The organism is Psychrobacter sp. Ps1, assembly GCF_022129425.1.
In the GTDB taxonomy this organism is placed as follows: domain Bacteria; phylum Pseudomonadota; class Gammaproteobacteria; order Pseudomonadales; family Moraxellaceae; genus Psychrobacter.
The window spans coordinates 1-42,018 of sequence record NZ_JADQAN010000025.1 but is presented as its reverse complement, the minus strand read 5'-3'; the positions used below and the strand labels follow the sequence as shown (position 1 = coordinate 42,018).

Below are 42,018 nucleotides of genomic sequence, written 5' to 3'. Positions count from 1 at the left end.
GTTTGGCATATCTATTAAGTAAGTAGCGTTCAATAATATACGTTGTGTCTTATAACTACTTTTGCAAGAGGTCTAATATAATAGTTTATCACCGTCAGTTTCAAGATAACGAGCAGCATCTTTGACTGCATCTAAGGTTCTAGTCAAGGGTAATGAGTTACTCATATCTAATGCATAGTTTTTAGCTTGCCCAAACTCAAGAAAGGTTTCCAAATCATTTGTTCTTTTTGCTAATTCTTTACTTGTTACTGGACTAACTAGACCAAGAACCCTGTAAGGACTACTAAAAATTATATTCACGCTAAATAACCTCAAAAGTATACATATTTTCACAATTTTTTATATATTAACACTTGTGCAGTATAACTGAAATAGAGTGATGTACTCTATTGAAAAGAAAGTAAAACATAAAATGGTTTAGTTAAGAAATCAGGTATAGAATTACCACTAATTGTGCATTCTGATAGAGGCAGCCAGTATTGCAGTCACGCCTACCACAAGACCATTAAGCAGCATCAATTCATAGGCTCAATGAGCGGCAAAGGCAACTGTTTCGATAACGCTCCGATAGAAAGCTTCTGGGGCGTATTAAAGAATGAGTTGGTATATCATCAAGACTATAAAACAAGGTTCACAGCCATCAATGATATTATCAGTTATATCGAGCTGTACTACAATCAGACGAGGATTCAAAAGGGTTTGGGCTATCAATCGCCAAGACAGGTGTGGTTTGATTATTATCGTCAAGCTGCGTAACTAAAATCTCCCAAGTTTAATTCTACGGGATTGACGGCAGGGGTCACACCTCTTAGAATACCTTTAAAATATCTGAAATTATCTAGGCGTTGACTAACTCACCATCAAAACAAGCGACCATACAGACCTTATAGTTTTATATTAATGCATAGATAAAAAAATCACCCTAACTGTTCAAGTTAAGGTGATTTTTTATGGTGTTTGCAATATTGATAATAGCTAACTATCTAATTTCTAACTTAGAAAGAAGTCCGGCGATAGTTACGATATTCAGGTAACCAAAAGTTCGCTTTTAATCGGCGTTGTAAATTCTCCGATGTGATAGGTAGTGCTAGCTTATCTTGAGCTGCTTGTAATGCCACTGCATACGCTATTTTTTCACTGATCTCTCTGATAACTTTGATCGGCGGTAGGATGGCACCAGGTGCTTTTTCGTATTCCATGGATATATCTGCAAGGGCTTGGCTTGCTGCCGTTAGCATATTATCGCTGATACCTGTCGCACGTGCTGCTAAAACACCTAGACCAATGCCAGGGAAAATATAGCTGTTATTACACTGAGAAACCTCAAAAGACTGACCGTTATAAGTGGTATGAGGAAACGGACTACCCGTCGCAACAATTGCCTTACCTTTACTCCAATTCATGACTTCTTGCGGCGTTGCTTCCACACGAGACGTTGGATTTGAAAGTGGTAGTACAATTGGGTGCTCAGTATTAGCACATAGCGACTCGATCACTTCTTGGGTGAACAGACCTTTTTGTCCGCTAACACCAAATAATACGGTGATTTTTGCTTGTTTAACCACTTGCGCTAAGCCGAGTTTCTTACTTTTATCCCAGCTTGCAATAGCTGATTCTTTTTGTACTAATGGTTCTTGGAATTTTTGCAGCTCTGTCATGCCATCTGTTAGCAGGCCATAACGATCAACCATGAACACTTGACTACGAGCTTGCTCTTCAGTCAATCCTTCACGTTGCATTTGGCGAATAATATGCTCAGCAATACCGCAACCTGCAGATCCTGCGCCTAAAAATGCGATATTCTGTTGGCTAAGTTTTTGACCTTTATTTAGACACGCTGCAATCAGAGTACCAACCGATACCGCAGCAGTCCCTTGAATATCATCATTAAAGCAGCATAGCTGATCACGATATTTATTCAATAATGGTGTCGCGTTTTCCTGAGCAAAATCTTCAAACTGTAATAACACTTCTGGCCAACGGCGCTTAACGGCCTGAATAAATAAGTCCACAAATTCATTATATTCATCGCCAGAGATGCGCGGATTTCTCCAGCCCATATACATAGGATCATCAAGCAACTGTTGGTTGTTGGTGCCGACATCCAGCAAAATAGGTAGACAGTAGGCTGGGCTAATACCACCACAAGCCGTATATAAAGACAACTTACCGATTGGAATACCCATACCACCAATACCCTGATCCCCTAGGCCCAAGATACGTTCACCGTCAGTAACAACGATCACTTTGACGTTTTGTTTGGTGGCATTTTGTAGCATATCGTCGATTTTGTGACGCTCAGGATATGAGATAAACAAACCCCGTTTACGACGATAGATTTGCGAGAACTTTTCACACGCCTGACCAACGGTTGGAGTATAAATGAGCGGCATGACTTCTTCGATATGCTGCTCAATTAGATGATGAAATAAGGTTTCATTGGTATCTTGGATGTTACGCAAGTAAATATGCTTATCCATCGCATCAGTGAATGAGCTTAGTTGATGATAAGCACGTAATGATTGCTCCTCAATCGTTTCAATATTATGAGGTAATAGCCCCGTTAAATTAAAGCTACTACGTTCTTCTGATGAAAAAGCACTACCTTTATTCAGTAAAGGTGTCTCTAAAAGAGCGGGTCCAGCAACAGGAATATATAAAGGACGCTTGTTTGACATAATGTAATCTTCTTATTAAAGGCATATGAGTGAAAGCCATACTGAGTGAAAGCTATGCTAGTGCTGCATTATACATAGCATCGACTGGTATTTAACAATAGATAACAAAATCATTTTGAATAAATGTGCTTCTGAACTCGAGGTCACTGATACATTTACCGAGAAATAATCAAAAAGCACTACCAATCGGCAGTGCTTCTGAGGATGTATTGAACATTTATAATAGACAAACACTGAACTATTTAGCTACTTAGCAACTGATAAATAATCAGCCCATGGCCAGTTTTAAATATCAGTTATAGAATTCAGTTATAAACAGCACGAGCAATTGCGTTTGGTTTTCGACATTTTACCAATACCCGGATTAAAGGTATTGGTTGGGTCTAGACTTTTATAAAAGTTCTGCAAATCAGGTTCCGCTTCGTATAGGTGTCCGACATTATGCTCAGCAGGATATTTGGCTCCGCGTGCGCTCAGTAGCTCTAACATCATTTTTTTAACAAGATGTGCATCACTACCCTTCTTCAAAATATAATCTTGATGAAATACATAACAAAAGAAGTGCCCGTAATACAGCTTCTTCTCTAAGCGTTGTTCAATTTCTTTAGGTAACGTTTCGAGCCATTCTAATTCGTTACGTGGTATGGCAATATCCAATGCCAATATGTCGCCGACGTCTTTTTCATGTATCACTTCATAACGTAATGCAGCACCTGCAGCGGCAAAGCGATGTAAAAAAGCGCTTTCCGATTCTTCTTGACTACATTCAAAATAGTTACCCGTATTTGAAGCGTCGAAAAACACCTTCAGAAAATCCTGTGCTTCTGCTATGCCGTCATCACTCATTTTTAAGATGAGATGATGTTCATATTGGTCGCGATACTCTAGCATTCGCTTCGGTAAATGCTTTGGAAATATATTGGCGATGAACTGCATGACTTTGTCAGTGAAATGCTTTGGCATCCATGACCATTTATGGAACTTTGCGTCCATAGCGCCTTTGATAGAAAATAGTCGAGGTAAAGCATTGGTACCGAGATGCTTAATACTTAGGAACGTATCCTTGCCATATTTAGCAGATACATCAAATATATCACGATGCATATACTCACCAACTTCAGGAATATTTTCGAAATTTGACAGTAACTGCCGTCGCAACTGTGCAAGCTCACTCACACTGTTGGTGCCTATATAAAAGGTTTTCTCTTTTACAGCCGTTGGATAAGTGTCAAGACGTACTGCAAATACCGCCAGCTTGCCAGCACAGCCGCTTGCTTCATACAGTCTTCGCTTATCTGCATTAAAACGACTTGGTGTGCTCGCATCAACGTCTTTTACTCTGGCGATATATTCTTTGTCAGATGCCATCTTACCAGTGTCAGGTAATGCTCTTTTATCAAAATTACCTGTTTGTAAGTTAGTAAGTATTTCTTCTGGGGTATCTCCTAACTCTACGTCTAGGTGATTAACCAGCACTAGCTGACCGTGCTTGTCTATTTGGGCAAACAATGCCAGCTCGGTATAAGCAGGACCTCTTTTCACCAGTGCCCCACCTGAATTGTTAGAAACACCGCCAATAATTGACGCACCCAACGTCGATGAACCGATGACCGAGTGAGGCGCTCTATTTACGGCTTTAAGCTGACTTTGCAATTGGTGCAACGTGGCGCCAGGTAAGCTAATCACTTGCTCGTTATCATTCACCAAATACAACTGATTCATTGCAAGGGTATTGATCACAACCACTGGTCTATCGTAATCATTACCGCTCGGGGTTGAGCCTTCCGTCAGCCCTGTTTTTGCTGCTTGCATGATAATAATGCAGTCGCCTTCCACACATATTTCTAGACTACGCCAAATCTCCAGCAGTGTTTGTGGAAACAAAACAGCCAAAGCATTGCCGCCGCCAGAACGCCACCCCATTCTATAGTGTTCGTTTTTTTCTGGATCAGCCTGTACATTGCTAGCTCCCAGTAAATGGGTTAGTTTATCTAACACTTGCTCAGGACGGAGTGTGTCTTGGTCTTGATGCGCTATATTTGATGAGAAAAGGTTTGATGAAGCTCTATTTAATGACGGCATATGACGCTCTTTATTTGGTGATTGTGTGTCACTCATAATGCTAAAGGCCCTTGAAAACCAAAGAGGTAAATGGCAGCCATGACGATAATCCCGCAGAACAACACATAATAGATGGTAGGTAAAATAGTACGTCTAAGTGTGGCGCCCTCCATACCGAGTAGGCCTACCGTTGCCGATGCAGCCACCACATTATGTACTGCAATCATATTACCAGCAGCGGCACCAACTGCTTGAGCCGCGATGATTAGAGAAGGTGAAATATGTAAGCTCATGGCGGCTTCGTATTGGAACTGACTGAACATCATGTTAGATACGGTATTGGAGCCCGCGATAAAGGCACCTAACGCACCAATGGTTGCACTAATTAAGGGGAAAACACTGCCAAAAGTACCCGCAAACAACTCTGCACTGGCGACAGGCATACTCGCCACATCTGATAAGTTTACGCCTGAATTAATAAAAATCCTAACCATTGGAATCGTAAAAATAAGAACAAACCCAGCCCCTAGTACAGTCTTGCCTGATTCTTTAAAGGCATTGTTTAGTGCACTGGCAGGTTTGTTCGTTTGAAAAGCTGCGGCAACCAAGGCGCTGATTAATAACAAGCCGCCTGGTAAGTATAAAGGACTAAAGCTAGCACTGATATCTGCCTCACTTAAAATCGAGGTTAGGTCTACTGTCGCACTGTTCAGCAAAGACTGAAAGCCTGTTAATACTCTAGAACACACCAATAAAAGGGCAACTAATAGATAAGGAAACCACGCCATGACCGTGGACATCTTTTTATCACTCAACGCAGGAGTGATGTCTTCTTTGCTGACCACTAGCTTACCAAGCCATTCACTTGGCCAGCTTTTTTTCGGTTCAAAATCCCATGTGGTTTTTGGTACTAAAAATCCACGTTTTGCCGCATTAACAACGATAGTGATACTGACCAAACCGCCGACCAATGATGGAAACTCTGGCCCTAAAAAAATACCTGTTAGGGTATAAGGGACTGTGAATGCCAAACCCGCAAAAATAGCAAATGGCCAAATAGCGAAGCCTTCTCTCCAGCTTTTATTTTTCCCAAAGAAACGTGTGAGCATCATCACCATAAAAAGTGGCATAAATGTACCAATAACACCGTGCATAATGGCTACTTGGCTGGTGATCAGTTGTAAAAAATCGCCCCACTCTAGTCCTTGTTGTGCCAGTTGGGCGCTAATGGCTACTGTATCTAACCCCTTGTTTACTCCAATAACGATAGGCGTACCGACTGCCCCAAACGATACAGGCGTACTTTGGATCATCATTCCCATCAACACAGCACCCAGCGCTGGAAATCCTATTGCGACGAGTAAAGGCGCGGCAATAGCGGCCGCTGTACCAAAACCAGCCGCTCCCTCAAGAAAGCAGCCAAAGCACCATGCAATAATGATGGCTTGCACCCGCCTATCTGGCGATACATTGGTAAACCCAGCACGGATAACAGCAATGGCACCAGTATGCTTCAACGTATTCAGTAAAAAAATAGCCCCAAATACGATCCACAATACTGAGACGGTAATGACCATCCCTTGAATGATCGATGAAGACACGCGATTAAGCGTCATATCCCATACAAAGAGGGCAAGCGCGGCAGTAACCGCCAGAACGATTGGCATGGTTCTTTTGGCTGACCATTGCAAGCCTATCAAAAAAATACCACAGAGAACGATTGGCAGTAATGCCAACAGTCCATATATTGTTTGATTCAAAATCATAGTCCTTTTTTTATCGTGTAATCTTCCTTGAACAACTTCATTTAAGCATTTGTTTTTATAACTTCACGCTGTCGGTCAGACGAAGCCGAAGACAATCTCTGTCAGTGACATGATTAATAGAATGGTTAAATAAACAAATCCTCAAAATTCCCTAAAATATTCTACGCCTTGTCGATACATTGATATATTGCATCAAAGGATAATGTTATTTTCTTTTTTTGCTATAATCTAAAACGTATTACACCAATTGGGGAACAAGTATGGGCAAAGCTGACGATATGGTTTTATTCGTCCAAGTGGTTGATGAAGGGTCATTTTCTCGGGTCGCTGAAAAGCTGTCATTAACGAATTCAGTGGTAAGCAAACGTATTGTAAGATTAGAAGAGAGCTTAAATGCACAGCTACTGTATAGGACAACCAGAAAGTTAAGCTTAACCGATGCAGGAAGGACGCTTTATGACAAAGCTAAAATCGCTAAATTTGCCTTTCAGGAAGCTGAAAATGCCGTAACAGGCTATGGTGAGGACATGAAAGGCAACATACGTATAACCATGCCAGCGGTCTCTGCGAATCTAATATTGAGCGAATCTATTGCCGAATTCTGTAAACAACACCCAGAAATATCAGTAGATTTACAGATTACCAATCGATTGGTTGATTTGATAGAAGAAGGATTTGATCTGGCGATAAGGACAGCAGAGCTTGAAGACTCATCACTCATTGCAAGACGCCTTATAGATAGCCAATGGGTCATATGTGCAACACCAGACTATTTAGAGCGACACGGTACACCTCAAACCCCTGAACAATTACGGAGTCATGAGTGTTTGGTCTATAAGTTTGATCATACGGCGAATGGTATATGGCCGCTATATATAGATGGCACGGAGCAACTGCTTCCTGTACAGGGTCGGTTTCATAGCAATCATCTTAATGCGATTAAACAAGCGACTCTCAGCGACCTAGGTATCGCCTTTTTACCACAAGCACTTGTTTATGAAGAAATGCAGCAAAATACGCTCACTCAGATTTTGCAACGCTTTACACGAAAGAAAATGGGTATGTATGCGGTTTACCCCAAGGCACGGCAACCGGACCAAAAGTTGAAACTGCTTGTAGCGCATCTGCGAGAATCATTACATCAAAAACAGGCTTACTACTGCTCATAACCTTCAGATAGATCAATAAGATGGCTTGTCCACTCTAGCTACTTCTCCGCTAATGCAATCCATCCTTACGCGCATGGCACAGTTGGAAAATGGCGCGTGATACAAATGTAAACCTTCGAATTTGGTAACGGATTTATACGTAAGAATAATAGTAGGGACAATAGCCTTCCTTGTATATTGAATGCGTTAAATACGATTTTCATCGTACATCACTGCTTACGTTCTCCTTTACAACCTCGTCGACAAGATTTTGACATCAACAGTCATTAAAAATGTCGTTCTGATATGAAATTAGCCTTCAATTATCATAAAATCATTAGGTGTGAAGTTAGCAATATAATCATTAAATTATTGAATTAATATACAATATAAGAAGTCAAGTGATGTGAAATTATCTGATACCTGCATAGCGATATTTTTGGGTTCTCTTTAATGTTTTTATAAAAATGAAGGTTGAATAATTAAGAAAAACCATCTAATAATAGATCTATAAGTTCTAGACATTTATCTAGCAACTTATATCCACTACTATTAGGAAATAAATACAATGACGTATAAAAATGTAACTGTCGCGGGAAGCGGCATCCTAGGCTACCAAATTGCTTTTCAAGCCGCATTTCATGGCTTCAATGTCAGTGTCTATGACATCAATGATGAGGTTTTAGAAAAAGCAAAGTCAAAATTTCAATTGATGTGCAAGGCTTTTCGAAAGGATTTGAGAGCAACTCAAGAGCAGTTGGATAAAGCTTTTGATAACCTTAGCTACACCTCAGACTTAGCAGAAGCAGTCAAAGATGCTGACCTAATGATTGAAGCCATTCCCGAAATTCCTGAAATTAAAATCGAATTTTATGAAAAACTTGCCAAATTAGCGCCAGAGAAAACCATCTTTGCCACCAATACCTCTACCTTACTTCCTAGTCAGTTTGCAGAGTCAACGGGACGACCTGCGCAGTTTTTAGCGCTACACTTTGCCAATAAAATTTGGATGCATAATGTCGCCGAAATCATGGGGCATCCTGGCACAGATCCTAAAGTATTTGATGAGGTTGTTGCTTTTGCTACTGCCATCGGCATGGTGGCAATGCCTCTGGATAAAGAGCAACCCGGCTATATCATGAACGGTTTGTTAGCGCCTTTTATAGATGCAGCTTTGCAATTGGTTGCAAAAGAGGTTGCCGATCCACATACGATAGATAAAACGTGGATGATAGTAACTGGCGCGCCGTCAGGTCCCTTTGCCATATTGGACACTATCGGTATCAACACTGCCTACAACATCACAAAACTATCTGCTGAAAAAACTCAAAATCCTGTGAGGTTCAAGGCTGCTCAATATTTAAAAGAGCAATTAATCGATCAAAACAAACTAGGATTCGCGACTGGTGAAGGTTTCTACACTTATCCAAACCCAGCCTTTATGCAGCCTGATTTTTTGAAATAAAAAACCGCTTTCAAACTGGCTCTAAAACACAAAAGGCCATTCAAGCTGTATATTGCATCGCTTGAATGGCCTTGTCAGTCGCGCATTTTATCTAACTAAATATCTTAATATTAGGATTTACTTTCGGCGATGACTATCCAAACTTATCTAAGTTATGTTGTTCACTAAAGAGAAAAGTCATATCGCGTCAATGCAATTATTTCAATTGGCACTGCATACTTCCAAGGCATACCGCCCGTACAGTAGAACTGGCCATCTTCAAAAGCCACAATGCGAGATGTGAAGTCATTACCTACCTGATCTTTTAGAGCATTCTCATCACTCTCATCACTTACAGCACACCATATACTTTGATGACCGTCCTCAAGCATTGAACGAGTTAGTTCGCTTCCAACAATTACCGTATCCATGTTGTTACTCCTATTCAATGACAATGATTAGTAAGCTAAACAAGTGGCTTCATAACAGCAATTACTTGAGCATCTTCGAACTTGTTTTATCTATCGTTGCAAAATATTAGTGGCTAGACAGATGAGCTTATAAATAGATAGTACAGATGTATTGTCAACTAGAACAAGAGGTTGTAGACAGATGGTAGATTTTCATGCATAGGCTGTAAAACTAACCTGCATTTAGAGTATAACAGTCATTATACTGATAATGAGTTATAGCCCCACATCATCATGAGTAAGTGCCACTCTCTTCACTGAGACAGCGTACTTCCATAGATCACCTTTATCACAAACGAACTGGTCGTTATCGAAAGCTACTATAGGAACCAGTAATTCGTAGTAACCATTATCTATGGTTGCTACAGCATAATCATCGCTAACGTTGCTGACAGCACACCATACATAGTTGCTGACATTTTCCAAGATGGCTTTGGTTAACTCACTGCCTTGTAATTCAGCAATCATCTTCAGGCTCCAGTATCTATCAATTTAATCTATTACTTTATAGATAAATTCGGTTTTTGCAATATACGTGTATAACTCATAAGTTCTCGAATACGCTTAACTCCCCTCGAGCAGATTTTTTATAGTTATAATTTATGCTCAATCTATTCAAAGGTATTTTTAATCTTATGCTCGATATACTGTCTTTTCGGTATGATAAATCGGCTTTCATTTATGCTATAACAGACTGCTTAATCGATGCTCGTTAACGCTTTACTAACATCTAATAAATTGACAGCGGGGGCAGCTTATACTACCCTTTATCACTCATTCACTTTATTAATCTTACTTCTTAAATAGTAAGATCGTTCCGGAGTAATCCCATGCAGTGGACCAAACCAGCTTTTCAAGACATTCGTATCGGTTTCGAAGTGACTATGTATTTCGAAGCACGCTAAAACTCATTAGCACTCAATCCATTAAAAGCCCTAGATGATTAGGGCTTTTATTTTTTTGGAAATATTGATTTATGTATATTCACGTTTTAGGCTCAGCTGCTGGTGGCGGTTTCCCGCAGTGGAACTGTAACTGCGATAATTGCCACGGTGTCCGTCAAGGCACGATTCAGGCAAAAACCCGTACCCAATCTTCGATAGCCATATCAGAAAATGGTGTGGATTGGATCTTATTCAACGCGTCACCTGATATCCGCCAACAATTATTTGAGTTCAAGGCAGCACAGCCAGCACGTCAATTGAGAGATACAGGCATCACCAATGTGGTCTTGATGGACAGTCAACTTGACCATACGACGGGGCTATTGACCCTGCGTGAAGGCTGTCCGATGCCTGTTTGGTGTACTGACATGGTCTATCAAGATCTAACGACAGGATTTCCTCTCTTTAACATGTTGAAGCACTGGAATGGCGGTTTGCAATATAATCAGATTGATCCAGAAAAGACATTTAAGATTGAAGGATTTGACAATTTAGAATTGACGCCTTTAGTGATTAGAAGCTCTGCACCGCCCTACTCTCCGCATCGTAATGACCCGCATGATGGCGACAATATTGCCCTGATTGTAAAAGATTTAAAAACACAAAAACAACTCTTTTATGCGCCAGGCTTGGGCAAAATTGACGATGACGTTATGCAAATCATGAAAGCGTCTGATTGTGTGATGATTGACGGTACGCTATGGACAGATAACGAGATGCAAGAACGCGGCGTCGGTACAAAGACCGGTCAAGACATGGGGCATTTACATATTAGTGGTGAAGACGGCTCGCTGCATTATCTAGATCAGTTAGATAACACTCGTAAGGTGCTGATCCATATCAATAACACCAACCCGATATTGAATGAACAGTCTGAACAGGCTGCGACATTAAAACAACATGGTGTTGAAGTAGCATTTGATGGGATGCAGATTGAGCTTTAATACAAACGGTAAGGCAAAACAGCAATCGTAAGGTGAGAACAATGCAAGAAGAAAATACAGCGCTAAGCCCAGAAGCGTTTGAACAAGCGATTATGGCTAAGGGTCAGTACTATCATATTTACCATCCCTTTCATGTCATGATGCATGAAGGCAAAGCGACCCAGCAGCAGATCCAAGCGTGGGTCGCCAACCGTTTTTATTATCAGATCAATATCCCATTGAAAGACGCGGCCATTATGGCAAATTGCCCCGATCAGCGCGTGCGTCAAGAATGGATTCAACGCATGATTGATCAAGATGGCGTGTATCCTGACGGCGGTGGACGTGAGGCATGGTTAGGTCTGGCAGAAGCGGTTGGTTTGACTCGTGAGCAGGTGATTTCTGAAGAGCTGGTACTACCAGGTGTGCGTTTTGCCGTCGATGCTTATGTGAACTTTGCACGGCGTACCTCATGGCGAGAAGCCGCCAGTAGCTCACTGACTGAGCTGTTTGCCCCGCAGATTCATCAGTCGCGTTTAGAGTCGTGGCCCAAGCATTACCCTTGGATAAAAGAACAAGGCTATACCTATTTCCGCTCACGCTTGAGTCAAGCGCGCCGCGATGTTGAGCATGGTCTGACCATCACACTCGACTCATTCAAAACAGCCGAGCAACAAGAGCGTATGCTTGAGATCCTACAGTTTAAGCTCGATATCTTATGGACAATCTTGGATGCCTTGAGCTTGGCCTATGTGCATAATCAAGCCCCTTATCAAAGCGTTACCACTGACAATGTTTGGCATAAAGGATTGTTCAAATGAGTATACCTGCTAGTTTACCTGAGCTGGATCAATCCATCGTACCGGTATGGCGTCACGGTTATCGTTTTCAGTTTGAGCCAGCGCAAAACGCCTATGTCTTACTCTACCCTGAAGGCATGATTAAGCTCAATGACAGTGCCAGCATCATTGGGCAACATATTGATGGCAAAGCGTCCATTGCTGATATTATCCAAAAGGTACAAGCTATGTTTGGCGATATTCCTGAAATCGAGCAAGACATCATTGAATATATGCTGGTTGCCCAGCGTGAACATTGGATTGATTTAGTATGACTGCACCAGTCGGGCTTCCACTATGGCTACTTGCAGAGCTGACCTATCGTTGCCCCTTACAATGCCCTTATTGCTCAAACCCCATTGATTATGCTCAATATAAGCAGGAGCTGACGACAGAGGAATGGTTTGATGTGTTTGATCAGGCGCGGCAAATGGGCGCGGTGCAGCTTGGTTTTTCTGGCGGCGAGCCACTGGTTCGTCAAGACCTAGAAGAGTTGGTCGCTTATGCGCATAACCAAGGTTTTTATACCAACTTAATCACGTCAGGTATGGGGCTTACTGAGGCTCGGATTGCACGTTTAAAAGAAGCAGGTCTTCAGCATATTCAGATTAGTTTCCAAGCCAGTGATCCAACGGTCAACAATGCCTTGGCAGGTTCAAAACATGCCTTTGAGCAAAAGTATGAGATGTCACGTCTGGTTAAGCAATACGACTATCCGATGGTACTTAACTTTGTCATTCATCGGCAAAACATCGATCAGATTGACCAGATTATTGAGCTGTGCTTAGAGCTTGAAGCCGACACGGTTGAGCTGGCTATTTGCCAGTTTTATGGCTGGGCATTTGAAAACATAGAGGGTTTACTACCAACCAAAACGCAAGTGGTCCGAGCTGAACGCATTACCAATGAATACCGTAAGCATATTGAAGAACGTGGTATCAAATGCAAACTTATTTTTGTGGTGCCTGATTATTATGAAGAACGTCCAAAGCCCTGTATGGATGGCTGGGGCAAGATTTTCTTAACAGTGGCCCCAGACGGTACAGCCCTACCTTGCCATGCTGCCAGACAAATGCCAATACAGTTCCCTAATGTACGACGTACACCACTGTCAGATATTTGGTATGAGTCTGCGAGCTTCAATCAGTTTCGCGGGGATGACTGGATGCCCGACATCTGTCAAAGCTGCCCAGATAAAGAGCGCGATTATGGCGGCTGCCGTTGCCAAGCGTTTATGCTAACTGGGGATGCCAAAAATGCCGATCCTGTCTGTGGCAAATCGCCTTATCACTACCTGATTGAGGAGGCACGTATCAACAGCGAGACGCCTGTACCTTTTAAAGAGTTGCGCTTTCGCAATCCAAAGAATTCTAAATCACTGAGTAACAAACAGCTGAATAAAGACAAATTGATTCCTACTCGTATGGTAACAGGTGAAATATGAATGCTAATACTAAGCCTGTGATATTTGATGGACATAACGATCTGTTGACCCGCCTTTGGCTAAGTTCAACTGCCGATCCGGTACATGATTTTATTTATGGCACGCTACCAGGGCATTTGGACTTACAACGTTGCAAAGAAGCGAATTGGATGGGCGGATTATTTTCCATTTTCTTGCCGCCCTATGCTTATGTGAAAAACAACCATCCTGACAAATTAGCCAACCCCTCACATTCAGATTTTACTCCGCAAGAAATCGTCGATATCTGCTGTGCGCAGTTAGCACTTGCACAGCAACTAGAGGCAAGATCTGACGGTCAGATTCAGATTTGTACCTCGTTAGAACAAATTCAGGCCTGTCAGCAGAATAAGCAACTGGCCATTGTATTGCATTTGGAAGGTGCTGAGTTTTTAGCCATACAGCCTGATCTGCTAGATGTATTTTATGAGGCAGGACTCAGAAGCATTGGCCCACTCTGGAATAGAAAGAGCCTCTTCGGTGATGGCTTAAATGCGTCTTTTCCGCATTCTCCAGATACAGGATCTGGTCTTACCGCTCAGGGCAAAGCGCTTATTTTGTCATGTCGTAACAAGCAGATGCTGATCGATGTGTCGCATATGAATGAACGCGCTTTTTGGGATACGCTAGAGATTGTCTGCCAGCCTATTGTTGCAACACACTCCAATTCGCATGCTCTCTGTCAGCAAGCACGGAACTTGACCGATAAACAGCTGGCTGCTATTAAACAAAGCGATGGTATGGTTGGGGTGAATTTCGATGTGGCGTTTCTTCGTGCAGATGGACAACGTAATACGCAAACCTCGCTTGATGTGATTGTCGACCATCTTGATTATCTGATCGACCATCTAGGCGAAGATCACGTTGGGTTTGGCTCTGATTTCGATGGCTGCCTACTACCTGATGAGTTATCTGATATCAGTCAAATCTCTATGCTGATTGAGCGGATGCAACAACGCCATTTTTCTGATCCATTGATTGAAAAGATCACGTCAAAAAACTGGTTTACAGTGCTTGATAAGGTATGGCAATAATTATAATGGCCATCCAGCAATTACTGTCTAGGGATTGCTGTTTTGCTCGTCTGAGTAAACAGGGTAATCATTAGTTCTCGTTTTACCTTAATACCTGCTCTACCCGTTCAATCAAGTATTCTTTGACCGCATTAAACAATGGATCGATTAATCGCCGTTCTGGGCAAATCAAATACAGCGGATAGTTGGCCACTTGCCAGCCGTCCAACTCCACCTCGACCAGTCTCCCTGCCTTTAAATCGCCGGCTATATCTAACTGAGACTTTAATGCGATGCCTTTACCCGCGACTGCCCAGCGGCGTACAACGTCACCGTCTTTACTTCTACGATTACCATCCACGGCCACACGTTTAGTCTTTCCCGCTTTCTCAAAAGTCCACTCGCTCAAATACTTTTCATCATGCCCCAAACGTAAACAGTTATGCTGCGATAAATCTTCCGGCATTTTTGGGATACCGATATCCTTATCAATCTTGCTCAAATACTCCTTTGACGCACACAGTATAGGGCGATTATTCAATACAATAGGTAATGCGACCAGTGATGAATCTTTGGGTGCGCCGTAACGTAGTGCCAAATCAATCTGCTGACCGTACAAGTCCACATAGCTGTCTGACATATGTAGCTGCACCGTCACTTTTGGGTGAATGTCTATAAAATCATCCAGCCAAGGCAAAATTAAGTTTCGACCCAAATCTGATGATGCCGACAGCCGAATGGTACCCGTCAGTTCAGCATCATTGTCATGTAGTCCTGCATAAGCGTTGTCCAAAATAGCCACCGCATCTCGGCAATGCTTTAAGTATTGCTCACCCTTGCTAGTCAAACGCAGCCTACGAGTAGAGCGAACAAACAATACCGTCTCAATTTCCGCTTCTAATCGCTTGACCGCTGCACTCACAACTGCAGGCGACAGATCTAAGTGCCGAGCACAGGCAGATAGGCTACCTAAGCGAGCGGTCTCAATAAAAATACGTAAATCCTGCAAATTTTTCATCGTCCTGCCTTCGTTCAATTAACGTTTAACTTAGCAATCGCCATCGCTTGCTGTTGTTGTTGTTGTTGTTACTGCTAGCCTCATCATTATATAAATATTTTTGAAACTGTTTCTCCAAACTTGATGATTATCAAAATAATTAATTATAGTAGCATGCACCTATAAGGTTTACTCACACATTTGGAGATACACGATGGATACTATAATACGGCCTACGAGCACACAGGACACTCAATACCCTAGCCAATATGATAGAGATAATCAGCGAAGCACACTACAGCAAGCACGCAACTTACCACTACCTTCAAAATCAGACATGCTTAGACGTGCACCATCGGTAGAGCATTTCTGGCATCAGAACAGCCAGTTACTGGAGCATGCATGGGCAGAATGGGAAACCACTGAGCATGACTTGCCTGTACTCGATGATTCATTATTTGATCCAACTCTACGTGATGCAGTGACGCAAGCATGGCGCACTCCTTCTACAGAGATGGCTGTTAAAAACTTATGGCAAGAGATACTACCTGACGTATACCAAGGGCAACTCTTTGACCCAGCACAACTATCAACGCTGCGCCGTTATCTGCAAGCAATCGCAGACGCTGATATTCCCATACGTCCTCCCTATGGTATCGCATTGAACAGTAATGGGGCCATGCTAGATGCGCGCTCGCTAGGCTATCTGGCTACCCCTAATTTTCAGGCGTTTTATCATAAAGTCATGAATCAATATATGCGTCCTATCGCTCGGTTATTATTTGCCAATGTTTATGGCTATGACACTCAGACCTTTGGGTTCTCTATTCAATACCAGCCGGCAGGCGACACATCGCTACAACTTCATACTGATGCTTCAGCGGTGACTATGAATATTAACCTAAATTTGCCAGGCGAAGACTTTACTGGGTCAGAAGTTGACTTTGTCGATCGCCATTTAGGGCAAACCAGACGTGCCATCTTTAAACCTGGTATGGCGATTATTCATAGAGGCTCAGTGCCTCACGCCGCACATCCAATCACCAGTGGCAAACGTACCAATATGGTGCTTTGGCTGTATGGTGATAATATGCAAGTACCACGAGGAGTTGGGCTTAATAGTCATATTGATGCCAATCAACGTTGGACTGCTACGCACAGTCAGCCTGATAATTTCGCGCCGTTTTAACAACGGTACGCTATCGTTAGGTCAAACACAGCATAAAAGGTTAAGACAAGCATGAATATCCAAATGAGTGAGTACCTCTACGAAAATGCGCACTTAAATGAATAATAGCTAATAATTGATATGTTATAATGTTTCATTTTAATTATACAAAGGCTATTGTATGGCGACACCTTTTCAACGGCTACAAGCGATCGACGCACTTCGAGGGCTTGTGATGCTCATTATGATGGTGGATCATGTTCGAGAGACATTTTACTTACACCATCAAGTTCCTGATCCAATGCTGATACCAGGAACAGATGAACCACTATTTTTCAGCCGAATGATTGCCCATTTATGTGCGCCTGTTTTTGTGTTACTGACGGGACTGTCTGCTTATTTGTATCAACACAAGCACAATAGTATTCAAATGACCCGCGAATTTTTAATCAAACGCGGGCTTTTTTTGGTGTTTCTGGAGCTGATTGTCATTAACTTTGCTTGGACAGCACAATTTCCACCTGATGTGGTTTACCTCCAAGTGATATGGGCGATTGGCTTCAGTATGATTGCGCTCTCAGCGGTTATTGGTCTGCCTAAGAAGTGGCTGTGGCTACTCAGCTTGGTGATTATATTTGGGCACAATTTATTAGATACCGTCTCCTTTGCCAACGTTCCTATTATGCATCAACTGTGGCTAATACTTCATGAACGCGGCTGGATTGAGTTTGGTGAGGTGATTCGTTTTAGAACCTCTTATCCTGTACTACCTTGGATTGGCGTTATCATACTGGGCTACTGTATCGGTACATCTGTATTCGGTGACTCTACGTCTGTGCAAAAGAGAAACCGTACGTTACTTACATTTGGTATGGTGAGTATCGCGTTATTTGTGGTACTGCGACTGGCCAATGTATACGGCGATCAAGCATGGCTGATGATGCCGACTCTGAGCGAAACCTTCATGAGCTTTATGAATCTCACTAAATATCCGCCATCGTTACTCTTTATATTGTGGAATGTGGGCATAGGACTGGTTTTATTGGTAATGCTCCAAAAGATTGAAACCAAATCATGGACAAAACCCCTTATTGTCATCGGTTCTGTACCCATGTTTTTCTATATCGTACATCTCTATGTATTGAAGCTGCTGTATGTATTTGCTGTTCAACAGTTCGGTATGACGCATGGGGAATATTTTGGTGTAAATGACGTTAGTACACTTTGGTTCATTGCGATTGCACTGAGCATTTTACTGTATCCTTTAATGCGTGCTTTTGCTAAATTCAAACATAGTAATAAGCACATTACTATCCTCAAATATTTATAGCGATAGCTCCCAACGATATAAGAACTGTATAAAAGAACAACAACCCTATAAGCAGGCTTGGCCATCCTATATGGGATATAGCGAAGTCTAGACATTATCAAATGGTCAATAAACATCATTGTAACGTTGCTATTGACCGTTTGAGTTTCTGCTATAGATTTCTGACGTTTTTTAATAATATTTCTTATTAATCTACTTTATTTTTTTTAAAATAGTATAAACAAATATTCCGAGCCATCCATTACTTGCTACCAATAAGGCGAACGCTTTATTTCTTCGGCAAGAAAATCAATAAACTTTCTTTGTAGTGGTGTCACCTGCTTTCGATTGGCATAAACCACATAAACACCCAAGGTTTTGGGTTTCCATTCAGGCAATAACTCAATAAGTTGTCCAGATGCAATCAAAGATTTGACTGCGCCAGATGGCTGTAAACTAATCCCATGTCCACGCAACGTGGCAGAGAGCAAGACTTCAGAGATATTGGCGCTAATATTGCCAGAGATAGGAACAGACTCTGGACCATTTGGCCCGTCAAACACCCATGCCGACCGTCCAAAATACGCAAATGATAGACAGTTGTGATGTACAAGCGACTGTACATCTGTAGGTCTGCCACGCCTTTGTAAATACTCAGGTGCAGCGCATACGATAGAGTGGCACTCACCGATACGTCTGGCAACGACATTTGGCTCCAAGTCATTGGTGATACGAATCGCCAAGTCAATACGGGCATCAACTAAATTGACCGAATCATCAGTGGTAAGAATATCAATTGCTGTTCGGGGCCAGTGAGAAACAAAGCGACCAACCACATCCATCAAAAGGCTATCAATCAGCGAAAAGCTGGCAGTGATTCGCAGCTGACCTTTTAGCTCCAAAGTATTTTGATTGCGTATCTGATCCAACGAGTCAGTCAATCCAAGCAACTGGTACGCCACCTCAAGAGTCTGCTCACCAGGTGCAGTGAGGCTCAGACTTCGAGTTGTGCGATGTAATAAGCGCATATCCATCCAGCTCTCAAGCTCTGTCAGATAGCGCGTTACCTTAGCTCTAGACATGTCTAAATTGTCCGCGGCACGGCTTAAGCTACCTTGTTCAACGATCGTAACAAACACCTGCAACGCGGTCAGCCTATCCATCTCTCCATCCTTATTTGCGCGAAAACTGAAACAGTAAATACCGAATTATAGCGTATTTAAACGAAATACAATCGAATAGAATAGCTACTAACAACGAATACCGCCATTAACGCGGTCTATTTACTCAAACGAAAATATAGGTGAATTATGAAAAAATTAATGACAGCTTCTATGGCGGCCAGTGTGCTACTGCTCGCAACCCAAGTAAACGCAGCCGATCTAAAACTGCAAGCATATAAACCTGATCAAAATGCTATTTTACCAGTGACCTCTGTGCTGGCAAGTGGCGAGAAAGATGCTATCTTGTTCGATGCACAGTTTAGTGTCAAAGACGGTGAGGCATTGGTTGATATGATCAAAAAGAGCAATAAAGACCTAAAAATGATTTATATCACGGCAGGCGATCCAGATTACTATTTCGGTCTTCAGCCTTTAGTCAAAGCCTTCCCTGATGTAAAGGTTATGTCTAGCCCTTCTATTATTAAACACATTGAAGCGACTAAAGATGCAAAATTAAAGCATTGGGGCCCAATCCTTGGTAAACATGCGCCTACCAAGATCACAGTACCGCAAACACTTGATCAGTCTACACTGACCCTAGAAGGTCACAAAATCGAAATCAAAGAGATGGGAACCCATCAAGCATATATGTGGGTACCAGAGTCAAAAACCGTTTTCGGCGGTGTGTCGGTAACATCAGGTATGCATGTGTGGACTGCTGATACCCAAACTAAAGAAGTTCGTAGCGAGTGGATGCAATCATTGGAACACATGAAGCAATTAAAGCCAAACCTTGTGATACCAGGTCACTATTCAGGCAACCTACTCAAAAAAGACTATGCTGTTGATTTCACTCTCAGTTATCTAAAAACCTTTGAGAAAGCAATGGATGAGGCAAAAAAGCAAGACTCCAAGCAGTCAGAAAAAGTAATTTCTACCATGGAAGCAGCTTATCCCGCGTTATCTGGGGATACTAATTTACAAATAGGCAGTAAAGTAAATACAGGTGAAATGAAGTGGTAAATACGGACTATTAGGTAAAAAGTATTATATTTTGCTAAGTCCGTTAGCAAAATACAAGTGTCAAAGTGCTGGCGTATGCCGGGTCAATCAGCGTACGCCAGTACTTTTAATGATAAAAGAGAGCAACTTATGACAATACAGTATCGTCGTGCTACGCCTGAAGACTTTGCAGCCATTGTTGAGCTTTTTATCGTCAATATGAATTTGAGTGTATTTACTACTGCAACAGATAAGCAGGTTCTAAAGCAACTGGCTACCCTATTTCTTGCGAAAGACTGTCATCGCGCTACTTTTATACAAGTTGCAGAATATGATGACATCATTTGTGGTGTGGTGATAGGGATCACTAGACAAGATCCACATAAAGCTTTATCATTCGATGATAAGCCCATTATTGATCAGATAGAAAACAAGCTGCGTCTATCTGATCAAGGTCGACAGGTATTAAGTGATTTACAGAAAAAAGAAACGACTGGTGCGAAACGAAAGACAGTCAATTTTGATAGCGAGCTGCAGTTCTTCTGTGTGGACCCAAACTATCGTCGCCACCGTATTGGAGCGACATTGATTCAAGCATTTGAGATTTATCTCATCGCACAGGGCGCAGACACGTATGCATTACATACAGACACTTTATGTACTTATCAATACTACGATAATAATGGCTATCAGCGTGTTGATCAGTATGCCAATCACCTAAACTCGCAAATAATGCACTATACCTATGTCAAATCTTTATCTTAACAAGCTTTTATAGATGACCATCAATGATATTCAAACAAGCATAATCCAAAAGCTCTGAGACAATATTCAGACAACCAATAAACTATCTTTAATTAGCCAATAAAGCGGCTTCGAAAGGATAGTTAGTAAGGTTTTCAAACCCAGTGTCTGTAATAATGATTTGATCTTCAAGTTTGACACCATTTTTACCACCAACTCGACCTACATACGCTTCAACGCAGAGGGTCATACCCGGCTCCAGTACACCACTATAGCCATGGCATTCAAGGTCTTCGGGGTAACGAATAGACGGGTATTCATCACAAAGACCAACGCCATGCATCATCACACCATATCTTTGCGCTCTATATTCTTCAGGAAGCAATAAACCAGATTTTGTCACCTCTTCAAATGTCATTCCTGGTTTTAATATAGTCATGTTGTGTTGGATATGTTCATAAGCTACCTGATAGAGATGCTTTTGCTCTGCACTTGGCAAGCTCTCTCCAATCATCCAAGTTCGAGACAAGTCCGCACACATTCCATAAGGGCCAATCAGATCTGTATCGAATGCAAGTAACTCACCTTCCTTCACAATTCGAGGGCCACTTTCTTGAAACCAAGGATTGGTTCTAGGCCTTGAAGAAAGAATTCGACATTCTATCCACTCACCACCTCGACGAATATTTTCCGCATGAAGAATAGACCATATGTCATTCTCAGTGATACCGGGTACTGTTGCTTCTTGCATGCACTTCATCGCAACCTCTGTTGAGGCAATTGAACATCGCATGGCATTAATTTCATCTTCGTTCTTAATAGATCGAGCAAACTCCATCACTTCCTGACCATCAAAAACATCGATTCCTAACTGTTTTATCTTATTGAAACCAGCAATTTCAATTTTATCGATAGCCAATCTTTTATTGTCTCCAGCATGCTCCCGTAAAATAGATTGAATTTCTGAAGCAAACCTAGAGGCATGTTCGTCAGTTCTATCACCGGTTTCAAAGTAGAAGAAAGAAGCGCCTCCTCTGACTTCTTTGATCAAAGGAAGGTGTGCTGATAAGTGCTCACAATTGTGAAAATCCCATAAAATAAGATGGCCTGATGCCGATACAAAACAGGCTCTAGAGTGATTATGGGTTACCCATACCTGCATATTTGTGGAGTCAGTCGCATATCGAATATTAAGAGGATCAAACAATAAGATGCCGCCAAGATCTCTTTTCTGTAGTTCTTTTACGATTCTTTGGAGGCGATATTCGCGCATTCGTGTAAGGTTAGGAGGTGTCAACCCTAGCTCAGCCCACTCATTGAATGCAAGATCTGTTGGACCTATCTCGACACGGTCATTATCGTTCAGAGAGCCATCAGCTTTAAACGCGCCACCTCGACGCCGTGAAAGGTCGATTTTTCGATTTGAAGATGTGACTGAGAATGTGGTTATATTGCTCATTATTTGGCCTACCTCATAGTAATAACTTCAACAAACAAGAGCGCCCTTGAAGACTAGAGCCTTGCCTGAATGGTTGTGTCTATAGTAATTTGCCACAAAAAATGAGTATGAAAAAACGATTTAAACACACGAATTCATGACATAAAGTCATGCTAATATTATGACGCTTTCTTTATCCGCTCTCTATGTTTCAAAACGCTATAAGGCTGTTCTTTTATATTTAATGGACTCAAGCGTGGCGAGCCAAATCAAAGGTAAGACAATCAGAGCCGAACCTATCAAAAGACTGATATCTGGTATTTCATCAAACCATACGATGCCGATAACCACTGCTCCTAACAGACCGGTATATTCTGCACTAGATATTTTATGTGCTTCAACCGCTCGGTAGACCAGTACGCAGATACCCGCATAGATCAAAATAAACAAATTCGAGCCTGCTGCTATCCATAGCGCGTACCAACTCAAAGGGGCATTTTCCCAAATAGCCAAACCAAGCCCCAACGGTATTCCGACTAAATTGGTCAAAAACAGTGTTTGTGCAACGGTATGATTCGAAGGCAATTTACGAACCAATAGATTGTTTGTCGCCATGGTTAAGGCCACGATCAACGCAAATATAGCACCCATATTAATTTGTGTTGGTTTTACCACGACAAGAATGCCTATGAAGCCTAGTATTGCCACAATGATGCTTGGTGCTGTAAGTCTGTCTTTATAAAACAGGAACCCTAACGGCAACATCAGTAAAGGTGCAGTATAAAAAATCGCATTCACCGTTGCCAGCGGTAACGCTTGGATAGACAACACCATGAATACCGCGCCAAACAACCAAATATGCCCACGTACAAAATGCCATTTTACGTTACTAAGTAGCTTGGCTTTTTGGTTGAATAAACAAAACGGTAGCAGCATCAAGACAGCTGTTAGCTGACGCAATAGCACAAACTGATAGACCGCTGCGCCATCTGGCAACTCTTTTATCAGCGCATCTGAAAGGACTGCAATCATGTTTCCTGCAACCAACAGTATCATTGCAAATCCAACACTCATCTTCGGCATTATCATGCTTATACCTATCTCAAAATACATAAAATTTTAAATTAAGCCATTTAATCTAATGGTCAGATAAATAGTATATTCGCGTATACTCATGACGTATAATGATATAAAAACGTTTAGTATTAGTTGAACTCATAATGAAACTTCCTCCATTACGTGCCATACAATGCTTTGAATCTGTAGCAAGGCTTAATAGTTTTTCTAAGGCAGCAGAAAGCCTCAACGTGACGCAAAGTGCCGTGAGTCATCAGGTTCGAATGCTTGAAGAGTATCTTGGTGAAGCGCTATTTTATAGGCAGGGCCGAACCCTTTCTTTAACAGATATAGGTGCTCGCTATTTCACAGAAGTAAATCAATCGCTGACTACTCTATCCAATACCAGTCAGGCCATTCGCCATGATAAGCCTGGCCATATTCGCCTAGCGCTGTATAGTTCAGTGGCTGTCAATTGGTTGATTCCTCGGTTAGAAAACTTCCGCGAACAGCACCCAGAGATTGAGCTGACCTTAAATATGGTGACAGACCAAGACGACTATAATGAGCAATGTTCGGATTGCTTTATTACCGTCAATCCACCGAAACGCAATGTAGTCAGCAAGCTTTTATTCGCTGAGAAGCTATTTCCTGTCTGTGGCCAAAAGCTTTGGGCGGAAATAAAGGATCAGCCATTGCCTGAGGCGTTATGGCAACACCCTATACTGTCCGTAAAATATTCTGACAAAAGTGAAGGTACGGCTAATGATTGGCTAAAATGGTGTAAAGCAGGCGGGTTTGAGCTGCCAAGCGAGGTAAAGATTAATCAATTTAGCCATGTACTGCTTGCCGCACAGGCTGCACGTTATAACTTAGGTATTACGCTTACCGACAACTATATGATGCTAGAACAAACACATCAGCAAAATCTTGTCAAAATCCCAATGCATGAATTACTCACTGGCGACAGTTTCTATTTCTTTTATAATGACTTAAAGTCAAATCAACCAGACATCATTAAATTGAGTCGTTGGTTAGAGTCACAATGTCTTTAAAAGTGTTTTAAATAGCATTTTAAATAAGCGTTTCTAAAGACCGTCATTAACGAATATTACCTATAATTGCGACCAATAAGCACTGTGAAAGTATCAACCCCCTACGATAAAGAGCAAGACCTATGCAAATAGTCCTCAATCAAATGGATATTACCGATTATCAAGTATCGGTAAATGCTGCTGCGATATTAAAATCAATCCATGATCATCAAGCCTGCGATGGCTTTATGATTTTTCCAGAACTTGCTTTGACTGGCTTTCCGACGCTAAACAATATTGAAGCGTTGTATCATCAATCAACAGAGCACTTTCACAGCATATTGGAAGCAAGCAAAAATACAGATTCAACCATCATTATTGGACATATTGACAAACAGGATCAACTTTTCTATAACGCATGTTCTTTTATAAAAAACGGCAAAATCATTCATAAACACAGAAAGTCAAAGCTTTGGCTTGATGATGTTGGGGTATTTACGAGCGGAGAAGACTTGTCAGTGGTTAGCATTAATGATGTGGTTTGCGGTGCTCAGATTTGTTTTGAGCTAGAGTTTCCAGAAGGCTCAAGAGCACTGGCAAAAAAAGGCGCACAGATCATATTTATGCCAAACGGCAATATGTCTCCCTATGCAAATAACCACTATGTATTGACTCAAGCTCGGGCTATAGAGAACCAATGTTTTGTGATTACCTGCAATGGTGTCGGCGTCGGTCATGGCGGTCAGTTTGTAGGAGAGAGCCTAATCGTCTCTCCTACGGGACGAATCATCAAAAAACTTGGTTCGTCGCCAGATATAGTAACAGTAGATATAGATTTAGAGGAACTAGAGCAGTCTAAGCAAAACTATCACTATATAGACTTGTCTTAATGTCACCATAGAGCTTAGTCATTAAACTGAGTGGCAAGGTTGTTTTCTGGAGAAACCACAGTGAAGAAAAATCACGGTTACTTATCACGGCTGATGTCTGGTGGATTGAAAGCCAATGGACTATCGTTGAGCTAGTACAGTGCAATCTATATATCCTATGACTTACTATTCTCAGTCTCTCAAAGCATCTTCAACAAAGCTCAACCGGTCTTGACCAAAAAACATCTCACCATTTACGAAGAAACTTGGTGCCCCAAATACGCCTCGTGCTACTGCTTCTTCGGTACTAGATTTTAAACGCGCTTTAACCTCAGGCTCACTAATACGTACCTTAAAATCAGTCGCCTCAATGCCTACTTTCGACAGAACTTCAGCCACAACTTCTGGTGATTCCATATTTAACTTTTCAGCCCATAGCGCATTGAAGATAGCGGATAAATAACTCTCAAATTTAGGTGTCCCCAAATAAGCGGTAACACCGCGCATAAGCTGCATCGTATTGACTGGGAAAAATGGATTGAAGCAAAAAGGCACGTCATAGATGGCTGAAAAACGCTTCAGGTCTTTGAGCATATAAGCGCCTTTAGCAGGTACGGCAGCTGGTGAGGTGTTACCAACGGCTTGAAACACTGCGCCAAGTAACATAGGTCGCCAAACAATCTCGGCATTGTGACGCTGCGCGATACTCGCTAACTGTGTCCATGCCAAATAACTGGCTGGGCTACCCACATCAAAGAAAAACTCTACTTGTTTACTCATCTTTGCATTCCTTGCAATATATTAAAAATCCATTAAAATTTTGACGGTTATTAACCAGATAAGATTAAAAAGTTTCCATCCATGGGCGTAAATCCAGCTCATGCGTCCAGCTATCCCTTGGCTGACAGTGCAACTGCCAATACTGCTCAGCGATATGTTCTGGATTTAAAATACCGTCTTGGTCTTTTAGCTCATAGCGCTCAGGAAAGTTGTCACGAATAAAATCAGTATCAATGGCGCCGTCAATGATAGGGTGTGCGACATGGATGCCCTTTGGCCCCAACTCTCGCGCCATGCTTTGTGCCAGTGCCCGCAGAGCAAACTTAGCACTAGCAAAAGCTGAAAAACCTTTACTACCGCGTAAAGACGCTGTTGCACCCGTAAAAATAATTGTCCCCCTCTCACGTGGAATCATGGCTTTTGCCGCTTCTCTACCTGTCAAAAACCCCGCCAAAGCACCCATCTCCCATACTTTTCGATAGACCCTTTCTGTCGTATCTAAGATAGAGAAATGAACGTTTGCCCCGATGTTAAACACCACGACTTCAATCGGGCCAATGTCTTTTTCAATATGAGTAAATAGCTCAACCATCTCTTGCTCGACACGTGCATCACAACCAAATGGCTTGACTACTCCTCCAGCCGCTTCGATATCACTGACTAATGCCTCTAGCTTCTCAACAGTCCTTCTGGTCACGCACAAAGTAAAACCTTCTCGCGCAAAACGTCTGGCAACAGCACTGCCAGTGGCATCGCCTGCGCCGATTACAACTGCTACGGGTGCTCTGTTCATGTCTATTTCCTTATAGGTTCCTTTTTAGAACTAACAAAAACATAGCTTTATTTTTGGACCCTGTCAAGCTAACCTATAGCTTAAAGATAAAGGAGATAACCTATGCGCTGGGATGAACTGGACCAACAGTCTTGCTCGGTGGCTCGCACTTTAGCAGTCATTGGTGATCGTTGGACGCTCATGATTTTACGTGATTGTTTTTTGGGAGTCAGGCGATTCGACGTATTTGAGCAACGCTTAGGCATTACACGCCATGTCCTATCTAACCGTCTTCGCAAACTGGTTGAATACGATATTTTAAAAAAAGTCGCCTATCAGCAGCGGCCGCTACGTGAGGAATATAGACTGACAGAGTGCGGATTAGATTTGCACTCTGTCGTACTGGCATTGGTCAGTTGGGGTGATAAATACATGGCTGATGAACGCGGGGCACCACTGTTGCATAGACACAAGGCATGTGGTCACATTATGCATCCTGTGACAGTATGCTCCAAGTGCGCTGAGCCCATTACTGCACGTGATATTGAGGTTGAGATAGGACCCAAATGGATCGGTAATGATGAGGTGCGTATTTAATATAGTAGCGGTTTATGAATAACTGGAGCTAGATATCAGAACACTTTATTTAAAAGACTTAACCTTTTACGGCTGTTCCGTACTACAGCCTGAAGTATTCCAAAACCTCGTTAACTGTATCGAACAACGTAAAATAAATCCAATCGTGGCGTGTACCTTTCCATTAAAAGAGATACATACTGCTCAAGCGGTTTTCTTAGAAAAGAAACATATCGGTAAAATCGTTTTGAACGTTGCTCAAGAATAATCATCGATCAATAGCAAATAAATAGCGTATAAATCAATAAACGCTGTTTTGAAGTATAAAAGTCAATCTTATCAGTCATGACTTTCAACCATTTATTTTATCGTCAGCAGCAGAATATAGATCAAACCTATGAGATAACTGTCATTTCAGTGACGACAAACTCATCGACCATCCCATCTGTTACTTGTACATAATTTTGGAAATGCGGGCTTTGTACATGTTGCTGAAGACACTCGTTGTTTTCCCAAATCTCATAAACAACGAAACCGTTACTATTTGCATTTTCTTGATGCAAGTCATATTGGATACAACCTTGATCATCTTGTGATGCTGCTGTCAGTTTAAGTAGCTCAGTTTTGACTTGTTCAACGTGCTCAGGTTTGGCTTTGATAGTGGCGATGATGGTAAGTGGTTTGTTTGCTTGCGTGCTCATCTATTTATCCTATGTTTATTATTATCATTGATTTAAATAGGTCCAACGTGTCTGCTAAAAGCGTCACATTGGACCTATTAATCTAAATGGCGTTATGCGTTATGCAGACCAGCCTTCTAATACAATCTTGCCATGCGCTTGCTGTTTTTCTAGCATTTGGTGCGCACTACGTAGATGTTCAGCGGTGATAGCCCCAAGATTGTGAGCGACCGTGGTTTTGATCTCGCCTGCATCAATCAATTTTGCCACTGCATTTAATAAATGATGCTGTTCAATCATGTCTGGCGTACTGAACATTGAGCGTGCAAACATAAACTCCCAATGCAGGCTTAAGCTTTTGGTTTTAAGCGGGTTGGCATCTAGTGATTTTGGATCATCAATCAGTCCAAGCTTACCTTGCGGCTTTAAGCATTTAATGATTTCTTCATAATGATCTTCAGTGTTATTGAGACTCACCACGTAATCTACTTCAGCAATACCTATTTTTTGTAGTTCATCAGACAATGGGTTGCGGTGATTGATAACATGATCAGCACCCAAATCTTTGAGCCACTGCACGCTCTCATCTCTTGAAGCCGTACCAATAATCGTGGCAGACGTTCTTGTCTTTAATAACTGAGTTAAGATAGATCCAACACCGCCCGCTGCGCCAATGACCAATACTGAGACGTTATTAGCATCCTCGCTACTATTGCTGTCATTCGCTGCGCTATCAGAGACAGGCACTTGCAAACGATCAAATAACATCTCCCAAGCTGTAATCGTCGTCAGTGGTAATGCTGCTGCCTCAGCGAAAGATAAAGAGGCTGGCATGTGTCCAACGATACGCTCATCGACCAACTGATATTCAGCATTGCTGCCTGAACGGGTCAAATCTCCAGCATAATAGACGTTGTCGCCTACTGAGAATAAACTGACGTCTTCACCGACAGCCGTCACAGTACCGGCAGCATCCCAACCAATCACAGCATACTCACCCTCTGCGGCAGGTCGTCCTTCACGAATTTTGTAATCTACTGGATTGACTGATATGGCTTTCACTTCTACGAGAATATCGTGGCCTGAAGCAACTGGCTTATCAAGGGTAATATCTTGTAACGACTGTTCATTATCGATAGGTAGATTGTTTTGATAACCAATGGCTTTGATAGTTTGCATAATATTGTATCCTGTTTTTAATGAGAAAGTTTCTAATAGTAAAATTTTTGAGAATGTAGTTAGTAATGCTTCAATTTTTTGAAATTTATTAATACTGCTAAATGTAAGTCTTATGCATGTTATGCAAAAATTGACTGTAATACTGTCTGAGTCTGCTGCTCAAGCTCTGCAATGGCTGCTTGGTTTAAAGCATCAGCATGTGGTCGACCAAACGCCCCTTTTGCATCGCCATGTGCGCCATCTTTTATATCGTTATCAAAGTATTTACCAGTATCATCAGCGAACTCATCCGAGATGGCCAACTCGGTTAGGATGTTTGCGCCTTTGTCTGCTGATGACCAATATTGACCATAAGCCTCATCGACCATTTTTGTGTTCAGCAGCGAGCCTGGGTTGACGGCGATGACATTGATATCGTTGCTAGCGACGGTGCCAGCTAATGCCATACTCCACATCGTGAGTGCCAGCTTACTTTGGGCATAAGCATCCTTATCATCAAGGCGGGTCTGGCCTGAAAATGCTTGATAAGATATTGACGCTTGCGCAGCTGAGCTTAAGTTCACGATACGCGCTTTATCAGACTGCTTGAGCAAAGGTAATAAAGCATTGGTCAGCTCATAAGGCGCTAGATAATTGACTACGAAGCGTACATCCAGACCGTCTTTAGTCAATGCTGATGCCGTGGTATAAATCCCTGCGTTATTTATGAGCACATCAAGCTTGGGCAGTTTTTCATTGACGTCTGCTGCCATCTTTAGCACATCCGTTAAATCAGAAAAATCAGCCACAAACCCATCAATATTATCTACTGCTGCGCCTGTCGCGACTGCTTGAACCTCTGCAATGACGCTAGCAAGTTTGTCAGCATCGCGGCCATGCAAGTACACTTGGTGCCCAGCTTCTGCCAGTTTTAGCGCTGCCAATTTGCCAATGCCATCTGTGCTGCCAGTAATTAAAATTGTTTTAGTGGTATTCAGAGTCATAAACCGCCCTTATTGTTTGAATTATTGTTTCAGTTTTGGATACCTGTTCTATTTTATCCGTCGTGATAGCGTCCATTGTAATGAAAGTGTTGTGCTTCAAACAGTAGTCATCACCTAAAACACTTTCAATATAATTTTGAAAGTGAGTTATATTTAAGGGGTTATGTAGAGCATTATCTAAACAATTTGCAGTTATACTTAGGTTCAAACTTCATGAGGAATGTTAAATGCAGTATCCCATAGCAATTGCGCCAAGTAATGAAACAACAGCTTATGGCATACTTATCCCAGACATAGTGGGTTGCTATTCAGCCAGCGATGAACGTGCAGATATCTTTAATAATGCTAAAGAAGCGATTATGCTCCATCTAAAAGGATTAATAGAAGATGGCGAAGCCATTCCTCTACCTACCGATAGTACTAGACATAAAGATAATCCAGATTTTGAAGGAATGGATTGGGCAGTAGTAGATATTCAGATACATGAGCTTTATGAATGACATCAAAGAACCGCTCATGCCTGCCAGATATAACAAATAAACTAAAACAATTCATATAACAAAATGGAAAAGTAACCTAACCATGAAAAATTGAAAAGACAATGAATAGAAAACTGTACTATCAATTTTATTCTAAGTCACGCTATGCAAACTGGCGTTCGAATGACGTCCGATTTTCAACATAGGCTGGCTAGCAAACAAGACAATCACACCAACTAATGAAAACACACCAAAGGCGTAGAACGCAGTAGCAGCACCATACCGATCCACAATCAAACCAGTAAAGATGACGGGTACACTAAGCCCTATATATGCCATCAAAAAATAGCCTGCACTTGCACGTGCCTGCTCATTTCCAGCAGATTTTGCGACTCCTAACATACCGCCTAAATAGACAAAGCCATAGCAACTAGTACTGGCCAAAAATGCCGCCAAAAGAATGACTGGTAGATTGGCATTCAACATCCCCCAAGCCAATAAAGCATAAGCTGGTAGTAAGATCAGAAGACCAAGCTTGCTTGAAACTTGAGGGTCAAGCTTTCGGGCGATTGGCTGAACGATCAATCCACAACTGATGGCTAACATAGAGGATATCCCTGCATATTTAGCGAGGCCATATGTGGCCAGTACTGAGGGAATAACTGACAATACCAACCCTGTCGTCGCCCAACAAATCAAAATACCGCTGCCATACCAGATGACCTCACGGTTAAAATAAGGTAGCCGTAGCATAGAGGTGGGCAAATTAGTGCGTTTAGGTGCTGTCTCTGGTAATTGATATAACAAAAACATAGCGAACAGCCCACTCGCTAGCAGTAAGAAAAAACTGGCTGGCTGATCGGTTTCATAAAACATCAAAGAAACTGTCGTCAATACAGGGCCAAGACCAAAACCTATCGTTGTACTGGCCGTCACCCACGCTGTCGCACGCATCGTATCTGTTGAGCCGAGCAGCTCAATCATATAGGCAGTCGCCGTCGCAGCCATTAGAGCTGTTCCCACACCCAGTATGAATCGCGCTAATGCTAGCGCTCGCGTGTACGGATAAAACAACATAAGAGCCGTTGCTGCTACCGATAGTGCCAAAGAGATTAAAATCACCTTACGTCGTCCGATCCGATCCGACAACCCACCGAAAGCTAATAATACAGGTATGACGCCTAATACATAAAAGGAAAACGCTATCGTAGTTGCTAGTACACCATAGCCATCATTGTGTGCATAGACGGCATAAAGTGGGCCTTGGATATTGACACTTGTCGTTATCACGCATAAGGCAAAGGCCAGATATTTATTATATTTTTTAGTGGTCATATATCGCTGCTTGTTGAATAATAATCGCTGAATTGACTGAGGTTAGTGTGATTCACAGTAGAATGACACCTACCTCCACATCGTTTACGTTCAATAATTAAAACAAAAGCACAGTAGGTTATCTATATACAATTCAGTACAATTAGACAGAACTGTTTGGACTATAAAACCCATACAGTTCGGATATCCTACCCATATATTGTCCTAGCTATAACCTTAAGATAAAACCTTCACAAAATTCGCCTTACCAAAAATTGTAAAAAATATGAATAAGAAGCTAACACGCATCGAAGTTGTCATGGCTGACGTAAAAGAGAAAATAGCGACCGTTACCTACATGCCAGAGTCGCGACTACCCTCCGTCCGTGCCACTGCCAACGAGTATGGGTTCTCGCCATCTACCGTGGTTGAAGCCTATGAGCGACTGCAAACTGAGGGCTTTATTTACTCTCGGCCTGGTGCAGGGTTCTATGTGGCAGAGACAACAGCACCGCTATCATTGACAGATATAGCACCAAAAATTGATCGAGTGATAGATCCATTGTGGGTATCACGGCAGTCGCTGGAGCCACCCGATGGTGCGCTAAAGCCAGGCTGTGGGTGGTTGCCAGCGGACTGGCTATTTGAGGCAGGTATACGTCGTGGTCTGCGAAATGTAGCAAAGGCTGACGCGTCTATTATCAGTGAGTATGCAACGCCACTAGGGCTGTTAGCATTGCGTCAATTACTCACACGGCGTATGTCAGGATTAAGTATCAATGCAGAACCGTCACAGGTAATATTGACAGATTCAGGCACTCAGGCGATAGATTTGATTTTTCGATTCTTACTGACGCCGGGTGATACGGTTGTCGTCGATGATCCTTGTTATTTTAACTTTCGAGCACAGCTGCTTGCCCATCGGGTCAAAGTAGTTGGCGTCCCTTATACGCCAAACGGGCCAGATGTAGAGGCCTTTGCAGCGATTTTAGATGAGCATAAGCCGCGCCTGTACATCACCAATGCTGCCATTCACAATCCTACTGGTGCAACGTTATCACCTGCTACGGCATACCGTGTATTACAATTGGCTCAGGCGGCTGGCTTGTACATTATAGAAGACGATATTTTTGCAGATTTTGAAGTCAAGCCTGCGGCGAGATTGGCGGCTTTGGATGGGTTGTCACGAGTATTCTATATCGGCAGTTTTTCTAAAACGTTATCCGCATCCCTACGCTGTGGTTATATCGCAGCGCCTACAGAATGGGTCGAGAGCTTGGTAGATTTAAAGATAGCGACTGGCTTTGGTGGCAGTCAGTTAGCAGCGGCGGTTGTGTTCTCAGCGTTGACTGATAGCGGCTACCGTAAGCATATGAATGATATCCATACTCGGCTGGCAAGCGCACGTACTCATACGCTACCACGATTGGCTAAATTAGGCATCGTACCGTGGCTGCTCCCACAAGCAGGTATGTTCCTATGGTGCCGATTACCTAAGAATAATAATGCGACCGAATTGGCCAATCGCTGTTTATCACAGGGTGTGGTATTGGCACCGGGCAATGTTTTTAGCCAATCGGACAATGCTGAGAACTTTATGCGGTTCAATGTGGCACAGATGAGTCATTCAAAAGTTTTCGAGGTATTGGCTCAATCGTTAGACTGACCAATCAGAGACTTATATAGTCATTCCACTATAAAAGTATTACAGCGTTAACCTCGCTTGAAGTATCACATGTACATCTACACTCGGTTGCCTTGTACTACTTTTAAATTGAATCGACTATAGTGCTAGTACCTTCTTATTATATATTGACCTTTCGACTATAATTCTAAGCCTAAATATCAGCCAAACATAAGCTGAACACAATTAAATATAACCACTCCCGACAACGGATACTATTTCTCTAGGATAGCTCATATGTCCCCTATATATACTGCATTGGCTATACTGGTTACCTTTATCTGGGGCGTAAATTTTACTTTTATTGCGTGGGGTCTTGAGAGCTTTCCGCCATTGATGCTTACCGCCCTGCGTTTTTTCTTTACTGCTGTGCCTCTGGTTTTGTTTCTAAAGCCGCCTAAATTCAACCGTACCCTGTTTATTTATGCCATTGGTACATTTGTCATGCAGTACGCCTTTGTCTTTACAGCGATGCATCTGGGTTCATCCCCAGGGCTGACGGCACTACTGCTACAAATTCAGATTTTTATCACGGTATTGCTAGCATACTTTATATTGGGTGAAGCCGTCAGCCGTATGCAAATCGTCGGTATGTTGGTCGGTGTGCTAGGACTTAGCGTGATTGCGCTAAACCTTGGCGGTGATATGCCTTTGGCAGGGTTCATCTGTATTTTGATTGCGGCCATCGGTTGGAGCTTTGGTAATATTGCATCCAAGCAAGCCTCCAAGCAAGCATCAAAACAGGCCTCAGAAAAAGCTACCCTACAAGAGACGCAGCAAGTAACAAGGGTATCTGTTGCTACATCTAGCACTGGAAAAAATAAAGCCTCTGCTCTGTCTGCGCTAGCGCTGGTCGTCTGGGGCGGTCTCATTGCTTGCGTGATGTTAACGATATCTTCTCTTACATTTGAGACTGATGCATGGCAGCTGGAGACGTTTACTGAAGCATCGCTCAAGTCTTGGCTCTCACTTGGGTTTATCGTCTATATCTCAACCTTAATTGGCTTTGGCCTGTGGGCACACTTACTCAGTCAAAATACCGCCTCCAAGGTTATGCCGTTTGCGCTATTGGTGCCCGTATTCGGTATGGTGACCTCACTACTACTCACAGGAGAAGTAGTGACGTGGTGGAAAATGCTGGCCATGATGTTGATCTTATCAGGACTGCTATTGGCGAATGTGAAGATGAAAATAAAAAAAAGCTGCTAACGATGACTACTAAAACACTCGGCCATCATTAGCAGCTTTTTATTTTCTGCAGCTTTTTTTCTATAGTTATCGTAAGTCATCCACCACAGCTAGCATTGCTACCAGTGATGCTTCCCCTAACTTGATAGAACGCTCGGGTGACCAACCCATCTCTTCATCGGGCAGATTATCATTGTCTTTAAATGGCATCTCTAACGTATTAGCAAGACAATCAAAACGCTCTGCTACCCAATTGGTGGCAACGGTCATATTGGCAGCACCTGGTGCATCGATCTCATAGCCAATCTCAGACTGAAAATCAGCACTGGCTAACTTTAATACGTCTGAAAACTTATCACGTAGTCCAGCAAGACGGTCACTGTAGCTTGGCGTCCCTTGTGAACCAGCGAGGAATACGTACGGCAATGCTTCATCGCCATGCACATCATAAAATAGATCTACGCCTGTCGCTTCCATTTTATTAATCACATGAAATACTTCAGGGCTTTTGTCTAAGCTTGGACTTTGCCATTCACGGTTTAGGTTGGTTCCGGCAGCGTTAGTACGCAAGTGTCCACGTACACTGCCATCAGGGTTCATATTAGGGACAATATAAAAGTTTGCCTTGTCTAATAACTGTTTGCCAGTCGCATTATCACTATCTAACAAGCTATACAACAAACCCTCGATCAGCCATTCAGCCATCGTCTCACCTGGATGCTGACGAGCAGTAATCCATATATTGCGCTTACTAGCATCTCCGTCACCAATTTTGACTAGGGTCAAGTCACGTTTATCAAGCGTTTCGCCTAGATGCTCTAACGTCACTAGCGGATCCACTTGCACTGCGGCCAACAAATCTTGATGACGCTCATAGCTGTAAGGGGCAAAGTACGCAATTTGAATGGTTTCACATTCTAACTCTGCCACGATGGTCAATTTGCCATCTTTATAAGACGTTGGCAGACGGAACCAATGCTGACGATCATAAGAAGCCACCGCTTGGTAGTTCTCCCACCCTTCTAGATAAGACGCCTCTCCTGCATTCAGAATATTGAGAACATACTGCTCCCCTATTTGACCTGACAAACGAAAGTTAAACCACTGAAAAAACTCGCCGCCAACATCTGGACGAATCGCTAATTGAATGTCTTTTTTGTTGTCTGCATTAATAATGTCAATGTTGCCTGCATCAAAATTAGCTGTGATATGCATAGTCATCCCCTAATTGATTTTTATGATTGTGTTTTAAGTATTATGTTCGTTATCGACTTACTATTTTACCTATTGCCTTTTAATAATTTCTAGCTTTTAATAATCTCTAACTTTGTATGGGGCATTAGATATACATTTACTTGGTCATTACCAGCTCGTTTTCAAGGCAACCATCTATCAAATTTATCTATTCAGATTGAATATCTATCGTTGACTAGGGCGTGTCCTCAATTCAATCGATAGTCATCTAAATGAGTTAAAAATGGCTAAATCTTGCCAAACGGTGTCAAATAGCTGACTAATATCTCGATATTATCTGCGCTATTTTCCTTGTTTGACTGCGATTTATCTCATTTTTATCACCATTTTTAAAATGAGGACACGCCCTACTAAAAGATTAAACCTCCGCCAATAACTCGACACTCACTTGAAAGCAATCATCGTCCTTTATAGTAATACTGACGTTACCGTTATGCGCCCCAACGATAGACTGTACGATAGATAGACCCAAACCTGTTCCTGTATGGCGATCTATTGTTTTGTGATGTCGATAAAAGCGCTCAAACAACTTATCTGCCTCACTTTGTGTCAACGGCTCATCTAATTGGTTGGTGATGGTCATTCGTAAAATAGCTTGTTTTGATTGCTGAAAACTGGTTATCGTTGTGCCCACTATCTCATCTGAGATTACTCTATCTGCACTAATGGTTATAACGCTATCTTGAGCAGCATAATAAACCGCATTCGATATCAGGTTAGCAAAGAGCCTTTGTAATAAACTTTTATCCCCTAAGACAGCGCTAAACTCACCTTTGGTTTCAATAGCGATACCTCGGTCTTCTGCAATCATTTCGTAGTAATCAACGAGCTTGGTGATTAAACTGTCCGTATCCACGTGACTGATTTGCGAGTCACTCAATCCTTTTTGGGTTTTTGCCAGCAGCAGCATGTTGTTTATCATGGCCGACAGCTGCTCTAACGTGTCATGCTGATGATGTAGCTGCTCAATGTATTCATCACCAGCTCTCGGTTTATTTAACATGACTTGCGTTTGCGTGCTGAGTGTCGCTATTGGAGTGCGCAGCTCATGGGCGATATTGTCTGAAAACCGTGACAATGATTCAAAGTTACTTTCAAGCTTGGCCATCATCGAATTGTAAGATTCTGCTAGTGGTCGCAGCTCTAACGGCATATCGCTGACCGTGACTCTATCATCCAATCTGTCAGGATTCATTGTTTTCATTTTTTGGACGATGGTCGCCAAAGGGGCAAAACCCCAGTACACACCCAACGCCGCTACTGAGACAAGCAACAAGGTAATCGCGAACAAAATCATACTAAGCTGACGATTGAACTGTAATAAATACTGATGATGCACATCTATAGGCAGTGCGATAAGCGCGAGCCTTTTGTCATCTTCAATGACCATTGCTCGATAGTATCGGCTGTTGATATTCGTCACAAACTGTTGCTTATCATTATCTTGTTTCAGTGATGACAGATTAAACCCTGCTCCTAGCTCTTGAGCAAAGTTATTGGGGGTACTAGACAGTATCTGCCCTTCTTTATTAGCGATAATGGTTTTTAGATCGTAATCTAGCCAAGAAGAATGCTGATGATCAACTTCATCTGATATCACTGCGGTAGAAGTATCTCCATCAGGCATTACGTCAGGTGCCGCTCTTAGCGACTGTTGATTATTCAATAGATTTTGAGAGCTAGGTAGGGTTTGGGAAGTTATAGGGCTACTAGGTTCTACCACTCGCTTACGTAGATTAAAAGCCGCATGAGTCATAATTTCAGCGTCCATTTGCTCGAAATGGCCTTTAACAGAACGCTGTATCCATATATAAATAATAACCTGCGATATAACAACAAATATTGTGAGCAATAGCACAGTACGCCATAATAGTGGTAAACGCCGATTATCAAACCTATATTTCATATTAGACATTGCCAGCTTCGTGAGATGGTTTGCTATCAAGCGCTGTATCGACAGCTTCCAACCGATAGCCCATCCCGCGCACCGTATGAATCAGCTTTGCGTCATGATCATCGTCTATTTTTATACGAAGACGCCTTATCGCCACATCAATCACATTGGTATCATTTTCAAAGTTCATATCCCATACTTGGGAGGCGATGATTGAGCGTGGAAGCACTTCACCGCGGCGCTCTAATAAAAACTGTAGTAAGGAAAACTCTTTTGCCGTGAGCTTAATAGGCTTATCTCCTCTATGCACCGTGCGCTTGCCAATATCCATCTTGAGATCCGCTATTTGCATAATCGTACTTTGATAGTCGGCTTGATTGGCACGTCGTAATAAGCTTTTCATCCTGACGATCAATTCTGCAAAGGCAAAAGGTTTGGTCAAATAATCATCACCACCAATCTCAATCCCTTTTATCTTGTCACTCAAGTCATCTTTTGCGGTTAGAAATAACACAGGTGTATGCTTGCCAGCCGCTCGGTAATTACGCACCAGCTCAAAACCACTAACATCAGGTAGCATCACATCCATCAATATCACGCTAAACTCTTCCGTCATCAATGCATGATAGCCATCTAATCCTGTTAGCTGATGATCCACGATAAACCCAGCTTCGGTTAAGCCTTTTTTTATATACTCGCCGAGCTTTAACTCATCTTCTACCAGCAGTACTTTCATAATAGCTTTCCATATACCTTTCACGCTTACCTAGCATAGTAAAGCATAACCCCACTTTGAACATCAAAAACTCTCAAGATGACAGAATTGTAATCCTACCGTCATCTCTCTGTCAGAATCACTAAAGTATGCTTTAAAGTAACTTAATATCTTAAAGTCTTTTCGACTACATACCAAATCAAATAAGGATTTACCATGTCACTATTCAAACCAATGCCACTGCTCAAATCAATGCCACTGTCTAAATTAATCGTAGCAACTGCTATAGCCTTAGTTGTTTCAACCTCTGCGTTGGCGCACGACCCAAAAATGCATGCTGAAAAAGACCAAATGAACTGTGAGAAAATGCAAAAGCATATGCAGATGATGCAAAAAATGGATCATAGCAAAATGGATATGAATGATCCTGCTATGAAAGCCATGATGACCAACATGAGCAAAATGAAAGCGATGTACCAAAAGCACTGTGTGAGCAGCGATAGCGATTCGTAAATATCAATTTATAAGTTCAATACTATAGTCAGTTCAATATAATTTCGATACAAGGAAACCGAGTGCAAGTTATACATTAATATGCTTAGCGAGGATGACGCTGTAGCGGATTTATATAGACTTGACTATATTGTCAGAGAAGCTGATCAAGCAGTAATGGGATATTAAATAAAATGGATTTTTAGGACAAACCTATGAAGTTTTTACTAGGAATACTGTTTACTGTCTTTGTCGCTATTGTGGGCATTTTTATGGTGGTGACTAGTGGCATGATAAATATCGGTGCTGATCGAGCTCATAGTCCGCTGGTTTACGATTTTTTAGAAACTGCCCGCACACGCTCAATTGAACATGCCAGTAAGAATATTTTGGTTCCCAATTTAAAAAAGGCGGAAATGATCAGCTCGGGCGGTGCAGATTACAAAGATATGTGTGCTGGCTGTCATTTGTCTCCTGGCGTCAACAGCACAGATTTAAATAGCGGTATGTACCCAAAGCCTCCTAACTTTACTGAGGCGGATATCGTTAAGCGCTATCAAAACGAGGCTGGTGCCAGACAAAGCTTTTGGGCGATTAAACATGGCATTATGGCGTCTGGCATGCCCGCTTGGGGCGCTACTCACGATGATGACAGAATATGGGCGATGGTTGCTTTTATTAGATCGTTACCTGACTTAAATGAAAACCAGTACACCATGCTAACGACTCGGTTAGACGATAGTATGTTGGATATGTCATTTGATGGTGAGATGGATATGTCAGGTGATGGATCCGGCATGCAACATTGATTTTTTGTACAAAATGCAGTGCTCAATAGTGCTGCTTTTTGCGATTTGAGTTTTAAGCTTTGCTAGCACTATTTTGTCCAGTGCTATTTTATCCAGTGATGTGGCTCTAATTTTTATAATATTTAATCGTCAGACAGACGCTCGGGAGTGGTTTTATGAGACGCTATACTAATAGATTTATTAATGAACATAATCTGATATCTGGCCGTGTGCTCTCGGCGATCGTGGTATTGCCGTTATCGTTAACGATTGCCGCTTGTAGTCAACCTAACTCCGCTGCTGCTGACTCAACACCAGCGACTGAGCCAACTGTTGCTACGCACACGGAGCAACCAACAGCTGAAATAATGCCAGTCAGTGCTCCTTCAGATACCCAATCAACTATCCTAAAAAATATCTCAGCCACCGTCTATAAAGATGCCAATTGTGGCTGCTGCAAAGAATGGGTCGGTTATGCCGAAGGTCATGGTTTAAACGCAACTGCACAGAATGTCGAAGACGTGTCCTTGTTTAAAGAGCGATACAGTGTACCGCAGCAAATGCGCTCTTGCCATACCACCGTCACTACTGATGGCTACGTATTCGAAGGTCATGTCCCTGCTAAGTATATGGCGCAGTTCCTAAAAAACCCGCCAAGTGATGCGATCGGACTTGCTGTACCGAGCATGCCAGTCGGTAGCCCAGGTATGGAATACCAAGATAAATTTATGCCATATAAAGTGATGCAGCTTAACAAAGATGGCTCAACAGCTATTTATGCAACTATTGACACACCGCAGCAGCAAATCTAGCTTGGTTGTCGTTTAAATAGCTTATCCAGCTCTATTAATAAGCGGCCAAAGACATAGGCTTAGCTGATAAATACAGACTCAACTCTCACTTTATGGACATAAATCAGGTGAATAATTATGAACAAAACTATGCTTAACCGCAGGCGTTTTTTGACAGGATCTTCTACCTTGTTAGGGGCATCCATGCTGTCCACCCTACCGTCTATTGCCAATAGTGCGCTCGGTAAAGGCCAGCAGAATGTAGCCGTCAACAGTGATAAATCTGACCATATCGTACCTATCCTAACTGGGAATGAGTTTGATCTGTATGTCAGCAAGAAGCTCGTTACTGTTAATGGCAAGTCGAGTATGGCGACGCTGATTAATGACTCGCTACCAGCACCAACGCTAAAGATGCAAGAAGGCGATACAGTAACCATTCGTGTTCATAATCAGATGAATGAGTCGACCTCTATTCATTGGCATGGCTTGCTCGTACCTTTTGAGATGGATGGCGTACCAGGTATCAGTTTCGATGGTATTCCTGCAAATAGCACCTTTACCTATAAATTCAAACTTAAACAATCAGGTACCTATTGGTATCACTCACACAGTGGCTTTCAAGAGCAAACCGGTATGCTCGGTGCTATTGTCATTGAACCAAAAGGCCGTGAGCGTCATCCTATCGAAGAAGACCATGTGATCGTGCTGAGTGATTGGACTCATCGCGATCCACACAATCTCTTGAAGCTACTTAAACAGCGCGCTGACTTTGATAATTATCATCTACCAGATTTCAAAAAACTATTGTCTGATATTGCCGCAACAGATTTAGAAGCCGCCTATGACAAGCGCAAAATGTGGAATCAGATGCGCATGATGCCGACAGATTTCACGGATTTGTCTGGTGAAAAAACCTTT

At 42.2% G+C, this 42,018-nt stretch carries 41 protein-coding genes and 1 pseudogene; 23 read left to right on the top strand and 19 right to left on the bottom strand.

Annotated features, from left to right (window positions below):
• Positions 1-72: 72 nt before the first annotated feature.
• Positions 73-300, bottom strand: a complete 228-nt coding sequence (locus I3249_RS11740) for a hypothetical protein (protein WP_238070091.1) — start codon at positions 298-300, stop codon at positions 73-75.
• A gap of 147 nt (positions 301-447) precedes the next feature.
• On the opposite strand from I3249_RS11740, the pseudogene I3249_RS11735 reads away from it, so the two are divergent.
• Positions 448-756, top strand: a pseudogene (locus I3249_RS11735) (IS3 family transposase); the annotation flags it as partial.
• Positions 757-995: 239 nt separating this feature from the next.
• On the opposite strand, the gene I3249_RS11730 reads toward I3249_RS11735, so the two are convergent.
• From I3249_RS11730 to I3249_RS11720, 3 genes are all read right to left on the bottom strand, one after another.
• A complete protein-coding gene (locus I3249_RS11730) occupies positions 996-2,678 on the bottom strand; it encodes an NAD-dependent malic enzyme (RefSeq protein WP_101205849.1) in 1,683 nt (560 codons plus the stop codon).
• A gap of 309 nt (positions 2,679-2,987) precedes the next feature.
• Positions 2,988-4,796: a D-lactate dehydrogenase gene (gene dld / locus I3249_RS11725; RefSeq protein ID WP_238070090.1), complete on the bottom strand. Its 1,809-nt coding sequence runs from the start codon at positions 4,794-4,796 to the stop codon at positions 2,988-2,990.
• Complete coding sequence (locus tag I3249_RS11720; protein ID WP_238070089.1) at positions 4,793-6,499, bottom strand: L-lactate permease; 1,707 nt, start codon at positions 6,497-6,499, stop codon at positions 4,793-4,795. The genes dld and I3249_RS11720 overlap by 4 nt, the downstream gene beginning before the upstream one ends.
• A 284-nt stretch (positions 6,500-6,783) precedes the next feature.
• Between I3249_RS11720 and I3249_RS11715 the strand changes: the two genes are divergently transcribed.
• Both I3249_RS11715 and I3249_RS11710 read left to right on the top strand, forming a co-directional pair.
• Positions 6,784-7,674: a LysR family transcriptional regulator gene (locus tag I3249_RS11715; RefSeq protein WP_238070088.1), complete on the top strand. Its 891-nt coding sequence runs from the start codon at positions 6,784-6,786 to the stop codon at positions 7,672-7,674.
• A gap of 547 nt (positions 7,675-8,221) precedes the next feature.
• Positions 8,222-9,118, top strand: coding sequence for a 3-hydroxyacyl-CoA dehydrogenase (locus I3249_RS11710; RefSeq protein ID WP_238070087.1), 897 nt, complete (start codon positions 8,222-8,224; stop codon positions 9,116-9,118).
• A 164-nt stretch (positions 9,119-9,282) separates the two neighbouring features.
• On the opposite strand, the gene I3249_RS11705 is transcribed toward I3249_RS11710, so the two are convergent.
• Together I3249_RS11705 and I3249_RS11700 are read right to left on the bottom strand one after the other, a co-directional pair.
• Positions 9,283-9,528 (bottom strand): hypothetical protein, encoded by a 246-nt coding sequence (locus tag I3249_RS11705; protein WP_238070086.1) that lies wholly within the window; start codon positions 9,526-9,528, stop codon positions 9,283-9,285.
• Positions 9,529-9,783: 255 nt separating this feature from the next.
• Positions 9,784-10,035 (bottom strand): hypothetical protein, encoded by a 252-nt coding sequence (locus I3249_RS11700; protein ID WP_238070085.1) that lies wholly within the window; start codon positions 10,033-10,035, stop codon positions 9,784-9,786.
• Between the two features lie 362 nt (positions 10,036-10,397).
• Between I3249_RS11700 and pqqA the strand changes: the two genes are divergently transcribed.
• From pqqA to I3249_RS11670, 6 genes are all read left to right on the top strand, one after another.
• Complete coding sequence (gene pqqA, locus I3249_RS11695) at positions 10,398-10,472, top strand: pyrroloquinoline quinone precursor peptide PqqA (RefSeq protein ID WP_082894360.1); 75 nt, start codon at positions 10,398-10,400, stop codon at positions 10,470-10,472.
• A 71-nt stretch (positions 10,473-10,543) separates the two neighbouring features.
• Positions 10,544-11,455, top strand: coding sequence for a pyrroloquinoline quinone biosynthesis protein PqqB (pqqB, locus tag I3249_RS11690; RefSeq protein WP_238070084.1), 912 nt, complete (start codon positions 10,544-10,546; stop codon positions 11,453-11,455).
• A gap of 41 nt (positions 11,456-11,496) precedes the next feature.
• Positions 11,497-12,255: a pyrroloquinoline-quinone synthase PqqC gene (gene pqqC, locus I3249_RS11685; RefSeq protein WP_238070083.1), complete on the top strand. Its 759-nt coding sequence runs from the start codon at positions 11,497-11,499 to the stop codon at positions 12,253-12,255.
• A complete protein-coding gene (pqqD, locus tag I3249_RS11680; RefSeq protein WP_165597539.1) occupies positions 12,252-12,548 on the top strand; it encodes a pyrroloquinoline quinone biosynthesis peptide chaperone PqqD in 297 nt (98 codons plus the stop codon). The genes pqqC and pqqD overlap by 4 nt, the downstream gene beginning before the upstream one ends.
• Positions 12,545-13,717, top strand: a complete 1,173-nt coding sequence (pqqE, locus tag I3249_RS11675) for a pyrroloquinoline quinone biosynthesis protein PqqE (protein WP_238070082.1) — start codon at positions 12,545-12,547, stop codon at positions 13,715-13,717. The genes pqqD and pqqE overlap by 4 nt, the downstream gene beginning before the upstream one ends.
• Positions 13,714-14,769: a dipeptidase gene (locus I3249_RS11670; protein WP_238070081.1), complete on the top strand. Its 1,056-nt coding sequence runs from the start codon at positions 13,714-13,716 to the stop codon at positions 14,767-14,769. The genes pqqE and I3249_RS11670 overlap by 4 nt, the downstream gene beginning before the upstream one ends.
• Positions 14,770-14,851: 82 nt before the next feature.
• On the opposite strand, the gene I3249_RS11665 is transcribed toward I3249_RS11670, so the two are convergent.
• A complete protein-coding gene (locus tag I3249_RS11665) occupies positions 14,852-15,766 on the bottom strand; it encodes a LysR family transcriptional regulator (RefSeq protein WP_238070080.1) in 915 nt (304 codons plus the stop codon).
• Between the two features lie 193 nt (positions 15,767-15,959).
• Here I3249_RS11665 and I3249_RS11660 point away from each other — a divergent pair, with 193 nt between their 5' ends.
• Positions 15,960-16,934 carry a hypothetical protein gene (locus tag I3249_RS11660; protein ID WP_238070079.1) on the top strand — a complete coding sequence of 325 codons (975 nt, stop codon included), beginning with the start codon at positions 15,960-15,962 and terminating at the stop codon, positions 16,932-16,934.
• Between the two features lie 160 nt (positions 16,935-17,094).
• A complete protein-coding gene (locus I3249_RS11655) occupies positions 17,095-18,243 on the top strand; it encodes a heparan-alpha-glucosaminide N-acetyltransferase domain-containing protein (RefSeq protein WP_238070078.1) in 1,149 nt (382 codons plus the stop codon).
• A gap of 248 nt (positions 18,244-18,491) precedes the next feature.
• Here I3249_RS11655 and I3249_RS11650 read toward each other — a convergent pair whose 3' ends face one another.
• Positions 18,492-19,385: a LysR family transcriptional regulator gene (locus I3249_RS11650; RefSeq protein WP_238070077.1), complete on the bottom strand. Its 894-nt coding sequence runs from the start codon at positions 19,383-19,385 to the stop codon at positions 18,492-18,494.
• A gap of 147 nt (positions 19,386-19,532) precedes the next feature.
• Between I3249_RS11650 and I3249_RS11645 the strand changes: the two genes are divergently transcribed.
• Positions 19,533-20,408 carry an MBL fold metallo-hydrolase gene (locus tag I3249_RS11645; RefSeq protein ID WP_238070076.1) on the top strand — a complete coding sequence of 292 codons (876 nt, stop codon included), beginning with the start codon at positions 19,533-19,535 and terminating at the stop codon, positions 20,406-20,408.
• Between the two features lie 129 nt (positions 20,409-20,537).
• Positions 20,538-21,152, top strand: a complete 615-nt coding sequence (locus I3249_RS11640) for a GNAT family N-acetyltransferase (protein ID WP_238070075.1) — start codon at positions 20,538-20,540, stop codon at positions 21,150-21,152.
• An 88-nt stretch (positions 21,153-21,240) separates the two neighbouring features.
• Here the strand turns inward: I3249_RS11640 and dddP are convergent, their stop codons facing one another.
• Together dddP and I3249_RS11630 are read right to left on the bottom strand one after the other, a co-directional pair.
• Positions 21,241-22,590: a dimethylsulfonioproprionate lyase DddP gene (gene dddP / locus I3249_RS11635; protein ID WP_238070074.1), complete on the bottom strand. Its 1,350-nt coding sequence runs from the start codon at positions 22,588-22,590 to the stop codon at positions 21,241-21,243.
• Between the two features lie 198 nt (positions 22,591-22,788).
• Positions 22,789-23,658, bottom strand: a complete 870-nt coding sequence (locus I3249_RS11630; protein ID WP_238070073.1) for a DMT family transporter — start codon at positions 23,656-23,658, stop codon at positions 22,789-22,791.
• A gap of 131 nt (positions 23,659-23,789) precedes the next feature.
• On the opposite strand from I3249_RS11630, the gene I3249_RS11625 reads away from it, so the two are divergent.
• Positions 23,790-24,680 carry a LysR substrate-binding domain-containing protein gene (locus tag I3249_RS11625; RefSeq protein WP_179799388.1) on the top strand — a complete coding sequence of 297 codons (891 nt, stop codon included), beginning with the start codon at positions 23,790-23,792 and terminating at the stop codon, positions 24,678-24,680.
• Positions 24,681-24,802: 122 nt separating this feature from the next.
• Positions 24,803-25,549, top strand: coding sequence for a carbon-nitrogen hydrolase family protein (locus I3249_RS11620; protein WP_238070072.1), 747 nt, complete (start codon positions 24,803-24,805; stop codon positions 25,547-25,549).
• Between the two features lie 171 nt (positions 25,550-25,720).
• Here I3249_RS11620 and I3249_RS11615 read toward each other — a convergent pair whose 3' ends face one another.
• A complete protein-coding gene (locus tag I3249_RS11615) occupies positions 25,721-26,308 on the bottom strand; it encodes a 2-hydroxychromene-2-carboxylate isomerase (RefSeq protein WP_238070071.1) in 588 nt (195 codons plus the stop codon).
• Between the two features lie 64 nt (positions 26,309-26,372).
• A complete protein-coding gene (locus I3249_RS11610; RefSeq protein ID WP_238070070.1) occupies positions 26,373-27,101 on the bottom strand; it encodes an SDR family oxidoreductase in 729 nt (242 codons plus the stop codon).
• Between the two features lie 102 nt (positions 27,102-27,203).
• Between I3249_RS11610 and I3249_RS11605 the strand changes: the two genes are divergently transcribed.
• Entirely contained in the window at positions 27,204-27,677 is a 474-nt protein-coding gene (locus tag I3249_RS11605) for a helix-turn-helix domain-containing protein (RefSeq protein WP_238070069.1), read from the top strand.
• 374 nt (positions 27,678-28,051) lie between these two features.
• Here the strand turns inward: I3249_RS11605 and I3249_RS11600 are convergent, their stop codons facing one another.
• From I3249_RS11600 to I3249_RS11590, 3 genes are all read right to left on the bottom strand, one after another.
• A complete protein-coding gene (locus tag I3249_RS11600; RefSeq protein ID WP_238070068.1) occupies positions 28,052-28,357 on the bottom strand; it encodes a putative quinol monooxygenase in 306 nt (101 codons plus the stop codon).
• Between the two features lie 99 nt (positions 28,358-28,456).
• The gene (locus I3249_RS11595) at positions 28,457-29,506 is read right to left on the bottom strand and encodes a zinc-binding alcohol dehydrogenase family protein (protein WP_238070093.1); all 1,050 of its coding nucleotides are present in this window, start codon (positions 29,504-29,506) and stop codon (positions 28,457-28,459) included.
• A gap of 128 nt (positions 29,507-29,634) precedes the next feature.
• A complete protein-coding gene (locus I3249_RS11590; protein ID WP_238070067.1) occupies positions 29,635-30,498 on the bottom strand; it encodes an SDR family NAD(P)-dependent oxidoreductase in 864 nt (287 codons plus the stop codon).
• 227 nt (positions 30,499-30,725) lie between these two features.
• Here I3249_RS11590 and I3249_RS11585 point away from each other — a divergent pair, with 227 nt between their 5' ends.
• Positions 30,726-30,998 (top strand): type II toxin-antitoxin system HicB family antitoxin, encoded by a 273-nt coding sequence (locus tag I3249_RS11585; protein ID WP_238070066.1) that lies wholly within the window; start codon positions 30,726-30,728, stop codon positions 30,996-30,998.
• Positions 30,999-31,130: 132 nt separating this feature from the next.
• Here I3249_RS11585 and I3249_RS11580 read toward each other — a convergent pair whose 3' ends face one another.
• Positions 31,131-32,312, bottom strand: a complete 1,182-nt coding sequence (locus I3249_RS11580; protein ID WP_238070065.1) for an MFS transporter — start codon at positions 32,310-32,312, stop codon at positions 31,131-31,133.
• Positions 32,313-32,577: 265 nt separating this feature from the next.
• Here I3249_RS11580 and I3249_RS11575 point away from each other — a divergent pair, with 265 nt between their 5' ends.
• Both I3249_RS11575 and I3249_RS11570 read left to right on the top strand, forming a co-directional pair.
• A complete protein-coding gene (locus I3249_RS11575) occupies positions 32,578-33,957 on the top strand; it encodes a PLP-dependent aminotransferase family protein (protein WP_238070064.1) in 1,380 nt (459 codons plus the stop codon).
• A 255-nt stretch (positions 33,958-34,212) separates the two neighbouring features.
• Positions 34,213-35,184 carry an EamA family transporter gene (locus I3249_RS11570; protein ID WP_238070063.1) on the top strand — a complete coding sequence of 324 codons (972 nt, stop codon included), beginning with the start codon at positions 34,213-34,215 and terminating at the stop codon, positions 35,182-35,184.
• Positions 35,185-35,250: 66 nt separating this feature from the next.
• Here I3249_RS11570 and I3249_RS11565 read toward each other — a convergent pair whose 3' ends face one another.
• The 3 genes from I3249_RS11565 to I3249_RS11555 form a co-directional block, all read right to left on the bottom strand.
• Positions 35,251-36,378, bottom strand: coding sequence for a M14-type cytosolic carboxypeptidase (locus I3249_RS11565; protein WP_238070062.1), 1,128 nt, complete (start codon positions 36,376-36,378; stop codon positions 35,251-35,253).
• 397 nt (positions 36,379-36,775) lie between these two features.
• Positions 36,776-38,188 carry an ATP-binding protein gene (locus I3249_RS11560; RefSeq protein ID WP_238070061.1) on the bottom strand — a complete coding sequence of 471 codons (1,413 nt, stop codon included), beginning with the start codon at positions 38,186-38,188 and terminating at the stop codon, positions 36,776-36,778.
• 136 nt (positions 38,189-38,324) lie between these two features.
• On the bottom strand, positions 38,325-39,047 hold the full coding sequence (locus I3249_RS11555) for a heavy metal response regulator transcription factor (protein WP_057760064.1): 723 nt from the start codon (positions 39,045-39,047) through the stop codon (positions 38,325-38,327).
• Between the two features lie 213 nt (positions 39,048-39,260).
• On the opposite strand from I3249_RS11555, the gene I3249_RS11550 reads away from it, so the two are divergent.
• The 4 genes from I3249_RS11550 to I3249_RS11535 all read left to right on the top strand — a co-directional run.
• Complete coding sequence (locus I3249_RS11550) at positions 39,261-39,539, top strand: hypothetical protein (RefSeq protein WP_238070092.1); 279 nt, start codon at positions 39,261-39,263, stop codon at positions 39,537-39,539.
• A gap of 194 nt (positions 39,540-39,733) precedes the next feature.
• Positions 39,734-40,327 (top strand): cytochrome c, encoded by a 594-nt coding sequence (locus I3249_RS11545; protein ID WP_238070060.1) that lies wholly within the window; start codon positions 39,734-39,736, stop codon positions 40,325-40,327.
• A gap of 155 nt (positions 40,328-40,482) precedes the next feature.
• Complete coding sequence (locus I3249_RS11540) at positions 40,483-41,118, top strand: DUF411 domain-containing protein (protein WP_238070059.1); 636 nt, start codon at positions 40,483-40,485, stop codon at positions 41,116-41,118.
• A gap of 117 nt (positions 41,119-41,235) precedes the next feature.
• The coding region (locus I3249_RS11535) for a multicopper oxidase domain-containing protein (RefSeq protein WP_238070058.1) at positions 41,236-42,018 on the top strand (783 nt) is incomplete at its 3' end.

Excerpts from the sequence above, each read along its gene's own strand:
- I3249_RS11645 (WP_238070076.1), top strand. The coding sequence starts at position 19,533 with ATGAAAAAATTAATGACAGCTTCTATGGCGGCCAGTGTGCTACTGCTC.
- I3249_RS11550 (WP_238070092.1), top strand. The coding sequence starts at position 39,261 with ATGCCACTGCTCAAATCAATGCCACTGTCTAAATTAATCGTAGCAACT.
- pqqB (WP_238070084.1), top strand. The coding sequence starts at position 10,544 with ATGTATATTCACGTTTTAGGCTCAGCTGCTGGTGGCGGTTTCCCGCAG.
- I3249_RS11580 (WP_238070065.1), bottom strand. The coding sequence starts at position 32,312 with ATGACCACTAAAAAATATAATAAATATCTGGCCTTTGCCTTATGCGTG.
- I3249_RS11660 (WP_238070079.1), top strand. The coding sequence starts at position 15,960 with ATGGATACTATAATACGGCCTACGAGCACACAGGACACTCAATACCCT.
- I3249_RS11570 (WP_238070063.1), top strand. The coding sequence starts at position 34,213 with ATGTCCCCTATATATACTGCATTGGCTATACTGGTTACCTTTATCTGG.
- dddP (WP_238070074.1), bottom strand. The coding sequence starts at position 22,590 with ATGAGCAATATAACCACATTCTCAGTCACATCTTCAAATCGAAAAATC.
- pqqD (WP_165597539.1), top strand. The coding sequence starts at position 12,252 with ATGAGTATACCTGCTAGTTTACCTGAGCTGGATCAATCCATCGTACCG.
- I3249_RS11565 (WP_238070062.1), bottom strand. The coding sequence starts at position 36,378 with ATGCATATCACAGCTAATTTTGATGCAGGCAACATTGACATTATTAAT.
- I3249_RS11575 (WP_238070064.1), top strand. The coding sequence starts at position 32,578 with ATGAATAAGAAGCTAACACGCATCGAAGTTGTCATGGCTGACGTAAAA.
- I3249_RS11600 (WP_238070068.1), bottom strand. The coding sequence starts at position 28,357 with ATGAGCACGCAAGCAAACAAACCACTTACCATCATCGCCACTATCAAA.
- I3249_RS11615 (WP_238070071.1), bottom strand. The coding sequence starts at position 26,308 with ATGAGTAAACAAGTAGAGTTTTTCTTTGATGTGGGTAGCCCAGCCAGT.
- I3249_RS11590 (WP_238070067.1), bottom strand. The coding sequence starts at position 30,498 with ATGACTCTGAATACCACTAAAACAATTTTAATTACTGGCAGCACAGAT.
- I3249_RS11625 (WP_179799388.1), top strand. The coding sequence starts at position 23,790 with ATGAAACTTCCTCCATTACGTGCCATACAATGCTTTGAATCTGTAGCA.
- dld (WP_238070090.1), bottom strand. The coding sequence starts at position 4,796 with ATGAGTGACACACAATCACCAAATAAAGAGCGTCATATGCCGTCATTA.
- I3249_RS11605 (WP_238070069.1), top strand. The coding sequence starts at position 27,204 with ATGCGCTGGGATGAACTGGACCAACAGTCTTGCTCGGTGGCTCGCACT.
- I3249_RS11620 (WP_238070072.1), top strand. The coding sequence starts at position 24,803 with ATGCAAATAGTCCTCAATCAAATGGATATTACCGATTATCAAGTATCG.
- I3249_RS11655 (WP_238070078.1), top strand. The coding sequence starts at position 17,095 with ATGGCGACACCTTTTCAACGGCTACAAGCGATCGACGCACTTCGAGGG.
- I3249_RS11560 (WP_238070061.1), bottom strand. The coding sequence starts at position 38,188 with ATGGACGCTGAAATTATGACTCATGCGGCTTTTAATCTACGTAAGCGA.
- I3249_RS11640 (WP_238070075.1), top strand. The coding sequence starts at position 20,538 with ATGACAATACAGTATCGTCGTGCTACGCCTGAAGACTTTGCAGCCATT.
- pqqE (WP_238070082.1), top strand. The coding sequence starts at position 12,545 with ATGACTGCACCAGTCGGGCTTCCACTATGGCTACTTGCAGAGCTGACC.
- I3249_RS11540 (WP_238070059.1), top strand. The coding sequence starts at position 40,483 with ATGAGACGCTATACTAATAGATTTATTAATGAACATAATCTGATATCT.
- I3249_RS11715 (WP_238070088.1), top strand. The coding sequence starts at position 6,784 with ATGGTTTTATTCGTCCAAGTGGTTGATGAAGGGTCATTTTCTCGGGTC.
- I3249_RS11670 (WP_238070081.1), top strand. The coding sequence starts at position 13,714 with ATGAATGCTAATACTAAGCCTGTGATATTTGATGGACATAACGATCTG.
- I3249_RS11630 (WP_238070073.1), bottom strand. The coding sequence starts at position 23,658 with ATGATAATGCCGAAGATGAGTGTTGGATTTGCAATGATACTGTTGGTT.
- I3249_RS11710 (WP_238070087.1), top strand. The coding sequence starts at position 8,222 with ATGACGTATAAAAATGTAACTGTCGCGGGAAGCGGCATCCTAGGCTAC.
- I3249_RS11555 (WP_057760064.1), bottom strand. The coding sequence starts at position 39,047 with ATGAAAGTACTGCTGGTAGAAGATGAGTTAAAGCTCGGCGAGTATATA.
- I3249_RS11610 (WP_238070070.1), bottom strand. The coding sequence starts at position 27,101 with ATGAACAGAGCACCCGTAGCAGTTGTAATCGGCGCAGGCGATGCCACT.
- I3249_RS11665 (WP_238070080.1), bottom strand. The coding sequence starts at position 15,766 with ATGAAAAATTTGCAGGATTTACGTATTTTTATTGAGACCGCTCGCTTA.
- I3249_RS11730 (WP_101205849.1), bottom strand. The coding sequence starts at position 2,678 with ATGTCAAACAAGCGTCCTTTATATATTCCTGTTGCTGGACCCGCTCTT.
- I3249_RS11705 (WP_238070086.1), bottom strand. The coding sequence starts at position 9,528 with ATGGATACGGTAATTGTTGGAAGCGAACTAACTCGTTCAATGCTTGAG.
- I3249_RS11585 (WP_238070066.1), top strand. The coding sequence starts at position 30,726 with ATGCAGTATCCCATAGCAATTGCGCCAAGTAATGAAACAACAGCTTAT.
- pqqC (WP_238070083.1), top strand. The coding sequence starts at position 11,497 with ATGCAAGAAGAAAATACAGCGCTAAGCCCAGAAGCGTTTGAACAAGCG.
- I3249_RS11650 (WP_238070077.1), bottom strand. The coding sequence starts at position 19,385 with ATGGATAGGCTGACCGCGTTGCAGGTGTTTGTTACGATCGTTGAACAA.
- I3249_RS11700 (WP_238070085.1), bottom strand. The coding sequence starts at position 10,035 with ATGATTGCTGAATTACAAGGCAGTGAGTTAACCAAAGCCATCTTGGAA.
- I3249_RS11545 (WP_238070060.1), top strand. The coding sequence starts at position 39,734 with ATGAAGTTTTTACTAGGAATACTGTTTACTGTCTTTGTCGCTATTGTG.